Consider the following 54,119-nt stretch of genomic DNA (forward strand, 5'->3'; position numbering starts at 1 on the left):
CGACCTGCTTGTCGAGCGCGCGACCTATGAATATGCTGCAGCGCTGCTCCTGGACGGCTTTCTGGAACATCCCGTCACCGCGGTCGATCTCAAGGCCCGCCTCGGCCAGGCCCGTGCCGAAGTTTTTGCGCATGTGCGCGCCGCAGATGCCGCGCTTCTGAACCTGCCACCTGTCGATGCCGTGCGCGCCCTGATCGCGCGGCTGCCGGACGGAGAGGATTTCGAAACGACGCTTCGACTGCTCGCGGCCCCCGCCGTCTTCCTGCCGGCCGTGCTGAGGCTCCAGAAGGGAGAGACGCCGGTGGCGCCCACCGCGTCGCTCTCCCAGTCTGCCGATATCCTTGCCATGCTGTACGCCAGCCTGCCGACGCGTGAACAGGTCGCAGCGCTGGACGCCTATCTGGTGACGATCGCGGATCACGGTCTCAACGCCTCGACCTTCGCCTCACGCGTCGTCGCCTCGACCGGCGCCGGTCTCACGTCATCGGTGCTGGCCGCCATCAGCGCGCTCAAGGGACCGTTGCATGGCGGCGCGCCGGGACCGGTGCTCGACATGCTGGACGCGATCGGCGAGGACAATGCCAAGACCTGGCTCGGCCAGGCGCTCGATCGCGGCGAGCGGCTGATGGGGTTCGGCCACCGCATCTACCGCGTCCGCGATCCCCGCGCCGACGCGCTGAAAGGCGCGTTGCGGCCCTTGGTCATGACCGGACAGGTGGACCCGGACCGCATCCGGCTGGCCGAGGCCGTCGAGCAGGCGGCGCTCGCCATCCTCAGGGAGCGCAAGCCGGACCGGCCGCTCGACGTCAATGTCGAGTTCTATACTGCCCTGCTGCTCGATGCGCTGAAATTTCCGCGGGCTGCCTTCACCGGCGTCTTTGCGATCGGCCGCACTGTCGGCTGGATCGCCCATGCCCGCGAACAGGCGCTGGAAGGCCGGCTGATCCGGCCTCGCTCGGTCTATGTCGGCCCCCTTCCCCAGGCGGCGTGAATCGCGATCACATCTGAATGGACATGCCGCCGTCGACGGTCAGCACATGGCCGTTGACGAAGGACCCGGCGTCGCTTGCCAGAAACAATGCGGCGCCGGCGATCTCGTCGGGCCGGCCCCAGCGTTGCAGCGGTACGCGCTGGCGCATGAATGCGTTCATGTCGGGGTTTGCGGAAATCTCTGCATTGGTCTCGGTGGCGAACATGCCAGGCGCAATCGCATTGCTGGTGACGCCGAACGGGCCGTATTCGGCCGCGAGGCTTCTGACCAGACCGGTCAGGCCCTGTTTGGCGACGGGATAGATGGCGTCACCCGAACGGGCCATGTTGCCGATGATCGACGTGACCGAGATGAGACGGCCACGGCCCTGAGCCTTCATGATATCAGCGGCCTTGCGGGACAGCGCGATTGCCGAGAGCAGGTCGGTCTGGATCAGGTTCAGGATTTCGGCATCGCTGAACGCTGCAAACGGGCGCCGGTCGCGGGCACCGACATTGTTGATGAGGATATCCAGCCGGCCATGATCTGTGTGGAGCCTTGCGATCGCCTCGCGTCCGGCATCGAGATCTGCGACGTCGAAGGCGGCAGCGCTCGCCTTGCCGCCCTCACCCGTGATGGAGGCAACGGCCTGTTCGAGCATGTCGCGGGAGCGGCCGCTGAGCACGACATGTGCGCCGGCCTCCGCCAGAGCCTTCGCCATCTGCAGTCCAAGCCCTCGGCCGCCGCCGGTCACAAGCGCTACGCGCCCAATGAGGGAAAACCTGTCGAAAATAGCCATATCGCACCGCTGAAATGAAAAGAGCAATTCGGCGAAGCATAGGGGATTTTGAAGCACTCCCGCCAGTGCGAAAACAGAAGGTCTCCGCCTGACGGCAAAAAGGCAGAATGCGAGACCCTGCCTTCTTGGATTTGCTCAGACGAGGCGGCTCTGTTCCAGGGCCGCTTCGATGAAGCTCGCAAACAGCGGATGCGGATCGAGCGGCCGGCTCTTCAGTTCCGGGTGATACTGCACGCCGATGAACCACGGATGGTCCGGATATTCGATCGTCTCCGGCAACACGCCGTCCGGCGACATGCCCGAGAATACCAGGCCGCAGTTTTCCAGCCGGTCCTTGTAGTCGACATTCACCTCGTAACGGTGGCGATGACGCTCGGAAATATCGGTCGAGCCGTAGATTTCCGCGATCTTGGTGTCCTTCTTGAGCGCCGCCTTGTAGGCGCCGAGGCGCATCGTGCCGCCGAGGTCACCGGCCACTGAACGGATTTCGAGTTCGTTGCCTTTCACCCATTCGGTCATCAGGCCGACCACCGGCTCCTTGGAAGGACCGAATTCCGTCGACGATGCCTTCTCGATGCCGGCGAGATTGCGGGCGGCCTCGATGACGGCCATCTGCATGCCGAAGCAGATGCCGAAATACGGTACCTTACGCTCGCGCGCGAAACGAGCCGCATGGATCTTGCCCTGCGAGCCCCGCTCGCCGAATCCGCCGGGTACCAGGATACCGTGGACTTTCTCGAGCCAGGGCGCCGGATCTTCCTTCTCGAAGATCTCCGACTCGATCCACTCGAGGTTGACCTTGACGTGGTTGGCGATGCCGCCGTGATGCAGCGCCTCGATCAGCGACTTGTAGGCGTCCTTGAGGCCCGTATACTTGCCGACGATCGCGATCGTCACTTCGCCTTCCGGGGTACGGATGCGGTTGCAGACCTCTTCCCAGGCGTCGAGGCGCGGCTTGGGGGCCGGTTCGATGCCGAAGGCGGCGAGAACCTCATTGTCGAGGCCTTCCTTGTGGTAGGCCATCGGCACGTCATAGATATTGGCGACGTCGAGCGCCTGGATGACGGCGGACGGGCGGACATTGCAGAACAGCGACAGCTTGCGGCGTTCCGGCTCCGGGATTTCCCGGTCGGCGCGCACCAGCAGGATGTCGGGGGCGATCCCCATCGCCTGCAGCTCCTTGACAGAGTGCTGGGTCGGCTTGGTCTTCAATTCGCCGGCCGCCGGAATGAACGGCATCAGGGTCAGGTGGAGATAGATCGCGGTGCCGCGCGGCAGGTCGTTGCCGAGCTGGCGGATCGCTTCCATGAACGGCATCGCCTCGATGTCGCCGACCGTGCCGCCGATCTCGCAGATGACGAAATCATAGTCGTCATTGCCTTCGGTGACGAAATCCTTGATCTCGTTGGTAACGTGCGGGATCACCTGGACCGTCGCGCCGAGATAGTCGCCGCGGCGTTCCTTGTCGATGATGTTCTTGTAGATGCGGCCCGTGGTGATGTTGTCGGTCTTGGTCGCCGAACGCCCCGTGAAGCGTTCGTAGTGACCGAGGTCGAGGTCGGTTTCCGCCCCGTCGTCGGTAACAAAAACCTCGCCATGCTGCGTCGGGCTCATCGTGCCCGGGTCGACGTTGAGATAAGGATCGAGCTTTCTCAGCCGAACCCGGTAACCTCGTGCTTGTAACAAAGCTCCGAGTGCCGCGGCCGCAATTCCTTTTCCGAGGGAAGAAACCACGCCGCCAGTTATGAATACATATCGCGCCATGGGATTCACCGGATACCTTTTCATTGGTGATTCCGCCAGCCTAAATCGTCCGCTTTATAAAATCGGCTGTGGAATCTTCACAAAATAAAACCGGCAGGCTTTTGGCCTGCCGGAGCTTGAAACGTGGACCAGGCCCTTACTGGCCGGTCGGAACGCCCGTCGGCGCAGCCGGGGCGGCAGGCGCCGAACCGGTCGCGGGGGCAGCAGGAGCGGGCGTTGCAGGCGCAGCACCGGTTGCCGGGGCCGCCGGAGCGGATGCGCCGGAACCGGACGGAACGCCGTTGCCTGCCGGAGCGGGCGCAGGCGCCGGGCCGAGCTGGTCGAGAATGCCGCCGCCCGTGCCCTGCTGGCTCTGCGGGATGCGGTTCAGGATGTCGCTCGGGCGGGCTTCGTACCGCGCCAGGATGCCGAGCGCCAGTGAGGTGATGAAGAACAGCGTCGCGAGGATGGCGGTCGTGCGGGTCAGCGCATTGGCGGTGCCGCGTGCCGACATGAAGCCGGAGCCGCCGCCGATGCCAAGCCCGCCGCCTTCGGAGCGCTGGATCAGCACGACGCCGACGAGCGCCAGCACGATCATGAGATGAATGACAATCAGAACGGTCTGCATGAATTAAAGATCCCTGCCCCTCGACGAGGCAATAGAAGAAGATTGGCGGCTCTTTACATGAGGCCTGCGCGCATTCCAAGCCCTTATCAAAAGCTTTAGGCCGTCAGTCCCTCATAGACCCGATAGATGGCGAGAAAATCTTCCGCTTTCAAGCTCGCGCCGCCGATCAGTGCGCCGTCGACATTCTCGACGCCCATCAACTCCCGGGCATTGCCCGGCTTGACCGAACCGCCATAGAGAATGCGCATCAGCCTGCCTTCTTCGCCGAACCGCTGGACGAGTTCTGCCCGCATGAAGGCATGGGCGATTTCGATATCCTTGACGGTCGGCGTCAGTCCGGTGCCGATCGCCCAGATCGGTTCATAGGCGACAACAGTGTTGACGGCGTTTGCCGATTGGGGCAGCGAGCCGAAAATCTGACGTTTCAGGATATCAAGGGTCTGGTAGGCGTCGCGTTCGTCGCCGGTTTCGCCGATGCAGACGATCGCCGTCAGGTCGGCGGCATAGGCGGCCTCCGCCTTGGCGCGGACCAGATGATCGGTCTCCGCATGGTCGGCTCGGCGCTCGGAATGTCCGACGATCACATAGGTGCCGAAACAGTCGGCGATCATCTCCGCGGAAATATCGCCGGTATGGGCGCCGCACATGTTCTGGTGGCAATCCTGGCCGCCGATCTCCAGCGGACTGTCTGTCGCCAAGGCGGTTGCGACATAGAGCAGCGTCGCCGGTGGGCAGATCAGCGTATCGACCTTTTCCGACAACGGTCCGATCACGCCATCGGCAATCGTCTTGATTTCGGTCAGGAACTCGCGGGTGCCGTTCATTTTCCAGTTTCCGGCAACGAGCGGGCGCACATCAGGCGTCATAGGCAAATATTTCCTCTCCGTTCGGTTCCGACCAGCAAAACCGAGGCCTCCGTCTATTCGGGAAACTGTTTTTAGACATATCCTGCGTGAATTGGTATGCAAAAGACAGGTTTTGGTTCAGGACCTTGGTTAACAACCGGCATTTCAGTGGCCGGTCAGCAGAAAATTCAGGACCTTCCGCCAATCGACCATCCGGATCGGCGTGCCGTGGCTGCCAGTCGCAAACAGCGTGAACCGGGTCGGATAACGTGCTGCCTTCAGCTTGCGATAGACCGCTTCCTGATCCTCGGACCTGTAGACGCTGTCGCTGCCGCCATGCGCGAAATAAATGGGCAGCTTGCGCTTGGCCAGAAGCGATTTCGGCAATTCCGGGTCCGGCGGGCCGCCGAGCAGTGCCACGCCCTTCAGATACCGCACCGCCTGTTTGTCGCGGCTGATGCCCTGGCAGATGAACCCGCCCATCGACGCGCAGGCGAGGATCACCGGCCGCCCGGCCGACTGGTCGAACGCGTAGCGGATCAGCGCCGCGATATCGGCGACGCCATTGTCGTCGAACGAGGTGACGCTCGGTGAATAATAGGTGCCGCCATTGCCGGTGGCGAGGTTCTTCAGCCGGTTGAAATTGCCGCCGAACGTATAGTCGTTGACACCGAGTCGGCGGTCGCCGCCGCGGCCGTGGACGAAGATCACGGTGAAAGCGGCTCCGTCCGCCTGTCCCACCCTGGTGACATCGAGCCGGCGCCCGGCCAGGTTCAGCGTCTCGTTCTGTTGATAGCGCCTGACACCCGGGGAAACATAGTCGTCCTTCACGCGCCGTTCCGGCTCGCGGTCGCGGCCGTTGATATCGCGCATTTCCTGGTAGTCGATCACCTCATTGGCTCCGCCGTCTGAGGATTGCAACACCCTCATCTGGGAGAAAAGTTCATCCTTGAAAGGCTTTATCGGCCCCTCCTGCGCCCCTGCCGGCGCGGCGGCAAGGGTTGCCAGCACAGCAAGAAACGTGCCGAAAACGAAATGAACTGTGGACATGCTTTGTTTCATCCGGTTCCTTCAGCCTCGCAAGCTTGCCATGGCCCGATCGGCGCAGCATTGGTGAAAAACGACCGTTTCCATGCGGCATCGCGAAAAAGCCGGGTTTCTGGCAGAATCGCGAGTGATTCGAAACAGCACGAGATGGGTATGGCTTCCTCTTCCGCACCCCGACAGGTAGTACCGACGCAGCCAATGGATGACAATAATGACCTTTTTGCCGATTTGCCGGTGACAGCCAAGGCAGTTGCCGTCGAACCCACGCCCGCCGTCAAGGCCGAGCCCTCGACACCGCGCCCGGCGCCGACCACCCTGTCCGGCGACGACTACGGCGCCTCCTCCATCCGCGTGCTTGAGGGCTTGGAACCGGTGCGCATGCGTCCGGGCATGTATATCGGCGGCACCGACGAAAAGGCGATGCACCACCTCTTCGCCGAAGTCATCGACAATTCGATGGACGAAGCGGTTGCAGGCCATGCGGACTTCATCGACGTGCATCTCGACGCCGAGGGTTTCCTGACGGTCACCGACAACGGCCGCGGCATCCCGGTCGAGAATCACCCCCAGGTTCCGGGCAAGTCTACGCTCGAAGTGATCATGACCAAGCTGCATGCGGGCGGTAAGTTCGACGGCAAGGCCTATGAGACATCAGGCGGTCTACACGGCGTCGGCGTTTCCGTTGTCAACGCGCTGTCCGACCTTCTCGAGGTGGAGGTCGCCCGCAATCGCAAACTCTATCGCCAGCGCTTTTCGCGCGGCATGCCGCAGGGCGGCCTGGAAGAACTCGGCGACGTCCATAACCGCCGCGGCACCCGGGTACGCTTCCATCCCGATCCACAGATTTTCGGCGATCATGCGAAATTCGATGCCGGCCGCATCTTCCGCATGGCGCGCTCAAAAGCCTATCTGTTCGGCGGCGTCGAAATCCGCTGGAGCTGCGATCCCGGAATGGTGCCGGCAGGCGGCGACATCCCCGAAAAGGCGGTTTTCCACTTCCCCGGCGGCCTGAAGGACTATCTTTCCGCCACGCTCGGCAAGGACTTCACGGTGACCCGCGAAATCTTCGCCGGCCGCACCGAAAAGACCGGCGGCCATGGCGCCATGGAATGGGCGATCACCTGGTATGGCGGCGATCCCGAGCTGCATTCCTATTGCAACACCATCCCGACCCCCGAAGGCGGCACGCATGAGGCGGGTCTGCGCATCGCGCTGACCAAGGGCCTCAAGAACTATGCGGATCTGACCCAGAACAAGCGCGCAAAGGAAATCACCACCGACGACGTGATGATCTCGGCGGTCGGCATGCTTTCGGTCTTCATCCGCGAGCCGGAATTCGTCGGCCAGACCAAGGATAAGCTCGCAACTGTCGAAGCCCAGCGCATCGTCGAAAACATCTTGCGCGACCCCTTCGACCACTATCTTGCCGGCAATCCGGCCGAGGCTGCAAAGCTCCTCGAATGGGTAATCGAACGCGCCGAAGAGCGGCTGCGCCGCCGCAAGGAAAAGGAAGTCAACCGCAAGACGGCGGTGCGCAAGCTGCGCCTGCCCGGCAAGCTCGCCGATTGCTCGCAGAACACCGCCGAGGGTGCCGAACTCTTCATCGTCGAAGGTGACTCGGCCGGTGGCTCCGCCAAGCAGGGCCGCAACCGCGCCAATCAGGCCATCCTGCCCTTGCGCGGAAAGATCCTCAACGTCGGCAGTGCCAGCCGTGAAAAATTGTCGGCCAACCAGCAGATCGCCGATCTCATCCAGGCGCTCGGCTGCGGCACCCGCACCAAATACCGCGAGGAAGACCTCCGCTACGAACGCATCATCATCATGACCGATGCGGATGTCGACGGCGCCCATATCGCTTCGCTGCTGATCACCTTCTTCTACCAGGAAATGCCGGAGCTCATCCGCGGCAACCATCTCTATCTGGCGGTGCCGCCGCTTTACGTCCTGCGCCAGGGCGGCAAGACCGTCTATGCCCGCGACGATGCCCATCGGGCGGAGCTGATGGAGACGGTGTTCAAGGGCAAGAAGGTCGAGATCGGCCGCTTCAAAGGCCTTGGTGAGATGATGGCGGCGCAGCTGAAGGAAACCACGATGGATCCCGCCCATCGCACGCTGCTGCGCATCTCCATCGACGACGTGGATTTCGAAGGCACGCGCGAGGCCGTCGACAACCTGATGGGCACCAAGGCTGATGCCCGCTTCCGCTTCATCCAGGAGCGTGCCGCATTTGCGGAAAACCTCGATATCTAAGCCGGATTTCCGGCTTGGATATCTCCGGCATCGCCACGACGGTCAGCTCCGTTCGCCAAGCACTTTGGTAACGGCGCTGATCAGCGCGGCCGCCTCATAGGGTTTGCGCACCACCGGTGCCGAGAAGCTTGCCGGGATGATTGCCTTGTCGCTATAGCCGGTTGCGAAAATGAACGGAATATTCCGGCGGATCAGTTCCTCGGCAATCGGCAGCGATGTGCCGGAGCCGAGATTGACGTCGAGGATCGCCACATCAAACCGGATGTCCTCAAGCTTGCGGAAGGCGTCGGCAGCCGAGGGCGTCGTCGTCACTTTGTCGATGCCATGGTCGGCGAGCATTGCTTCCACGTCCGCCGCAATCAGCATCTGGTCTTCTACCAGCAGGAATTCGAGGTCCTGAAGCCGCGGAGCAACGGCGTCGTGGCTGACGACGCTGCCGCTCTCCCCGGCTTCCACGTCCGCCAACTCCTCATCGCCATGGATGTGTTTCGACGGTACCACGAAGCGCGCCCTCACCCCTTCGGGCGGATATTCGATCTTCGCCTCACCCTCGAGCTCGTAGGGCACGCTGCGGGTGATCAGGACGCTGCCGAACCCGGCCCGGGACGGGGGGCTTACCAACGGCCCGCCATTTTCGGTCCACACAAGTTCGCAATCGTTGTTAGCAAGCCGCCGCCACTCGATATCCAGCCGCCCGCCGTTGACGGAGAGCGAGCCGTATTTGGCCGCATTGGTCGACATCTCGTGCAATACCAGCGCCATGACCGAAAACGCACGGCTGTCGAGCCAGACGCGCGGCCCCTTGAGTGTGACGCTGCGCGTTCCCTCGCTATAAGGCTTCAGCTCAGCTTCGAGAAGATCGGACAGCCCGCCGCCGTCGCCGCCGCGCACCACCTGGTCGTGGGCAAAGGCGAGCGCCTGGATGCGTCCCTTGAGCGAGCCGATATAATCCTTGAGGCTGACTTCGGCATCGACCGAATGCCCGACCAGCGCCTTGATCACCGAAAGGATGTTCTTGACCCGGTGGTTGAGCTCCTCGTTCAACATCCGCTGACGTACGTCCGCCTTGCCGCGCTCGTCGGCCAGCAGTTCGTTGTGGTGGAGGACCACCTCGACCAACACGGCTCGGATCGCATCGGCGATCTCACGGTCACTATCGCTCCAGGGCTGGGCTTGCCGATGCACCATCTCCCTCCAGATCGCGAAACTCTTGCGGGGCGTCAGGCGGTCTCCGAGGGGCCCCGTTTCATAGGATTTCTCAGGATTGCCGGCCCAATTGACCGTCTGCACCATTTCGCGGCGGAAGAAGAACAGGTAGTCGCGGGGTCGCTGGGAAAGCGGGATGGCCAGCACGCCGCAGACCGTGTCGGCAGAGATGCGTATCCCCGGAAGATCCGTGGAGAGCTGGAAGCTGGACCAGATCTTGCCGCCTGCGACGCCGCCGACAAACTCGGCGAGCTCTGCGATCAGGTCCTGCGGCGGTACGGCGCCTTCCTCGGTCAACACGCCGCCAAGCCACAGGCCTATGCCATCACAGGCTAGCATCTGGCCGAACTCTGCGAGCGAATTGCGCAGCAGCGCGGTAATATCCGCATGATGGGAGGCAGCCTGCAGGAAGCGGTCGAGCGACCGCCGAGCCTGGCCGGCAGTCTCCATGAGCTGTCGCTGCTTCAACGCACTCAGATGCAGCGAGAAAAATTCTCCAAAAGTCTCCGCCGCCACACGCTGCGGCATCGAGAGTACTTTCGGAGAATAGTGGTGGCAGGCGATCAGGCCCCAGAGATCGTTATCGACCACGACGGAGATCGACATCGACGCGGCGACCCCCATGTTGCGCAGATACTCACAATGGATCGGCGAAACGCTGCGCAAATGTGCGAAGGACAGATCGAGCGCCTCGCCTGCCTCGTCGGTTTCCGGCACGATCGGGATGCGCGGATTGCCGGCGTCGGAGATCACCCGGATAGTGTTCTTCACGTAAAGCGCCCGGGCCTGTTTCGGAATGTCGCCCGCCGGGAAATACTGGCCCTTGAAGCTTTCGAGGTCGCGTCTCTTGTATTCGCTGACGACCTTTCCGGCACCATCCTCTTCGAAACGATAGATCATCACCCGGTCGTAGCCGAGCATGGCATAGATCAGCCGCACCGAGCTTTCGATCAGCCGGTCGAGGCTGGCGACGTTGCGGATGCGGCTGATCAGCATGCGCGCCACTTCGAGCGGCTGGTCGGAATCGGTCGAGGCCGGTTCGAACTCCAGGATCACCTTGGACTCGAAACGATGGATCGAAACGTCGAAAGCGGCACCCGAGGCAAACTTGAGGCCGTGCCGAAGCGCCGGCCGCGCCGGATTGTCGGACGTGGCGAGCGCATTGCGCAATGTGTGGGCCGCCTCCCCGCCGACGATATCCTCCAGCCGTTGGCCGTTAATCTCTCCCGTGATCGCAAGCATGTCCGCCACGTTGGCTGAATGCTGCATGACGACGGATCCGGCGGCATCGCAGGCGATAAGGCATCCATGAGGTTGAATGCTGCCGGGGATATGGATCGGCTCTCGGTCGCAATTGGTAAGATCGACCGTATCCCTGTAAGGCATATTACAAGTCCCTGAAGGCAGTCCGGCCAATAGATGGGACAGCAGACGCTTGGGCATTCCATCGAGGCTGGGAAAACTTCATCAAGAAGGTTTGTTCCGTACTTCCGGCTTTGTCGGAAGTGATTTCATATTTCTATCGCATCTGCCGTCTAGGGCAAGGAGTAAGCTTCCTTTTAATGGATGACGCATTAGTCTTGTACCAGGCAGCCTCATAAGCCATATGATGGTGAAAATGAAAAAAAGGAAATGCGGTGAGCGGAAATAACGATCGCAAAGGCCCGAAAGAGCCACGTTGGCTTGGGCCAGTTGCACCGAGCAGGGTCGCGCTGATCCCGCCGATCTCGGCTGCTCGCTGGCTTCTCGTGCTCGTCGCCGCCGCAGGCATCTATTTCTTCCACGGCTTCCTGGTCCCCGTTCTGGCCGCCCTGGTAATCGGCTTTGCAAGCTGGCCGCTCTACCGCGAGCTCTTGCGCCGTACAGGTGGCAACACGACGATCGCCGCCTCGCTCGCCATTATCTTCATCCTGGCCTTCCTCATCGTGCCGATCGGCATCGCCATCTCCTACACGATCGGCGAAGTGCGCCAGTGGATCATCTGGGCCGCCGAAGTGAACCGTTTCGGCGCGCCACCCCCTGCCTGGATCACCGGCCTTCCCTGGGTCGGCGAATGGCTCGGCATCCAATGGGTCCAGCATGTCGGCTCGCCCGGTGCGGTCGGCGAACTGATCCAGATCGTCTCGGGCGCCAATATCGGTAATATCTACCGGGCCATTGTAGCCGCCGGCGACGGCGCTTTCCATCTGGTCCTGACACTGCTTTTCATGCTGATCGCGCTGTTCTTCGTCTATCGCGACGGCGGTTCCTTCAGCGAGCAGATCGATCTTCTCGGCGAGCGCATCCTGCCGACTCGCTGGGAGCGTATCTCGCGCGTCGTTCCAAGGACGATCAGCTCCACCGTGACCGGCCAGACGCTGATTGCGATCGGCGAAGGCATCGTGCTCGGCATCGCCTACTGGATCGCGGGCGTCCCCTCGCCCGTCACGCTCGGCGTTTTGACCGGCCTGATGGCGCTTATCCCGGGCGGCGCGCCGCTGTCGTTCTCGCTGATATCGTTCTATCTGGTCGCCAATGGCGCCTACTTCGCCGGCGGCGGTCTTTTCCTCTGGGGCACGGTCGAACTCTTCATCGTCGATAAAACGCTGCGGCCTCGCCTGGTCGGCGGCCCGATCAAGCTTCCCTTCCTGCCGACATTCTTCGGTCTCGTCGGCGGCGTCAGCACCATGGGCTTCCTCGGCCTGTTCATCGGCCCGGTCCTGATGGCGCTGCTCGTGTCGATCTGGCGCGAATGGATCCGCGAAGTGAAGATGGCCGAAGTGACCGAGGCTGAAACCGTCGAGATGCCCAAGGGGCCGGCGACATCTCCGGAGCTTCCCCCAGATCTTCCCGTCGTTAGGAAAGTCTCTTCTCCATGAAGATGCTGAGCGGATCGGTCCGGTAATCTCCGAACGGCCCGATATGGCGGATCCGTTGAAGCTGCCTTGGTCGGGCCAAGATTGCTCGCTTTAAGTCGCTCACCATATTTCGGGGAACGCCATGAATTCCGCACTGATTGTCATGACCATTCTCGGCTGCAACGACGCCGGGACGGACTGCCATTATATCGCGACCGCAGAAAACCGCTGGCCGAGCATCGAGATGTGCAATTCGGTATCGGAACAACAGCTCTCCGGTTATGCCAACCAGGCCTACCCGATGCTCATCGCCGTCTGCCAGAAACCGGAAGCGACGGAGATCGCCAAGGCGCCGGTGCCGCAGTCGCGACCGGAGACGGCGATGCCCGCACCATCGGCAGAGCCAGCCGCGACGCCAGCTCCGGAGCCGGTGACGCAACAGGAGAAGGAAACGCTTGCGGGTCGCGCTATCCAGCGGGTCAAGACCGTATTGCCGACCACTGAAGGCGTGGAAACGCTGATGACCAGTCCGGTACGGCTAGTCGAGAATGGCTATTCCTGGGTTGCCAAGAAATTCCGGTAAGCAGGCGGTTACGCCGCCAGCGACACGCCGTTGGCATAAGACCGCGCACTGAGCCGGACCTCCAGCCTATGCAGCTTCTCGATCATGTCGAGAAGTTCGCTGACCGGCGAAAGCTGCACGTTCGGTCGCTGGAATTTCTCGAGCAACATGGCGGCGATATTGTCGAGCGCGCCGGTTGCCGCCGCCTTGCGCCAGAGGAAGACCGCTTCGACGAAGACGGCTGCGATATCCCGCCCAAGGCCCGAAGCTTCGAAAAGCGCCCGCACCGCATGCATGCGGCCGGTCGCGAGAATCGCTCTCACGCGGCGGTCGTCGAGCCCGGAGAGCGAGACCATTGCGCCGGCGAAGAAGTCGACCTTGCCGCTGCAGAGCGCGTGGATGAGGAAGGCGGGCGTCAGCCGTCCGGCCGTGCGCAGATGTTCGACGAGGCCGGGGATTTCTTCCTGCAGCACGGTGCCGGCAATGGCGACGGTCGCAGCCTCGCCTGCTTCTCTGGTCATGTGCTCGATCCGCGCTGGCGCCATGCTGGTCCGCACCAGTCCGGAGCCGGCAAGTGCCGCGGTAATGTGGTTGACGAGCATGTGGCGGGCATCCGCCGGCAGTGCATCGCGTTCCAGCAGCAGGTTGCGGATCTGGCAGCACTGCCCGAACCGTTCCGCGATCCGCCTGAGCGAAATCCGGGTGATCGAAGCGGTCTCGTTTTCCAGCAGAAGGGTGACTTCGCATTCGTCGCCGATCTCGGCGATCGCGGCGGCGATCCCGCGCGAAAGGTTCGGCCTTGCGGCGATCATCGCACGGGTCAGGCTGTCGCTGCGCCCGGCAAGATCGACGAGATCGCTTTCGGTAAGGACGGGCGAACAGGCGATGACCGTACAGGCGATCTCCGGCTGATCCTCGGCAAGGCAGACGATGACGGCACGCGGCGCATCGGGGGAGCCCGCCAGAGCCTCCGCAAGCGCCAGGCGCACGTGGGGCGATGGGTCGTCGAGCAGATAGGTCATCGCAAGCGCTGCGGCGCGACGCTGATCGCTGCCCATCGGCGAGTGGAGATAGGCCCGGCCGAGAGCATTGGCCGCCTTTGCCCTCTCGCCCGTTCTTGCTGTTTCAGCCCAACGAAGAAATGCCTGTACGATCACACTCGGCCTCGACTACACATGCCAGTTCGGATCTGGCTGACTTGATAAGTCACGCTAGTGGCAAAAAGTTTAAGATTGGTTCACCACGTTCCTTAACCATGGCGAAGTCTTTGAAAATACGGTCCTGGCTTGTCGTAGACCCCTCCGTGGAGGCCGCAACGGTCCGTTCGGCAGGTGCGGATGCGATCGTTGTCGACCTGACCGGCCCGCCTGAGTCGTGGACTACGGTTTCGAGTCCGGAGCGCCAATGGACTGACCTGGCGCCGGTCGGACAGCTTGCGTTCCTTCTGCCGGCTTTCTCTTCTGGAAGAACGGAGGCCGCCGTCGCGCTCGCCAGCCAGTGTCGCGCCGCCTCGGTCATTCTGTCCGGCGCCCGCAGCGGGGCCGAGGTCCAGAGGCTAGATATGGCTCTGCGGGTGGCGGAAATCCGCGCAGGATTGGCACCGGGCAGGACGCAGATCGTTGCGCTTGCCGATGCCGCCGGCATCCTTACCGCCCCGAGCTTCGAGCACTGCAGTCGCTGCTTGGTGGCCCTTGGCTGGGAAGGTGGTTATAAGCCCTTCTCCGATACCGCGCGTATCGCGGCTGCGACCATCGCGCTTGCCGCCGCCGCCGCCGGCATAACGGCCGTCGATGCCGTCTCGCCGGCTGGGGACGCGGCGGCTTTTCTGTCTGAATGCGAAAGAGCAAGAGCGAACGGCTTCTCCGCCAAGCTCTGCCGCAGCCCTGATCAAGTTGCGATCGTCAATCGGGTTTTCAGCGTCTAGGCTCGGCGCCGGCCGGCCGGGTCATTTCGAACACGTCCGCGCCGCCGTCGGCGTAATCGCGATAGCCCATCCGCGCTATCGGCCGGGCAAGCCTCATGTCGATCCGCCCGCCCCGCAGGATCTCCTCGCTGATATGGATGCCGACCACCTGGCCGAAAACCATGTAGGCCTCGGCGCCCTGGCCGTCCAATCCCACCGGCTGGACCACCTGCGTGACGCGGCATTCCAGCACCGTATAGGCTTCCGCGACGTAAGGCGCATCGACGAGTTCCGCCATCTTGGCGGTCAGCCCCGCCACCTCGAATTCGCTGACGCCGTAAGGCACCGCTTCCGACGAGGCGTTCATCTTCTCCGCCAGATGTCGGCTTGCGAGGCTCGCGGTGAAGACACCGGTTTCCTCGGCGTTCTTCAGGCTGTGCTTTCGGCCGCTGGAGGAAAACATCACCAGTTTTGGGCTGTCGGAAATGGCGTTGAAGAAGGAGTAGGGTGACAGGTTCATCGATCCGTCCCTGCCCTTCGTACCGATCCAGCCGATCGGGCGGGGCGCGACGATCGCCTTGAAAGGGTCGTGCTTCAGTCCATGCTGGTTGGTATCGGTCGTGTAGAACATCGAAAACCCTACTCGCCGGCGTAGGTGACGATCTGCGACAGTTCCGGCCGCGGGCGGTCCGGCGTCGCAAAATCGCTCGAGCCGATATGGATGAAGCCGGCAATTTTTTCGCCCGGCTTCAAACCGAGGAGCGCCAGCGCCTCGTCGTCATAGGCGACCCATTCCGTACGCCAGTTGGCGACGTAGCCCTGCGCGTTTGCGGCCATCAGCATGTTGAAGCAGATGGCGCCGGCGGAAAGCACCTGTTCCCATTCGGGGATCTTTGGATGCGGTGCCGCGGTGCTGACGACGGCGACGACTAGCGGCGCGCGGGTGAAGCGCGCCAGTTCCGCCTCTCTGGCGGCATCGGTCATCTCGGGCATCTTCTTGAGTGACAGGGCGAGGAACTGTTCGCCGAGCCTGCTGCGCACGTCGCCGCGATACACGATGACGCGCCAGGGCGCGAGCTTGCCATGATCCGGAACGCGGGTGGCCAAGGTCAGAATCGCCTCCAATTCCTCCCGCGACGGGCCAGGCTCCTTGAACTGTGCTACTGGCGTGGAATGCCTGTCGCGCAGAAAATCGATGAGTTTAACGTCATTTTGCATGGTCAAAGCTTTCATTTGGAGCTGGCGCGGTGGGAAGGTCTTGAAATTGCCTTGTCATTGGTCTCAAGTGCCGTCTCGGAAAACAAGAGTCAACCGGTAGACAACAGATGGCAGGCACTTCCCTTGCGGCACGCTGGTTCCTCGCCGGAGTGATGGCTCTCGGCCCGGCTTTCGGCGCATTCGCTCAGGAAGACGCCTTCAAGAATTTTCGCACGCCGGACAGCACCGGCAAGATGCCGAAGCTCAACGCTTTCTCGGCTCTGCCGGGCGGTCCGTCCGGTATTCTCTCAAAAGACGTGCAGTTCGATGCCAAGCTGACGTCCGACGGCCAGCCGATGCAGGAAGGCCTGACCTGGCGCGTTTTCAGCCCGATCGCCGGTGACGACGGCAAATTGCCGCTGGTGGCCAGTTCCGAAGGCGGCTCCGCGTCATTCCAGCTCGCCCCCGGCGATTATTTCGTCAATTGCGCGTTCGGCCGCGCCGGCGTCACCAAGAAACTGAAAGTCCCCGAAAACGGCAATGTGCCGAAACAGACCCTGGTGCTCGACGCCGGCGGTTTTGTTCTCAATGCGGTTGCCGGTACCGACCAGCGCATCCCGCCGAAGGAACTGAGCTTTTCGGTCTATTCTGCCGAAGTGCGCGACAATGGCGACCGGGCGCTGGTGATGTCGGACGTCAAGCCGAATACGGTCGTGCGTCTGAATGCCGGCACCTATCACGTCGTCTCGGAATATGGGGACGTCAATGCAGTGGTTCGGGCCGACATCCAGGTGGAGGCCGGCAAGCTCACCCAGGCGGTACTGCAGCACCGCGCCGCGCAGATCACCCTGAAGCTCGTTTCTCAAAAAGGTGGTGAAGCGATCGCCGATACGGCCTGGTCGGTACTGACCGCGGCCGGCGACGTCGTCAACGAAAGCGTCAGCGCTTTTTCCACGATGGTCTTGTCGGAAGGCGAGTATCTCGCCGTCGCCCGCAACAAGACCAAGATCTATCAGCGCTCGTTCACCGTCAAAGCCGGACGAAATACCGAGGTCGAAGTGCTGATGCGCGATACACCTCAGGTGGCCGGCGGGGTCACCAGCGACCGGAATTGACAGGTCCAGGCAGGCTTCTCCAGCCGACAGATCAGTCCCCAGAAGGCCCGTCGATATAGCCGAGTTCTGACAGCGCCCGCCGTTCGGCAGGCGCTGTCATTATCGATCAGGCCGCGGCCTTCTTCTTGTTCTTCGCTTCAAGGCGGCGCAACACATCCGGCGGCGTTGCTTCGAGGGTCAGCGAAGAGATCGCTTCGTCGAGCGTCATCGAGGTCTGCGCCTGCGAGCCGAGGCGGCGGATGTTCACCGAACGCTCCTCGGCTTCCTTTTTGCCGCAGACGATGATCACCGGCACCTTGGTGACCGAGTGCTCGCGGATCTTGTAGTTGATCTTCTCGTTGCGGAAATCTGTCTCGACGACCATTCCCGCCTCGCGCAGAGCTTCTGCGACTTCACGGCCGTAATCGTCCGCGTCCGAGGTGATCGTCGCCACCACCACCTGCATCGGCGCGAACCAGAGCGGCATGTGGCCCGCAAAGTTCTCGATCAGGATGCCGAGGAAACGTTCCATCGAACCGCAGATGGCGCGATGAATCATCACCGGCTGGGTTTTTTCCGAGTTCTGGTCAATATAGAAGGCGCCGAACCGTTCCGGCAGGTTGAAGTCCACCTGCGTCGTGCCGCACTGCCATTCGCGGCCGATCGCGTCTTTTAGCGTATATTCGAACTTCGGACCATAGAACGCGCCCTCGCCCGGCAGGATACCGGTCTTGATGCGGCCTTCCGACTGCGCCTCGATCGTCTTCAGGACATTGAGCATGACGGATTCGGCACGATCCCAAAGCGCATCGGTGCCGACGCGCTTGTCCGGCCGGGTCGATAGCTTGACCACGACTTCCTTGAAGCCGAAATCCTCGTAGACCGACAGGATCAGGTCGTTGATCCGCAGGCATTCGGCGGCCATCTGCTCGTCTGTGCAGAAGACATGCGCATCGTCCTGGGTGAAGCCGCGCACGCGCATCAACCCGTGCAAGGCGCCGGATGCTTCATAGCGATGCACGAGGCCGAATTCTGCAAGCCGAATTGGCAGTTCGCGGTAAGACTTCAGACCATGCTTGAAGATCTGCACGTGTCCCGGGCAGTTCATCGGTTTCAGCGCGAAAATGCGGTTGTCCGCTTCCTTGTCTTCCGGATGGGTGAAGGCATAGGCAGACTTCACCGCGAACATGTTCTCCTGGTACCAGCCCCAGTGGCCCGACGTCTCCCACAGTGAGGCATCGAGAACCTGCGGCGCGTTGACTTCCTCATAGGTGCCGGCGAGCCGGCGGCGCATATAGGCGGTCAGCGTCTGGAACATGCGCCAGCCCTTGCCGTGCCAGAACACCACGCCCGGACCTTCTTCCTGGAAATGGAAGAGGTCCATTTCACGGCCGAGCTTGCGGTGGTCGCGCTTTTCGGCTTCCGCCAGCACGTGCAGGTACTGGTCGAGTTCTTCCTGCGTCGCCCAGGCGGTGCCGTAGATGCGGGTCAGCATGGCGTTGTTCGAATCGCCGCGCCAATAGGCACCGGCAACCTTCATCAGCTTGAAGGCCGTGCCGATCTGGCCGGTCGAGGCCATATGCGGACCGCGGCAAAGATCGAACCAGTCGCCCTGATAATAGATCTTCAGATCCTGGTCGTCCGGGATCGCATCGATCAGCTCGACCTTGTAACCTTCGCCCCTGGCTGCGAAGACTTCGCGAGCCTTCTCGCGAGACCAGACCTGCTTGGTGAACGGTTTGTTGCGGCCGATGATTTCCTTCATCTTCGCCTCGATCTTCGGCAGATCGTCGGGCGTGAAAGGCGCATTGCGGGCGAAATCGTAATAGAATCCGTTTTCGATCACCGGGCCGATGGTGACTTGCGTGCCCGGCCAAAGCTCCTGCACGGCCTCCGCCATCACGTGGGCGGCGTCGTGGCGGATCAGTTCCAGCGCTCGGGCGTCGGTGCGGGTGACGATCTCGATCTTTCCGTCTGTCACCGGCTCGGCAAGGTCCTGCACGGTGCCATTGATGGTGACGGCGACAGCCTTTTTGGCGAGCGACTTGGAAATGCTCTCGGCAACGTCACGGCCGGTCGTTCCGGCGTCGAAAACGCGAACGGAGCCATCGGGAAATGTAAGGGAAACGGATTGGGACATGTCTTTCTCCTGTCCAGTCCCGCCAACGAATGCGGGTGGTGTTGGAATAAATGGCGGTTCACCCTTCGGGCGCAGCCGGCGTGGCTGATAAATGTTTTTGGCGTTTTAGTAAAGGCGAGCGGCCGCTCAGCCGATCATTTCGGCAATCCCGGCGACCGTATTGGCATTGCGGATCGTGCCGATGCCGAGCTTCTTGGCGGTCATCGCCGAAAGCAGCCGCGTCTCGCTCGCCTTGCCGCTGAAATCCACCCAGAGATCGCCGTCGACGATGGAAATCTTCTCCTCGCCGCGGTGGCGTTCGAGCAGGTCCAGGACGCTTTCGTCGAGTGGTGCCCGCATCACCCGCACGCCGACCTCGGAACCCTCCCTCGACGGAAAGGGATTGCCGGCCGCGAGCTTCAGCCAGTCGGCACCGGTCCTGGCGATGATATCGACATGTTTGCCGAACCGCCTCTCGAAGGCAGTCTCCAGTCTCTGCTCGATGTCGCCGATCGCCGACCTGCCGTCTTCGAAGACGAGATTGCCGGTCGAAACCAGGGTTCTGCAATTCCGGTAGCCGAGATCCTCCGCCATGGCGCGCAGGTCCGCCATGATGACCCGCTTACCGCTGCCGAGAACGATGCTGTGAAGCAGCGCGACATATGTGATCATCGGTTCCTCATCGAGGCGATACCGGCGCGGCATGGCGACGCCAGTATCGCCACGGCATCCACCAGTGCTGCCGTATTTCGAGCGCTTCCGGCACCGGATCGAGCCCGCTTGTACCCCCCGGCCCGCAGCGCGCCACCCGAAACAGCGTCATCCATCCGCCCGGCCACAGCCCATGCCGCGCCACCGCCTCATATCCATATTCCGAACAGGTCGGAATATGCCGGCAGGAATTGCCTATGAAGCCGGACAGTGTCAGCTGGTAGAGGCGGATCAGACCCATGCCGAACAGCCGGCCGGGTGTTTTCCGGAACGATCCGGACCAGTTGCGGGATCGGCCTGCCTTCGCCTGGCGTTCGGAGTGCTGACAGTTTGGGGCGCCGCACATCAGGGGTGAACCGCGGTTGATGGCAGGACGTCACTTAGGGCGTGCCGATCCAGCCCCCCTCTGGCCTGCCGGCCATCTCCCCCTCGAGGGGGGAGATCGACTCGTGGCGCTGTTTGCACCTCATTGGAAACGGCACACGTCGCCGAGCGCGAAACATCCGAGAATAAGCGAAGACGGTCCCCCATCCGATCTCCCCCCTTGAGGGGGAGATGCCCGGCAGGGCAGAGGGGGGTATCCCGGCACGCCATCGTCATCCGACCGTTGCCAACTGCCTCGCCTCGATCTGGTCGATCGCATCGACGACCGCTTCGAATGTCAGCATGGTGGAGGGATGGCGGGCTCGGTAGTCCTTGACCGGCTTCAGGTAACGCATCTCCTCGAACCGGCCGTCCGGCCCCTCGCCGTCTTCCTTCAGCATGGCGAGCATGTCCTGGCGCGCCTTGCGGATCTCAGCGGTCGTCGCGCCGATCACATGCCGCGCCATGATCGAGGACGAGGCCTGGCCGAGCGCGCAGGCGCGGACCTCGTGGGCGAAATCGGTGACCCGGTCGCCGTCCATCTTCAGGTGCACCCGCACCTTCGAGCCGCACAGCTTCGAATGTTTTTCGGAACTCGCATCCGCATCCGGAAGCGTGCCGGCATGGGTGATATTGCCGGCGAATTCGAGAATCTTGCTGTTATAGATGTCGTCCATCAAGGCTCGCTTTGAGTCCGGCCGTCGCTCGTTGAACACTGTGTCACGTCAGGCGGACTACCATAAAAGGGTTCCTGCCATTATATGTGATGTCCGGGCAAGATCATCAAGAAAGGATGTTTTCACGAAATCCTACCGAAAACGGAATAGGATATCTTGTAAAAATGTTCGCCGAAGGTCAGATAACCCCGGATTGCCCAAAAATCAGCCGCCGATGCCTAGCAGCTGATCAGTCCGTGAGTAACGCCAGTCGGATGCGGCCTTGAACCGCATCAGGAGACGATAAATGGATGCCATTGTGAAGAATTTCCCGGCTTCGAAAGAGAAGCAGGTCCGCCCCTCGCAGCAAGAGGCTGAGGAAGCCGTGCGCGTTCTCTTGCGCTGGGCAGGTGACGATCCGGCCCGCGAAGGCCTGCTCGACACCCCGAAGCGCGTCGCCGCCTCCTATAGCGAGCTGTTTTCCGGTTACGAACAGTCGCCGGAAGACGTGCTTGGACGTACTTTCGAGGAAGTCTCGGGTTATGACGATATCGTGCTGGTGCGCGACATCCCGTTCTTCTCCCATTGCGAACACCATATGCTGCCGATCATCGGCAAGGCGCATGTCGCCTATCTGCCGAACGGCCGGGTCCTCGGTCTTTCGAAGATCGCCCGCGTCGTCGAGATCTTCGGTCGCCGTCTGCAGACGCAGGAAAACATGACGGCGCAGATCGCCAATGCGATCGAGGAAACTTTAAAGCCGCGTGGCGTCGCCGTGATGATCGAGGCCGAGCACCTGTGCATGGAAATGCGCGGCGTGCAGAAGCAGGGCTCGCACACGATGACGACGACGTTTACCGGCGAGTTCAAGGCGAACGCCGCCGAACAGGCCCGTTTCTTCACGCTGGCCCGCAACCGCTGATCGGCGGTTTTCCGGGCGGAGTCTCCTGATGACGCTTTCTTTCGACCAGCCTTCCGTCGACAAGACGGAACTCGAAGGCGCCGGCGCCTTCACGCCCCGCTTCGATCAGAACGGTCTCGTCACCGCCGTCGTCACCGATGTCCGTGACGGTGAGTTGCTGATGGTCGCGCATATGGATGCCGAGGCGCTGGCGCTGACGGTGGAGACCGGCATCGCCCATTATTACAGCCGTTCGCGTGCCAAAATCTGGAAGAAGGGCGAATCCTCCGGCAACCTGCAGACCGTCCATGAACTGCGCACCGATTGTGATCAGGACGCCGTCTGGCTCAAGGTCTCGGTCGCCGGACACGACGCTACATGCCATACCGGCCGTCGCTCCTGTTTCTATCGGGTTGTTACCCAAAGTGATGGTCGGGCGGTTCTTGAAATCACCGACAATCAGCGTCATTTTGATCCAAACGTCGTCTATTCCGATCAAGGAACCATTTAGGCATTTGCCTCGTTTTTTGGCGTGTCTCGACTGAATAAACGATTTCGAAACCTGTCGATGCGTTAATCGTCAGACCGGGGTTTGTTCAGCTGTGGAGGATTTTTGTCGATGCTGAACTGGAGTTGGAACCGTCACGATCCGCTTGCGGCATCTGCCGAAGGCGACGAAACGAAAATCCTCGAACCCACCCCTCCTCCCATCGTTGAAGCCCCCAAAAAAGCAAAGCTTGCCCTCGCTCTCGGCGGCGGTGCCGCGCGCGGCTGGGCTCATATCGGCGTCCTCAGGGCTCTCGACGAAGCCGGCATCGAAGTCGGCATGATCGCCGGCACCTCGATTGGCGCTCTGGTCGGCGGATGTTACCTCGCCGGCAAGCTCGACGAACTCGAAACCTTCGCCCGCTCGCTGACCATGCGCCGCATTGCCGGCCTGCTGGACCTGACGATCGGCGGCGGCGGCCTCCTCGGCGGCATGCGGCTGACCAAGCGGATGCAGGAACATCTCGAAGGCCTGTCGATCGAGGATCTCGACCGCCCGTTTGTATCGGTTGCGACCGAACTCCATACCGGGCACGAAGTGTGGATCTCCAGTGGCTCGCTGATCACCGGGCTTCGCGCCTCCTACGCACTGCCTGGCATTTTCGAACCGGTGAAATGCAACAACCGGACGCTCGTCGACGGCGCTTTGGTCAATCCGGTGCCGACCTCCGTCTGCCGCGCCTACGAACAGCCGCTCGTGGTCGCCGTCAACCTGAACTACGAGATTTTCGGCCGCTCGGCGGTCGTCAAGCACAATGCCAGCGTCCAGCCGATCGATGACGGGCGCAAGAAACCCGAGGACATCCGTGTCGGTCTGACCGGCACCATGGTGCAGGCCTTCAACATCATCCAGGAACGCATTTCCCGCGCACGCCTGGCAGGCGACCCTCCGGATCTGGCGCTGCATCCGCGTCTTGCTGATATCGGCCTGTCCGAATTCCACCGCGCCGGCGAAGCGATCGACCGCGGTTATACGGAGACCATGGCGCAGATCTCAGCGCTGAAGCGCATGCAGGAAGTTTTCGCCCGCTAAGCGGGGGATGCCTCGTCACCAGGTGATACAGCCCCGCCCTTGGGCGAGGCTTAGCCGAAAGCGGTCAGCCGGCAATATAGGCCTTGATCTGTTCGGCCTCGAGTTCGATCTCGCGAATGCGCGACTTGACCACATCACCGATCGAAATGATGCCAGCGAGCTTTCCGTCCTGCTCGACGGGCACGTGGCGGAAACGGCCGCTGCTCATCATCCCCATCAGTTCATCGACGGTCGTGTCATCCTTGCAGCGTTGCACCGCGGTGGTCATTGCCGACTTTACCGGTTGGTCGAGCACACTGGCGCCTTTGCCGGCGATGGCGCGCACCAGGTCGCGTTCCGTAAAGATGCCGGCGATGCGGCCTTCCATGCCGGTTACCACGACGGCGCCGATCTTCTTGTCGTTGAGAATCCCGGCGACTTCGAGCAGCGTCTTGTCGGGGTCGACGGTGACCACGTCACGACCCTTTGCATCCAACATGTTCTTGACGATTATTGCCATGGCTCTCTCCTCCCAACCTGCTCGGCCTGGACGTCGCCCATTCCCGAGAAGCAAAGCGCCCGGGTGGAGGAACCGTCCCTGCACGTGCACAGAAGTGTAGAGCGATGCCGGAAAGAGATCAAGAAAGATCAGGGTTGCGTGATGGGCATGACGCTGGGCGGCAGGGGATCGAAAAGGTCAAACAGCAGGAAACCGAACAGGAAGCCGCCGATATGCGCATCCCAGGCGATCGGTCCCATATCCGCACCGAACAACGTCACCCCGAAGGCGATCAGAAGGTTGCCAATGAACCACATAGCGGTGAAGATGACGACGGTGCGGTTGCGGAACGAGCCGAGGATAGACTGGCGCGGATAGAGATGGCCATGGGTCCGATCATAACCTCGGCGTTCCGGAAAGGCGAAACGACAGGCCGCTCCCATCAAAGCCGAGACGACGCCTGACGCACCGATCAGCAGCGTCTCGTCCCCCCAGTTGAGCGTTGCATGGAAGAAGGCGGCAGCCACTGCCGAGAGAATCCAGAAGATCACGTAGCGCACAGTGCCGATCCGCCGCACCACCGGTGCCCCGAAGGCCATCAGCCACAATCCGTTGAAAAGAATATGCTCGATGCTGCCGTGCAGCAGCGAATACGTGACCGGCGTCCACGCCCAGGCAAGTCCCTGCTCGCTGAGCGGATAGACGTAGCGCAGCGGCGTAAACGCCAAGTTCACCACCATGGTGGCGCGCGTGTCCTCGTCCAGCAGATATTCCTGCACAATGTAGATGACTGCAAGCAAAGCCAGCGTCACGACGAGGCTCCGCGGAAGATTGAAGATCGGCTGCGAGCGCTCGCCGCCGTCATCCGTCTCGCGCTGCTCGTCAGCCATATCCGGCCCGTCGTTCATGCCAGTCCCTTCTGTCTTCTCGTCCCCTATCGGATGGGTCCGACAGCCATATAGGAGCGGCTGTTCAAAGGAAAGCGCGGGCAGGATCACGGTCGCGCGGGTGCCATGATCGGTCGCAAATCCTTAACCATGATACCCTCGCCGTGGCATGGTTTTCGCTGCGTGAGGAGGATCGGCCGTCCATGAAGCGCGGCCTGTATCGAAATATGACAGGTAAGATGGATGCGCAATCAGGCAACCAGGGCAATCTTCGACTACTGGATCAATCTCAAACGCGACGGGATGGCTCCCCTCAAGACCGAGATCGACCCGACCGCTCTGCGTCATCTTCTCCCGCATCTTTTCATGGCCGCCATGGACCCGGCCGGCACGCTGGCGTTCCGCCTGGCGGGAACCCGCATCTGTGAGCTGTTCGACCGTGAGTTTCGCGGCAAGCCGTTCGCGGACGTCTGGCAGGAGACCGATCACCGGCAGCCGGTGGAGATCGCCCACGGCGTCATTCACTCCCAGCAGCCGGCACTCCTGGATGTCCGTGCCTCGAATAGCCACATCCGCCACGCCTATGAAATGCTGCTTCTGCCAATCCGATCGGTGGAGGCGGCGCCAAGCGATCGGATTTTTGGTGCTCTTCTGCCGGTGGTTTCTCCTTACCCCGTAACGGCAACGCCGGCCATTTTTCTGACGCTCGAGAACTGGACGTTCCTGACCGGCGGCGGTTCACATTTCGGTGTGCCGGTCACGGGCGATCGCCGCAGTTTCTCCCACACACCCGGCCGCAGCCCGTCTTGAGGGAAACATCCCATCGCAGCACGCGCGGCTGACGGTCCCTGCCAAAACCTTCTGTTAACCGCGGCGCGCTAATACTCTTAACGATAGACTTAGAAGAGAAAAGCTCTCTCAAATGTATTCTTTTCAGCCATCTCATACTCCATCGACATCCAGCGTTCCCGCACAGCGTTCCTTTCAGCGCGTGTCCGTCAGTATTCCAGGACGGTTGATGCTGGCGACGCATGAGGAATTTCCCTGCGACGTCGTCGATATGTCGCCGGGCGACGTCAGCTTCGCCTGCGTCGGCCGGCCGCTCGTCGGCGAACGCGTCATCGCCTATCTCGATCACATCGGTCGTCTCGAAGGCATGGTCATCAGCCTGTCGAGCACCGGTTTCGTGATGTCGATCAACGCGACGGACCGCAAGCGCGAGAAACTGGCCGCCCAGCTGACATGGATCGCCAACAAGCACGAACTCGGCCTGCCCGAAGATCGTCGCCATGATCGCCTGGCGCCGCGCAACACCCGCTCCGAGATCACGCTCGACGACGGCCGGCGTTATGCCTGTCGCATCGTGGACCTTTCGCTGTCCGGCGCGGCGATCGATATCGACATCCGCCCCGCGCTCGGCACGCCTGTCCGGCTCGGCAACATGCGCGGCCGCGTCGTACGCCACGTCATGGAAGGCGTGGCGATCGAGTTCAATTCGGTCCAGTCACGCGATACGCTGACCGAATTCCTTTAAAAAGGCTCTCACGACGGCAATCCAGAAGCGCCCCATCCGGGCGCTTTTTTGTTGCGTGCCCTATCCTTTGCGTCCTGTTTCATTGCGGGACGGGCCAGGAAAAGCCGCCTGTCTGTGCCGAAATGAACTTTCTTCAAAAAAAATGTGCCCTTTCGGCACTTTTTTCGAGCCCAAAAATCGGCCTCGATCAGCCAGATTTGGTCATGACGCAACGCAATGCGGTACTTACCTTCCCTGTTTCCAACGGCCAATCGTCGTCATTGCTGGATTTCCGACGCTCAGTGGGCTGCTCCGCGGATTTCAAAAACTCCTTTATTCACGGATAGATAGCGGGAAAGCTCCGAGGAGCCAGGCGCTCGATAATCGGCATTTTATGAAAATTATCGGCAAATTCGGCTCGAATTTTGTGAAAGTTCGAGATGTATTTGATGTGTGTTTTAGGCGAATTGAATTCAAATAAGATATTGATTTTACTGCGAGATTTTGCGGTCAATCAAACCCTGTCTGGCAGTGTTCTCCTCACAACGGGGAGACATAAAAATGAAATACCGCAAGGGACTGGGCCTCGCCACCATCACCGCCGTCATGGCGATCTTTACCGCCGGAAGTTCTTTCGGCATGCCGGCCAACACGGTGCGCGTTCTCGGCCAGGCCAATCCGCCGCTCGGCCACTATGAATTCTGCAAGACCTATGTGAGCGAATGCGCCGCGACCTACAAGGACGCCGGCCCGCTCGCACTGACCGAAGACAAGTGGCGCACGCTTCTCGACGTCAACTACACGGTCAATTCCTCGATCACGCCGATGACGGACCAGGAAATTTATGGCGTCGAAGAGCGCTGGGCCTATCCCCGCACCGTCGGCGACTGCGAAGATTTCGTGCTTCTGAAGCGCAAGATGCTGATGGCGAAAGGTTTCTCGCCGTCCGACCTGCTGATCACCGTCGTGCTGCAACCGAACGGCGAAGGTCATGCGGTGCTGACCGTCCGCACCGATCGCGGCGACTTCGTGCTCGACAACATGCGCAACAAGGTCATGATCTGGTCGGATACCGAATACACCTTCCTGAAGCGCCAGGCGAACGACGATCCCGCCCGCTGGGTCAAGCTGCAGGATGGCCGCGCCACCGCAGTCGGCTCCGTCGGCCAGTAATCTCTCGCCTACCCATCGACGAAAAAGACCACGGCGATCCGAGCCGCGGTCAATGTGCAGGACTGAAGGTGGGCGCCGAAGGGATTACTGGGAGGCTGTCACCATCCCGGATCAAGCTTTATTTACGAAGCGTTAATCATAACGATCCAGACTGCTGCCAAATCGCTTGGCCGCGTTCGTATCCGCGTTCTGTCCCATTCCGGCGCTGGCGAATTACCTCTCGAATGAGAACATGGAGCGCGCGTGATAGCAGGTCCAGCCCGGAACCTCTCGGCTGCAGAAGAAGCGCCGCTCCTCTCCAACCGTTTCGTCTACCGGCTGGCGGCCGTCATCGCGGTCCTTGCTCTGTTGACGGCTGCGATCAGTGTCGGTGGCCATTGGTTCGGGCAGCGCATCGCGCTTGCCGGCCATACCGACAGCCGGGAAGAATTCCCGATCCAGATCGGCCAGGACAAGCTCAAGCTTCCAGCCAACACGATTCGCTTCCGCGACCAGCGTCAGGCCGGCGTTACCGAGCGCGTCGACCTCTATCTCACCTGGCCGGAACTCGAAGGTTATAGCCCAGGCCTGCGGTCGCGCTTCGATGATGTCGCTCAGTCTTCCTCGTTGATTTTCCTCCAATTATCCCAGAGCACCATGTCGCGCGACATGTCCGGCCGGCTGGAGCCGATCTATTCCAAACTGTTCGATGGCGCGCCGCAGCAGGCCGCCTTCGGACTGACCCTTCACCGGCTGCGCGCCGATTCAGGTTATGGCAGCGAGGTGGTTCTAACTGGCCAGGTCGGCGGCGCCCCGGATTACGCCGTGCGCTGCGTGCTGCCTGCCCCCGGCGACAAAGCCACCAGCGGCGACTGCCAGCGGGATATCCACATCGGACAGGACCTGACGGTGCTCTATCGCTTCTCCAGCGTGCTTTTGCGGGACTGGCAACATATTGATGCCGCAGTTCGCCTCTTTGTCGAAAACCGGCTGGCGAAATAAGCCGCCGCGGACGGGTCGGGTCGAAGCCTGGGATGATGTCTAAAATGCAGCATATCGAGGTAAGCTGCTGTTCATCATAAACCTCTTGGTAACGCTAATCCCCTAGATTGAACGGTAACGGCCGTGGCGGGGGCGCGTCCGGATATTTGACTAATGTGATGCAAGCGATGAGTGCGGCAGTGTCGAAAAAAATGATATCTGCATCCCTTTCCAAGGGTGATGCGACGGTCCCGGGACGGTTCCTCGGTTTTCTCTTCACGTTGGCTGTGGCGATTTCGATGTTTTCGACGCCGGCTGCTGCCGGTCCGAAATACGCCGGCATCGTCGTTGACGCCAAGACCGGTAAGGTTCTCTATTCCGAGGATCCGGACGGTCTGCGCTATCCCGCGTCGCTCACCAAGATGATGACGCTCTACCTCACCTTCGAAGCGCTTGAAACCGGCCGCATCAGCCTCGACACGCAGGTTCCGGTCTCTGCTCACGCTGCAGCCGAGCCACCCTCGAAACTCGGTGTTCGCGCCGGCGGTTCGGTCTCGGTCGATCAGGCTATTCGCGCCCTCGTCACCCGCTCCGCCAACGACATGGCCACTGCCCTCGGCGAATTCGTCGGCGGCTCCGAAGAACGCTTCGCTTCGTTGATGACCGGAAAGGCGCGCGCACTCGGCATGACCCGCACCACCTACCGCAATGCCAACGGCCTGCCGAACACCGCGCAGATGACGACGGCACGCGATCAGGCCCGGCTCGGCATGGCGTTGCGTCAGCACTTCCCGCAATATTACGGCTACTTCTCGATCCGCAGCTTCAATTTCGGCAAGCAGACGATCGGCAACCACAATCGCCTGGTCGGCAACGTCAAGGGTGTCGATGGCATCAAGACCGGTTACACCCGCGCCGCCGGCAGCAATCTTGCGACCTCGGCCCAACTCGATGGCCGCTCGATCGTCGCCGTCGTGCTCGGCAGCCGCTCCAGCGCCGTCCGTGACGCGACGATGCGCAAGCTGGTCGCCGACTATCTTCCGGAAGCTTCTCGCGGCGGCAACAGCAACCTGATCGCCCAGGCAGCGGCCCCTGCCCCGGTTGCGCCCGCTCCTTCAGCCCCGGTACGCGCCGCTCCGGCCGTTGCCGCGACCCAGTCCGACGTGCGCCAGATGGCGGCTCTCGACCTGCCGCCGAGCGGCCCGCGGCCGGGCGCCCGTTATGCCGAACAGCAGGCTGCAGCCATGGCGCCTGCCGCCGCATCGGCCTATGCCGCAGAACCGGAGCAGAAGAAGGTCATCACCCAGGCGATGAACACGGCCATGGGCGGTGTGGCTGCCGTCCCGACCCCGGCTCCCGAATATATGCCCGCCCGCACCGAGGAAGCCGTCGCACACCGTGCCGGCCGCTCCACGGTGGACGACGTCACGACGGCATCCACCAAGGTGTCTGCCGTGTCCGCGAAGGCCGCTCAGTCGGCGGCTGCGGCTTCGATGGCTTCCAACGGCTGGGTCATCCAGATCGGCGCATCGCCGAACCAGAAACAAGCTCAGGATCTCCTGCAGAATGCGCAGGATAAAGGCGGCAAGGTATTGCGTTCCGCCAAACCCTTCACTGTCGCCTTCAGCAACAATGGCGAACAGATCTACCGCGCCCGCTTCGGCGGCTTCGACGACCAGAAGACGGCTGTCGATGCCTGCAACGTGTTGAAGAAGAAGGGCATCAGCTGCTGGGCTTCGCTCCAGTGAGCAATCGCCACCGGCGATCAAGGAAATACCCGCGCCGGTTCTTCGGCGCGGAGAGATCTCGAAAGTAACGCGTAGACGGGGTTTCCGATGATGATGAATGAAAACAGCGCTGAACTCGCCTTCAAACCGGCGCAGAAGTCCAGAGCCAAGGGCGTCGCCCTCAACCCGCTTCACGAGGCGGCCATGCGGCTTGCCGGTCTCGGCTTGAACCGCTCCAAGGAAAAGACCCGCGATCTGGTCTCCCTGTTGCTCAGCCACGGCGCGCGCGCCTGGCGCCATTCCCAGCCGGAAGCCAATATCCACCTGCATGTCGGCATCCGCGCCGGCCGTGCGCCGGTCCGCATCAAGCTTCGCTGATCGGAAGTTTCCCGGTTACAGAAGTCCAAGCTCGGCGAGTTCTCGCCGCAGATCTTCCGGAAGCGCCGCAACGTCCTCGCCCAGTTTGCCGAGGTCACGCGGCGCTTCTTCGCTTTTCAGGTAGCGCCATCCCTGGAAAGGCCGCTTCGGTTGCGGTGCAGTCTCGATAACTTCGGGCCCGAGCACCAGCTGGCAACGCTGAATGCCGTCGTCGCCGGTAACCGTGCGGATGTCGAGCAGCTTCTGCCGCGCCATCACCTGCCCCTTGATCACCCAATAGAGCGATCCGTCGTCGAGCAGTTCCTGCATGCGCTTCGGCACCATGCGCGTCGTGTGGATGCTGTGCGGCTCAAGGCCGGCAGCGATTGCATTGAGCGCGCGCTCAGTGACCCAATCCTGGAGATCCTGGATGGAATCGGCGCCGACGCAGAGTTTGATCAGATGGAGAGCCATGGCTTCGTTGAAGACCCATCCGGGGGCGAGGTCAAGCGTTTGCTCGGCTCACTCCACAGCGGCGCGCCGGCTCAGCACTCGACGACATTGACGGCGAGGCCACCGGTCGAGGTTTCCTTGTATTTCTCGCTCATGTCGTTGCCGGTCTGGCGCATCGTCTCGATGCAGGCGTCGAGCGGCACGAAATGCGTGCCGTCGCCCTTGATTGCGAGCGAGGCGGCGGTGACCGCCTTGACAGCGCCGAGCGCGTTGCGCTCGATGCAGGGCACCTGCACGAGGCCGGCGATCGGGTCGCAGGTCATGCCGAGATGGTGTTCCAGCGCGATCTCGGCGGCGTTCTCGATCTGCTCCGGCGAACCGCCCATGACGGCCGCAAGCCCCGCCGCAGCCATGGCGGCGGCCGAACCCACTTCGCCCTGACAGCCGACTTCGGCGCCCGAGATCGAGGCATTGTGCTTGATGATGCCGCCGATGGCAGCGGCCGTCAGCAGGAAGTTATGGACGTCCGCCTGGGTCGCGTCCTCGTGGAAATGCAGGTAATAACGTACCGTCGCGGGAATGACGCCCGCTGCACCATTGGTCGGCGCCGTGACCACGCGTCCGCCGCCGGCGTTCTCCTCGTTGACCGCCATCGCGTAGACGCTCAGCCAGTCGTTGGCGAGCAGCGGGTTCAGCCGGTTGCTGCGCCATTCCTCGTTCAGCTTGTCGTGGATCGCTCTCGCCCGGCGCTTCACCTTCAGCCCGCCCGGCATGATCCCGTCGACCTTGAGGCCGCGGTCGATACAGCTGGACATCGCTTCCCAAATGCGGTCGAGACCGACATCGAGTTCGGCGGAGCTCATCTTGGTTTCTTCGTTGGCGCGCTTCATCTGGGCGATCGTCAGGCCTGAGCCGCGCGCCATATCGAGCATCTGCTTTGCCGAGGCGAATGGATAGGGAATGCGCGAGTCGCCGGCCGACTTCTTGGCACCGCGCATAGCCTCAAGCTCGGTGTCCGTCACCACGAACCCGCCGCCGATCGAATAGTAGATCCGCTTCAGGAGAAGCCGGCCGTCCCGGTCGAAGGCTGAAAAGCTCATGCCGTTGGCATGGCCGGGCAGCGGCTGCTTCTTGTCGAAGATCAGGTCGGTCTTCGGCTGGAATTCATAAGACGGATGGCCGGGCGGCGTGACGCGGCCGGTCTTCTCCACCTCGTCGATGATCGCGTCCATCCTGTCCGGATCGACGGCGTGGGGTTCCTCGCCGACCAGGCCCAATATCACCGCCCTGCCCGTTCCGTGGCCGATCCCGGTGAACGCGAGCGAACCGTGCAGGCTCACCTTCAGCGCCGCGACATGCGCGCCGGTCGGCCGCGGCCAGTCGTTGGACAGGATGAGCCCCAGGAACCGGTTGGCGGCCGACATCGGTCCCATCGTGTGCGAGCTCGAAGGGCCGATACCAATCTTGAAGACGTCGAAAACGGACAGGAACATGAGAATCCGTGTGGTAGTGGAACGATCGCCGAGCCTATGTCAGGCTGGCGTAATGTCATGGCGATTGCCCGACATCCGGTGAACCGGCCGCGACATGGCCTTAAAATAGAAACGGCGCGGTACGAATACCACGCCGGAGATGGAAATTCCGCAATTTCACTGCGGCAATCAGATAGCGCCGAACAGATACGCGAGAGCCAAGGCCCCTGCAAATCCGAGGAGCGCCTTGAAGGTCACGCCCCAGCAGGACTTCTGGTCGGTATCTTCCATGTCGTCTCCGGGTTCATGCCGCATCGATTAACGTCCGCTCCCGGTCGTCATGGCTAATGGTCTATTAAAATCCCGCCGCCTTCGCAATCCGGAAAATGGCGGAAACATGGCGGAAACCTTTGACGGATCACATTCGTAACGCCTGCACGCCGTTTGCGGTTCCTATCCGGATCGAGAAGGCTTGCCGCCGAAACCGAAACAAAGCATGACGAGACGGATTAGAGACCGATTCCAACCGGTGAAGCCATGACGAACGCCGATTATATTGCGCTTGCCCTCTTTGCCGTCCTTTGGTCCCTCTATTCCTGGGTGACCGCCGGCGCCGGCTCTCGGCTGTTTCCGCGCGCCAGCCTCAACAGGGCGATGGCCGAACGGCGGAAGGAATGGATCTACAATTCGCTTCGCCGCGACCTCAAGATGATCGACACCCAGATTCTGGCGGGCCTGCAGAACGGCACGGCCTTTTTCGCCTCGACATCGATCTTCGCGATCGGCGGCTGTTTTGCGCTGCTCGGCGCCACCGAACAGGTCGAGGCAGTCTTCCGCGACCTGCCCTTCGTCGCCTACGGTGGCCGCACCGCGTTCGAACTCAAGGTCGCCGGCCTCACCTTCCTGTTCGGTTATTCCTTCTTCAAATTCGGCTGGTCCTACCGTCTGTTCAACTATTGCACCATTCTTTTCGGCGCCTTGCCAATGATGCACGACACCAACGCCGACCGGGCGGCGGCCGAACGCGCCGCCGATCAGGTGGTACGGATGAATACGATCGCGGCAGGCCATTTCAATTCGGGCCTGCGGGCACTGTTTTTGTCGGTCGGCTATCTCGGTTGGTTCATCGGACCCTATATGTTCATTGCCATGACCCTTGTGGTGGTCGTCGTGCTCACCCGCCGCCAGTATTTCTCGGAGGCCCGGCTGGCGATCATAGACCGCGGGACGCCCTGAGATCTGATCCGGAAAGACAAGCAGTGACTGTTGCCGAAACCCAGAACCCCACCCCGCGCAGACCCCGCATCACGCTGATCGATACGCTGCGCGGCGTCGCCCTCATCGCCATGGCGACCTATCACTTCACCTGGGATCTCGAGTTTTTCGGTTATGTCGATCCCGGCACGGCGACCCAGGGCTTCTTCCGGGTCTATGCTCGCTCGATCGCCAGCTCATTCCTGTTCCTGGCGGGCGTCAGCCTCGTCCTCGCGCATTTCCCGAAGATCCGCTGGCAGCCCTTCTGGAAACGTTTTGCGATGGTTGCAGGTGCTGCGCTCGCGATCAGCATCGCGACGCTGGTCGCCTTTCCGGGCGAGTGGATCTATTTCGGCATCCTGCACAATATCGCGCTGTCGAGCCTGATCGGTCTCGCCTTCCTGCGCCTGCCACCGTTGTTGACCGGTGCGACAGTCGCCCTGGTGGTCGCGGCGATGATCATCGACTACAGCCTGGTGCCTGGCGCGCTGGATTCGGCCCTGTTCGACGCCCGTTACCTGAGCTGGCTCGGTTTTGCAGAAGTCCCGCCGCGTTCGAACGACTATGTGCCGCTGTTTCCCTGGATCGCGGCACTTCTGGCCGGGGTGGCAGTCACAAGGCTGGCGATATCCAAAAATTGGCTTCCGAAACTCGCCGCGGTCCAGACGCAGGAGAACCTTCTCTCGAAGGCCGGCCGCCACAGCCTGATCGTCTACCTCGTCCACCAGCCGGTGCTGATCGCGCTCGTCTATCTCTTCTCGCTCGTGCATCCCGCCCCGCCGCCGGATCCGCGGATCGGCTATGTCAGAAGCTGCGAAGCAGGCTGCACGGGCCAGGGCAACGATGCCGGCCTCTGCCAGAAATTCTGCGGCTGCACCGCCGACAAGCTGATCGCCCAGTCGCTGATGACGCCGCTGCAGTCCGGCGCCATCGCCCCGCAGGACGGCCGGGTGCAATCGCTCGCCGAACAGTGCTCGATCGAGGCGCAATAGCGGTCGTTTTGCAGATCAGGTGCCGACGCCGATTTCGGCCAGCCGGGTCAGGCAGGCTTCCTCGACATTGTCGAGCTCCGTCAGCGTATCGTCGATATCCTTGCGCTTCTGGCGCAGGTCGTTGCGCTTTTCATCGAGGCGCGTCATCAGGAGCTTGAGCTGCCCGAGCTCGCCCGGCGGTTCCTTGTAGACCTGGATGATTTCGCGAATCTCGGCGATCGTGAAGCCGATCCGGCGGCCGCGCAGGATTTCCTGGATCAGCCGGCGATCCGTTGCCCGGAAAAGCCGCGTGCGACCCCGGCGTTCGGGGTGGATAAGGCCCTCGTCCTCATAGAAGCGCAGCGTGCGGGTCGATACCCCGAATTCACGCGTCAGCTCCGTAATGCTATAATATTTGTTCACGTTCATGTCCTGCTACTCGTCAGCCAAACTAATTGACTTTTACGTAACAGTCAATTTTTTGGGCTCAACGGAGCATGAACCACCAGGTCGCCAGGCCGAGAAACGAGAAGAACCCGGTCGTGTCGGTAATCGCGGTCACGAACACCGCCGACGATACCGCCGGGTCGGCCCCGGCCCGGTCGAGAAGCAGCGGGATCATGATGCCGGCCATGGCGGCCGCAAACATGTTGATCAGCATGGCGGTGGCGATCAGCCCGCCGATATGGACATCGTGGAACCACAGCCCGGCCACCACGCCGACGAGACAGCCGATCACCACACCGTTGATCAACCCGACGCCCGCCTCGCGTCGGGCGACGCGCCAGGCATTGTGAATGTCGAGATTGCGGGTCGCAAGCGCCCTCACCGTCACCGTCATCGTCTGCGAGCCGGCATTGCCGCCCATGCCGGCAACGATCGGCATCAGGATGGCGAGCGCCACCACCTGCTCGATCGTCGCTTCGAACAGCGAGATCACCGAGGCCGAAATGAAGGCGGTGAACAGATTGACCAGCAGCCACGGCACTCTTGACCGCGAGGTCTCGCGCACCGAGTCGGACAGTTCTTCGTCGCCGACGCCCGAGAGGCGCATGATGTCCTCTTCCGCCTCCTCCTGGATAACGTCGACCACGTCGTCGATGGTGAGCACGCCGACCAGCCGGCCGTTGTCGTCGACGACGGCTGCCGAGATGAGGTCGTATTGCTCGAAGAGCTGGGCTGCCTCTTCCTGGTCCATGTCGGCGGGGATCGGATAGTTCGTCTCCCGCATGATCGTCTCGATCTTCACCTGCCGCTTGGCGCGCAGGATGCGGTCGAGGTCGAGCACGCCGAGCAGCTTGAAGGTCGGGTCGATGACGAAGATCTGGGTGAAGCTCTCCGGCAGGTCCTCCTCGTCGCGCATATAGTCGATCGTCTGGCCGACGGTCCAGAACGGCGGCACGGCGACGAATTCCGTCTGCATGCGGCGGCCGGCCGACTGTTCCGGATAATCGAGCGCGCGGCGCAGCCTCACCCGCTCCGTGAACGGCAGTTGCGCCAGGATCTCTTCCCGGTCCTCGTGGTCGAGGTCCTCGAGAATATAGACCGCATCGTCCGAATCGAGTTCGCCGATCGCCGCCGCGATCTGCGCGTTCGGCATCTGGTCAACGATCTCCATTCGGATATTTTCGTCGACTTCGGTCAGTGCGGTGAGGTCGAAATCGTCGCCGAGCAGCCGCACAAGCGCATGGCGCTGGTCGGGCAGAATCGCTTCGAGCAGGTCGCCGAGTTCCGATTCGTGCAGCCGCGCCACATGGCTGCGCAGGAAAAGCGTGTCGCGATCAGCGATTGCGGCGCCGACCATCGCCAGGAAGTCGGCGCGGATCGCTCCGTCCTCGGAATAGATGTCGTCACCGGCATCGTCGGTTTTTGTGCGCAGGCGGTGGTCTTCGCCGATATCGCTCATCTTCCGCCCTCACTGCTGGTCTTTGACAAAACGAGAATGGCGGCAAAAAACATATTGTCAACAACCGGATAGCTGCACCCGGCGCTATTGCTCCTGCCACCGGTTTTCCTGCTAGAACAATTGCCGTTCCGGGTCCAGAGCGCATGGCGAAACGATGCGGAAAAACCCGAGAGGCAGCCCGATAGGCAGAAAGAGGAGTTCGAAAATGGCCATCCGAACCATCCTGAAATATCCCGATCCGGGCCTGTCCAAGCCATGCGAGCCGATCACGGTTTTCGACGCGGCTCTGACGGCGCTGGCCCATGACCTTCTCGAAACGATGCGGGCGGCACCCGGCGTCGGCATCACCGCCGCGCATGTCGGTGTCTTCACCCGGCTTGTAGTGCTCGAACTGTCGAAGGAGAGCGGCGCGCGCTTTTACGCCAACCCGGAAATCCTGCTCTCCTCGGAGGAGTTGATGCGTCATACCGAGGGCAGCGTCTCGATGCCCGGGGCCAATGACGAGGTAGAACGCCCCAAAAGGATCCGGTTCCGCTACCAGGATCTCACCGGTGTCGTCCATGAAGAGGACGCCGAAGGCTTTTATTCCATCTGCATGCAGCACGAGATCGACCAGCTCGACGGGATCTTCTGGCTGAAACGGCTGTCCCGCCTGAAGCGCGAGCGGCTGCTGCGCAAATGGGGCAAGGGAAAATAAAAACACGGCCGAACCAAATTCGCGTTCGCCCGTTGTCAGGTCGCAAGCCCAGCGAGGATCTACGACCATGAATGCGACAGCAGACAAGACCGCAGCCGAGCTCGAGCGACAGGTGTCCGAGCGCCTGGCTGCACTGCCGGACGTCGATTCGTCGATGATCGAACCACATGCCGAGGGAACCAAGGTTATCCTCGAGGGTTCTGTCGATACCGTGTTCTCGGCCCGCAAGGCGGTGTTGAGCGCGGAAACCGTGGATGGCGTACATGATGTCGAAAGCCATTTGACCCTGACGGGTCAGCGGAATGGCGCATCCACGAGCCACTGAGGCGAAATCCCCGGCGCACCGGCCTTTCAGGAGGGGGTGCGCCGGGTCCATGTGGGAACGATAGGAGACTGCGGTGCCGGGCAAGAAAAAAGCTGACGACATTTCCCGCGAGGAAGATTTTCGCGATTACGACGACCGCAACATCGACGAAGGCTGGCCCTACGACGATGCAGCCGGCGCCCGCCCCGTCGACAACGCCGCCTATGGCGATCCCAAGGCCAATTTCGACAGTGACCGCAACCGAGGCTACCAGGTGGACGGTGTCGAACGCGACGGTTCGGAAGAGCGCCTGGCCGACAGCATTCGCCCCGGCACCAAGGGAATCGAGGAGGCCGACGATCTCGAAGAGCGGATCACCGATGCGATCGAGGAGCTGGACATGATCGACATGGCCTCGATCGATGTGCATGTCGAGGATGGCACCGTCACGCTCGAAGGCGCCGTCGACGATGCGGCGACCTCGCGCAAGATCGTCCGGCGGATCCAGCGTGTCGCCGGCGTCCGCGAACTGGTCAACAACCTTCGCCTCGAAGGCGTCGACAGCCACATTCCCGACGATGACTAATCGGTTGCCAGGGAAATCTCCGGAGGACTTTTCAGCGTATTGCTGACGGTGCAGATTTCCTCGGCCATGTGAGCGATCTGCTTTTTCTGCTCCTCGTTAAAATCCCCTTCGATCCGGAAATCCACGATGAACCTGGTGATCCGGGAGGGGCCTTCGTGGGCTTTTTCGCCGGTCACATGCACCCTTACCTCGCTCAGCCTGTCGAGGATGCCGAGCTTGCTTGCGGCGATACGGCCGCTGAGCACGAGGCAGGCGGCGAGCGATGAAAACATCAGGTCGAGCGGATTGAACCCCGGCTCGGAAGCGCCGGTGACGGCCTCCACCTGACCACCCGTCTCACTCGTCACCTGCGGGTGACCGAGGCGTCCGAGCACCGCCGTCGCGCCGATCGGCCGCGTCTTGATTTTCAGTTCGACCATTGTTTGTCCTTACCTTGCACATACGAGCTTGGATCAGGCCAAGATAAGCGAGGAATTTCAGGATCGCATCCGGAATGGGCGATATGACTCGATGTTTTGCCATCGAAGCGGCAGATGGGCCTGATTTCCCGGATGCAATTTCATCCGGGCAACAAAAAACCCGCCGAAGCGGGTTTTTATTTTGGTGCGGTCGAGAAGACTCGAACTTCCACGTCTTGCGACACAGCGACCTCAACGCTGCGCGTCTACCAATTCCGCCACGACCGCATCGTGGTAGATGCCGACTTGCGCCGGCGGGGCTGCATGTAGCAAAAGCATTTGGGGTGCACAAGTGCGCCGTGACAGATTTTTGAAGGATAAAAATTGCAAGCGTGAATGCCTATATAAACCGGGCCGAAACCAGGCCCTTGCCGCACCCTTTTGTTTTTGCCAGAAGATTTTCCATGCTCACACGCACCGACCTCAATCTGTCCATGCTGCCGCAAACAGGCTCGCCGCCGGTGCGCTGGCGAATCTCCGATGGGCTTGTCCCTTACGAGGACGCCGTGGCCGAGATGGAGCGCGAGGTGGCGGCAATCGCCGATGGCCATGCCGACGAGCTCGTCTGGCTACTCGAACACCCGCCGCTCTATACCGCCGGCACCAGCGCCGACGCCGCAGACCTGATCGAGCCGGACCGGTTCCCCGTGTTTTCCACAGGCCGCGGCGGCGAATACACCTATCATGGTCCCGGCCAGCGCGTCGCTTACGTGATGCTCGATCTCAAACGCCGGCGCCAGGACGTGCGCGCCTATGTGGCAGCGCTTGAGGAACTTATAATCCGCACCCTCGACATGATGAACGTGCGCGGCGAGCGACGCGAGGACCGCGTCGGCGTCTGGGTGCGCCGGCCGGAAAAACCGCTTCTGCCGGACGGTTCGATGGCGGAGGACAAGATCGCCGCCCTCGGCATCCGCCTGCGCCGCTGGGTCAGCTTCCACGGCCTCTCCCTCAATGTCGAGCCGGACCTTTCGCATTTCACCGGCATCGTGCCCTGTGGCATCAGCGCTTACGGCGTGACGAGCCTCGTCGATCTCGGCCTTCCGGTGATGATGGCGGATGTGGATATGCGCCTGCGCGAAGCTTTCGGGGAAATCTTCGGCGCCACGATTTCCGATACCGCGGTCGCCTGATCTTGGCTTGAACATTGCCGCCCGCTGTGGTTGAAGAACCCGGTTCCTCGAAAGTGCCGGGCATGCCCTCTTCCACACCTGAAAATCCGCTGAAGGGCATGGCCATCATGGCCACCTGCATGGTCATCCTGCCGTTGATGGATGCCATCGCCAAATATATGGCGACCTTCGAGGCGATGTCGCCCGCGCAGGTGACATTCTACAGGTTCTTCTTTCAGCTCGTCTGCATCCTGCCGCTCGTCGTCTTCACCGGGGCTGCCATCTTCCGGCCGAAGCGCCCGTGGATGAACCTGCTGCGCGGCGTGCTGCATGCGGCCGCCAGCCTGATGTTCTTCGCGGCGGTCAAATACATGCCGCTCGCCGATGTCTTCGCCATCTATTTCGTCGAACCCTTCATGCTCACCATGATGTCGGCGATCTTCTTGCGGGAAAAGGTCGGCTGGCGGCGGTGGCTGGCGATCGTCGTCGGTTTCAGTGGCGCCATGATCGTCATCCAGCCGAGCTATGCGATCTTCGGCTGGACGGCGCTGCTGCCGGTCGCCTGCGCCTTCCTCTACACGCTCTACCTGTTCCTCAACCGTGCGATCGGCGAGGCCGATTCGCCGCTGGTCATGCAGACCATGGCAGGCGTCGGCGGCACGCTGTTCATGGCGGCGGCGCTTGTGGCCGGAGATAACGCCGGGGCCGCGGATTTCGCGCCGTCGCTCCCCGCTTCCTGGCTCGGTCTTATCCTGCTCATGCTGCTCGGCTCCATTTCGGGCTACATGCATCTGCTCGTGGTACGGGCCTTCCGGCTGGCGCCGCTTTCACTGCTGGCACCCTTCCAGTATTTCGAGATCATCTCGGCGACCGTGCTCGGTTACGCCCTGTTCGGCGATTTCCCGACCGCCTCCAAATGGCTCGGCATCGCCGTCATCGTCGCCTCCGGCCTGTTCATCATCTGGCGGGAACGTTCCAAATCGAAGCAGCTCGAAACTGTTTGACGGCCTTGTTTCCCGCCGGTTAACCGCGCTTCTTTTCTGCCTCTCAACTTCTCTCATTTATCCCCCACATTCAGTTTCATGATGAAACGGAGAAATGAAGATGAGCGGGTTCCGCTTTTCTTTTCCGGCATGTGTCATCGCCGGGAAGGGTCGGATTGTGGCCGACGATATTTTGATGCTGCGCAAATATGCGTTCCCGGACGGCATTTGCTCCTCCGAAGATGCGCTTGTCCTTTTTGCGCTGAATGACTGCTGTCCCGAACAAAGCCCCGAATGGTCGACCTACTTCGTCGAAAGCCTGGCGGCATATCTCGTGTGTGACACCGATCCGATGGGGCGCATTGACGACGCAAAGGCTGGCTGGTTAATGCGCACGATCGCCGTCGACGGAGCCGTTCGTTCCGCGCTGGAGCTCGAATTGCTTCTGCATGCTATGGAAGTGGCATCCGAGGTACCGGAGAGCCTGTCGGCCTTTGCGCTCGACCAGGTTCGCCTGGCCCTCGATCCTGGGGCACGCGGTGCCTATCATGCCGCCCGCCCCGCCTCTGCCGGCATCACAGCCTTTGATCTCACCTATATCTGGCGGGTGCTGCGCGGCGCGATGGAGCGAGGCCGGCTGCTGCTCTCGCCGGTCGAAGCGCTGGTCCTGCGCGAGATCGATGAACTGACCGATGTTAGAGCCCATCATCCCGCCTGGCGGGAGATGATCGCGGCGGTGGCGACCTATGAAAGGCCGAAGGAAGTGCTGCGCTCCGGTCCCTGGCTGGTGACCGATGCCGGGCATCGGCTGACGCGAGAGGTGGCGGCCTGACAAACAGCCGGTCGCGACGCGTTGCACGGCTGCTCGTTCGCATTTTATCGGTTGGCTAAACCGCCTGGAAAATCAATCGGCCTAATGGTGTCTGTGATGATCGGCCAATCGCGAGCCGACAGGCTCCCGAGGTCGATATGACGCCTATTGTCTCCGCCGTCCTGTTGCTGACGATCAATCTCGGCCTGCTCTGGCTGCTGATGGCAGCACCCGTCGGCCACCGCACCATCACGCTGCATCGGACGCTCGAAATCGCTCCGGAACGTCTCTGGCGCGCCTTTCACCCCGGCGGCGAAGAGGCGAGCTGGAACCCTTCGATCCTCTCCTCAGGGATGGAACGGAACCGCGGCGGGATAGAGATCGCCTACAGCCATCCCGATCGCCACGGTTCGCCGATCCGGCGGGTCTTCAAGGTGGAGGAAACTATCGATAGTGCCCAGCTCAGCTATGAGAGCCGTGCACGCGTGGTGGACGATACCGCGCTCGACATTTCTTTCTGGCGCAACTTCGAGGAATACCGCGCCGTGTCGGCCGCGCCTGGCGGTTCCACGATCACCCTTGCCCAGACGGACAACTATCGCGGCCTCGGCGTTTACCTGTTTCGTTATTTCATGATCCGCCGCGAGCTCTCGTCGCTGACTGCATGGCTGAAAAACGGCCGGCCGAAAACAGGCGGCATGATCGAACATCCGCTCACCCAGATAGTCCTGGCACTCCTCTCGACGCTGCTGCTCTGGCCCTTTTTCGGGCTGACTGCGGCAGGTCTGACGATCTCCACAATTCTGACGGTGGTCATCGTGCTGCACGAACTGGGGCACATGGCCGCCTATCGCGCCTTCGGGCATGAGAGGGTCAGGATGATCTTCGTTCCGCTTCTTGGAGGCATCGCTATCGGCGGTCGGCCCTACAACAGCCGCTTCGAAGTCGCCACCTGCGCGCTCATGGGCGCTGGCATGTCCGCCTTTCTCGTGCCGGTGGTGATTTCCGTCCACGATCTCTCGGCTACCCACCTGTTTTCTTCGTCGCTGCGGCAACCGGCGCTGGTCTTCCTGCTGATATTGGGTGCCTTCAACCTCCTCAATCTTCTGCCCATGTACCGCTTCGACGGCGGCAGGGTACTGAGGCAGATCTTTCCGACCCGCAGCCTGCTCGTCGCCGGCAGCTTCGGAATTACGCTCTTGATGTTGTGGGTCGGCTACCGGATCGGGCTCTCCTCCACCGCCCTGATCGCGGCACTTGCCGTGTTCACTCTGATGAGCCTGATCGGCTTTTCGTCCGTCAAGCCGCGCGAAACCCTTGAGCAAATGCATCCCGGCGAGCGGTTGATGGCGGGCCTCGGCCTCTACGCCGCGGTCGCCATCCATTCCTACGGTCTTGTCTACGCCTGCGACCGCCTGTTCGGCTGATCACCCGCGCTCCATATCACTCGACATCGACGTCTCCGCCCATTGACATCAACCCGCCAAGCGGCTCCAAAGGTTACATGAAAAGCGAAAACCCCGCACTATCATCCGGTTATTCCGCCGTACCTCCGGGCAAGATTGCCACCGTCGTGACCTGCCTCGAAATGTTCGAGAAGCCGCGCAGGAAAACCGCGACGGCGCCGGACACGCTTACCCTGGAACGCTGGCAGTCTCCTGCTCCCGACGAATACCGCGCGCTGTTCCGGGCGGTCGGCGAGAACTGGATGTGGGTCTCGCGGCTGCTGATGAGGGACGACGAACTTGCCTCGGTTCTCAACGATCCGCAGGTCGAGATCTACGTGCTTCTCGACGGCGGCCGCCGCATCGGCCTCTTGGAGCTGGATTTCCGGGAGCAGGGCGAATGCGAGCTCGTCTATTTCGGCCTCGTCGCCGGTGCGATCGGCAAGGGCGCCGGCCGCTTCATGATGAACTGGGCGATCGAGAGGGCCTGGGCGCAACCGATCCGCCGTTTCTGGGTGCATACCTGTCACTTCGACCACCCGGCCGCCATGCAGTTCTATCAGCGGTCCGGGTTCACGCCCTACGCGCTGATGGTCGAAGTGCTGGACGATCCGCGCCTGACCGGCCTGGCGCCGCGCACGACCTCGCCGCACGTGCCGCTTATCGGTCCTTGATCCGCTCACCGAAATGCGACCGCGAACGGCTCGTTCCGGCTTGAGCCGGCCCCCTCGCCTGTGCCAAGGTCGCGCCGAATCTATAAAGCCTCAAGGGAGAACATCATGGATGTCCGCGCCGCCGTCGCCGTTCAGGCTGGCAAACCGCTCGAAGTCATGACCGTACGGCTCGAAGGCCCCCGCGCCGGCGAAGTGCTGATCGAGGTAAAGGCGACCGGCATCTGCCACACCGACGATTTCACCCTGTCCGGCGCAGATCCGGAAGGCCTGTTCCCGGCGATCCTCGGCCATGAGGGCGCCGGCATCGTCATCGACGTCGGCCCCGGCGTCACCTCGGTGAAGAAGGGCGACCACGTCATCCCGCTCTATACCCCGGAATGCCGCGAATGCCCCTCCTGCCTGTCGCGCAAGACCAATCTCTGCACCGCCATCCGCTCCACGCAGGGCCAGGGGCTGATGCCCGACGGCACCTCGCGCTTCTCGATCGGCAAGGACAAAATCCATCACTATATGGGCTGCTCGACCTTTGCGAACTATACGGTTCTTCCGGAGATCGCGGTCGCCAGGATCAACCCGGACGCCCCCTTCGACAAGGTCTGTTATATCGGCTGCGGCGTCACCACGGGTATCGGCGCCGTCATCAACACCGCCAAGGTAGAGATCGGCGCCACCGCCATCGTCTTCGGGCTCGGCGGCATCGGTTTGAACGTCATCCAAGGCCTGCGGCTTGCCGGCGCCGACATGATCATCGGCGTCGACCTCAACAACGACAAGAAGGCCTGGGGCGAACGCTTCGGCATGACCCATTTCGTCAACCCGAAGGAAGTCGACGGCGATATCGTTCCCTATCTCGTCAACCTGACGAAGCGCGGCGCCGACCAGATCGGCGGAGCCGACTATACGTTCGACTGCACCGGCAATACCAAGGTCATGCGCCAAGCGCTCGAAGCGTCGCATCGCGGCTGGGGCAAGTCGGTGGTAATAGGCGTTGCCGGCTCCGGTCAGGAAATTTCCACCCGTCCCTTCCAGCTCGTCACCGGCCGCACCTGGATGGGCACGGCCTTTGGCGGCGCTCGCGGCCGCACCGACGTGCCGAAGATCGTCGACTGGTACATGGAGGGCAAGATCGAGATCGACCCCATGATCACCCACACGATGCCGCTCGAGGACATCAACAAGGGTTTCGAGCTGATGCATGGCGGCGAATCGATTCGCAGCGTAGTGATTTACTGAGCGCGGTATCGGGTGCTTTCCGGAACGCGCCTCATTGTTACGAATAAGTCCACGATTTCAACTCCGATGAATGGGAGATGCAGAAGATGTACAAATTCGAGATTTATAAGGACAAGGCCGGGGAATACCGTTTCCGCTTCAAGGCTCCGAACGGTCAGGCCATGTTCTCCTCCGAAGGTTATTCGGCCAAGGCTTCTGCCGTGTCGGCCATAGAATCCATCAAGAAGAACGTACCCGGCGCAACGGTCGACGACCAGACGACCGCTGTAGCCTGATACCGCTTCCCGCGCGCGGCCCGCCGGGGCGGGCTGCGTTGCCTCCCGCCGTTCGGGGGCCGACCGGGTTGAGGCCGGAGTATCCATCCATGATCTACGTCGATGCCGATGCCTGTCCGGTCAAGCCGGAGATCCTGAAAGTCGCGGAACGCCATAACTTCGAAGTGACGTTCGTCGCCAATTCCGGCCTTCGCCCATCCCGCGACCCGATGGTCCATAATGTCATCGTCTCCGCCGGTTTCGACGCCGCCGACAACTGGATCGCCGAACGCGCCGGCCCCGCCGATATCGTCGTCACCGCCGACGTGCCGCTGGCGGTACGCTGTGTTGCCTCAGGCGCGCTGGTGACCGGTCCGACCGGCAGGGTCTTCGATGAAACCAATATCGGCATGGCGAGCGCCATGCGCGATCTCGGAGCACATCTGCGCGAAACAGGCGAAAGCAAGGGCTATAACGCCGCCTTTTCGCCGCGCGACCGCTCGAAATTCCTAGAAACGCTGGACAGGCTCTGCCGCCGCGCCAAATCAGCCACGTGAGCGATCGGAAAACCCGGATGCCGAGCCCCTGGCGCAAACTGACCTATCACCGGCATGGCCCGTTCTTCGCCGGCACCATCGCTTCGCTGGTCTGTCTGCCGTTCCTGTTCCTTTCCGTGCCGCAACTTGCGCCCGGCATCGCGGTCATCGTCTTCTTCCTGATCTATCTCGTCATGATGGCCGCCCGCATCCCGAAGCTCGATGGCGCCACGTTCAGAAAGAAAGGCCAAAACGACGACGAGCCTGCGCCGGTCATCTTAGGGGTAACGTTGCTCGCCGTTGCCGCCGCCGTGGTTTCGCTGTTCGAAGCGCTGAACCGTTCGCAGCCTGCGGGCCTTGCCTCCGTGTCGCTAGCCTTCGCATCCGTCGTGCTCGGCTGGCTGACGATCCATACGATGTTCGCAATGCATTACGCCCATCGCTTCTGGCGGCCGGACGAGCAGGCCGAAGAGAATGAGGCGAAGCGAGGCGGCCTCGATTTTCCCGAAACCGACGAACCCGGCGCCTACGATTTTCTCTACTTCTCGTTCGTCATCGGCATGACTGCCCAGACATCGGACGTCCAGATCACCACGACCGACATGCGCCGCATCAATCTCGTGCACGCGGTCGTGTCATTCTTTTTCAACACCGTCCTTGTCGCCGCGGCCGTCAACGCCGTCGTGTCGATGGGCAATTGATATTCTCGAGGAGCATCGATGAAGGTCCTTTCCCAGAACACTGCCTTCGGCGGCATGCAGGGCGTGTTCATGCACGAATCCGAAGCCTGCAAATGCGAGATGACCTTCGCCGTCTTCGTGCCGCCTCAGGCAATCAGGGAGCCTTGCCCCGTCGTCTGGTATCTATCGGGCCTTACCTGCACCCATGCCAACGTCATGGAAAAGGGCGAATACAGGCGGATGGCCGCGGAACTCGGGCTGATCGTCATCTGCCCGGATACCAGCCCGCGCGGCAATGACGTACCCGACGAACTCACCAACTGGCAGATGGGCAAGGGCGCCGGCTTCTATCTCGATGCAACGGAAAAGCCGTGGGCCGAGCACTACCAGATGTACACCTACATCACCGAGGAATTGCCGAATTTCGTCAGCCAGCATTTTCGCATGGACATGGACCGCCAGAGCATTTTCGGCCACTCCATGGGCGGTCATGGCGCCATGACGATCGCGCTCCGGAACCCCGACCGCTTCAAGAGCTGCTCTGCCTTCGCGCCGATCGTCCAGCCCTCGACCGCCGACTGGTCGGCACCCGCCTTCGAGAAATATCTGGGCGCCGACCGCTCAGCCTGGCGGCAATATGATGCCTGCGCACTGGTCGAGGACGGTGCGCGCTTTCCGGAATTCCTGATCGACCAGGGCAAGGCCGACGGTTTTCTCGAAAACGGCCTGCGCCCCTGGCTGTTCGAGGAAGCGGCCAAGGGAACGGATATCGACGTGACGCTGCGGATGCACGAGCGCTACGATCACTCCTATTATTTCATCTCGACCTTCATGGACGACCATCTGCGCTGGCACGCGGACCGGCTGAGCTAGGCGCTTGATCAACAGTAGTCTCGGATATATATTCCATATGCATGGAGATTCACTGGTCGGACGAAAAGAATGATCTTCTCAAACAGAAGTTCGGTTTAGGCTTCGAGAGAATCGTGATCGCCTTGAGTGAGGGCATGCTCCTTGATGACCGCCGCCACGTGAATATCGAGCGGTATGCGCATCAGCGTCAATTAGTCGTGGAAATCGAAGGCTATGCCTTCATAGTGCCATATGTCGAAACGGAGGGAGGGGTTTTTCTGAAAACCTTTTTCCCCAGTCGCAAGGCGGTAAGAAGCCGTGAGCAAGAGCAAACTTGGCAGTGAACTGAGTGAGCAGGAAATCATCGTGCTCTCGGAGACCGATGAATGGGTGCCTGTTGGTGAAATCGAAGAACGCAAACGTCTCTGGCAGAATGCCGCGCGCGACACGATCGACGGCAAGCGGCAGAGGATTTCCATTTCCATTCCGGAAAGAGACCTCGCGCGCCTGAAAGCCAAGGCGCTGGAACAGGGCATGCCCTATCAGACTCTGATCAATTCGATCCTGCACAAGTATGTTTCCTAGGTCTCACGGAAACAGCGCCGTCGCCATTGTCGGGCGGCGCTGGCCGTCAAGACGGAATTCGCCGGCGATGCGGTCGGCGATCTTTTCGGCAAGGTCACGGTCCGCGGTGTCCCCGTCCAGCAGGTAGATCGACGTCTTGAACGTTCCCCTGGCGATTGGTTCGCCGGTGTTCACGGATATCGCCTGGACCGTCACCTTCGCCTCATGCCGGCTGCCGATCAGCATGGGCATGTGCGACATCTCGTCTATTCGCACCGAGATGATCGTCCGCGGCAGGGCGATCGACCTGGTGGTTGCGCGGATCGCCTCGTCGACCAGCATGTCGGTGGCTATCACCAATCCCTTCGGCACATCCGGCCGCGCGGTCACGAAGGCGCCGCGCACGTCGTAGAGAAGTTTTTCCTGCGCCGTGTTTGCCTGTTCCAGGCGGAACGACATCAACGGCAAGACCGTCAAAGCAACAAGACAGAAACGAGAGAGACGACGGAGCATGAAGGGACCTGCAAAACGGCACCTTCAGATGTTCCAACGAACACGGTTAGAGAACGATTAAACCGAGGGCCTCAACGCAAGAAAAGTTTCGGTCGCCGCCCGCATTTCCTCGAGCCGCTTGGCGCGTCGATGCTCGGCTTCCGCATCCGCGCCCCAATGTTCGATCGTCCAGTCCTCGTCGAGATGGGCGAGCGTCCAGGCCTCGTCGGCGGTGAGCCGCCCTTCCGCGAAGGCAAGCGCCAGGATCGCCGAACCGGTGAGCGTCGTCACCGTGTGCAGCACGGCGAGTTCGATCGGCGTATCGTATTTCTTCAGCGTCACCGCAAAGGCAGCGATCGCCTCCTTCGGCTGCTCCTGCGGCATCACGCCCTCGACCAAGATGAAGCGGGCGCCGAGTACGTTCGCGGCCCAGTCGACGATCGGATCCCATTGTTCGCTCTGGCGAGCCACCAGGTTTTCCGGTGTCTCGGCGCGGTAGCAGAGCAGGTCGCTCGAAGAGAACCGCAGGATGTCCTCGAACACCGCCTGTGGGTCGGTGGCGATACCGTCGATCGCGGTGTTGACGAGCCGCGTCACCGGCATGGTGCCCGGGTCGATCACGTCCACCTGATTGGCCCACTCGTCGCGGATCAGTTCGGCAAGCCGCGCCGTCGGTGCGACGAGCCCGTTCCTTGCGGGCGTCCTGACCGGCCGACCGTCGAGATGAATGGCATGGCCGCCCTCGCCTTCGGCTACCGACACTTCCTTGTAGAAGCGCTTCGGCAGCGGCTTGTGCATCTGGATCTGCGCCCGCCGCGTCGGGTCCGGATGGCTCAGCGCTTCGGATGGATCGGGAAACATGTCACGCATAGAAATAAAACCTCAGCCGATATGGCTCAGCAACTCGCTCGGATGATGGATGATCGCGTCGGCTCCGGCCTTGTTCAGCTCGTCCACCGAAGCGTAACCCCAGGCAACGCCGATCGCCGTGGCGCCGGCCGCCTTCGCCATCTGCATATCGTAAATCGCATCGCCGATGACAAGGGTATCGGAAGGCTCAATGCCGGTCTGGTCGCAGCATTCGGTCACCATCGCCGGATGCGGCTTCGACGGGCAGTCGTCGGCGGTGCGCGACACGACGAAATATTTGTCGAACCCGTGCGTCTCCATCACCAGCTTCAGCCCGCGCCGCGATTTTCCGGTCACCGCGCCGATCAGCAGGTCCTCGCGCGGCCCGATCGCGTCGATCAGCGCGCGGATCCCTTCGAACAAAGGCTCCTTGAAGCCGAGATCCTGGCGCACGACGGCAAACAGCGTCTTGTAATAAGCCATCATCTCGACGGCTTCTTCATCCGCATGCGGCTTGCCCTGCATGCGGGCAATCGCGATGTCGAGCGTCAGCCCGATGATCGCCTTGGTGTCTTCCATCTTCGGCTCCAGCTTGCCGAAATGGGCAAAGGTGCGGCGCATGGTTTCATGGATCAGGTTGGCGCTGTCGACCAGCGTGCCGTCGCAATCGAAAAGGACCAGTTTCATTCGTCGTCGTCCCTGCGGCCGTTTTCCATGTCGAAGCCGAGAAGGTTCCAGCTCTGCACCATATGCGGCGGGAGAGGTGCCGTGACCTTCAGCCGTCCGCCGTTCGGATGCGGAATGTCGATATGGCGGGCGTGGAGATGCAGCTTCTTCTGAATGCCGCCCGGAAAATCCCAGTTGTGATCGTCGTCGAAATATTTCGGGTCGCCGATGATCGGATGGCCGATATGCAGCGCATGGACACGCAGCTGATGGGTACGGCCGGTATAGGGCTCCATCTCCAGCCAGCAGAGCGTCTGCGCCGCCATTTCCAGCACCCGGTAATAGGACACCGCGTGGTCGGCGCCGTCCTCGCCGTGCCGGGCAATCCGCATGCGGTCGCCATCCGGCGTCTGTTCCTTGACCAGCCAGGTGGAGATCTTGTCCTCGTGCTTGCGCGGCACGCCCTTGACCAGCGCCCAATAGGTCTTCTTGGTATCGCGCTCGCGGAAGGCGGCGGTCAGCTTCTGCGCAGCACCCCGGGTGCGGGCGATCACCAGCACGCCTGATGTGTCGCGGTCGAGCCGGTGGACCAGCCGCGGTTTTTCACCCTTGGGGCTGATCCAGCTGTCGAGCATCTGGTCGATATGGCGCGCGACGCCCGATCCGCCCTGCACGGCAAGGCCAGCCGGCTTGTTGAGCACGATCACCTTCTCGTCCTCGTGCAGCACCATGCGCGACAAGAGTTCGAAATCGCTGGAATGCTTGAGATCCTTGCCGGCGATCGGCCCGGTCTTCTTGGCGTCGACCTCCATCGGCGGAATGCGCACCGTCTGTCCCGGTTGTACGCGGGCGTCGGATTTTACCCGTCCGCCGTCGACGCGCACCTGTCCGGAACGCAGCAGTTTCTGCAGCGGCCCGAAGCCGAGGCCCGGGTAATGGATCTTGAACCAGCGGTCGAGACGCATTCCCGCTTCGTCCGCTTCGACGCGGATATGCTCGATGCCTGCCATCAAAGCTCTTTCATATCTGGATGTGGGCCAACGGCCTTTGCCCGGTCTTTAGAGCATTGCCCGCCCGAGCGCCAGTCCGGCGAAGACGGCACCGAGCGCGATCACCACGCTCGCGACGATATAGGTGACGCCGACCATGGTCGCACCCCGCTCCAAGAGCGACACGACATCCAGCGAAAAGGCTGAGAACGTCGTGAAGCCGCCGAGAAAGCCGGTGATGATCAGCAGCCGCATCTCGGGCGATGCATCGTACCGTCGGACGATGAGTTCGGCGAGAAAGCCGATCGCGAACGAGCCGGCGATGTTGACGGCAAGCGTTCCCCAGGGAAAGGCAGCCCCCCACAGGCGCAGCGCCCAGAACCCGACGATATAGCGGCAGACAGAGCCGATGGCTCCGCCGATGGCGACGAGAAGCATATTGTTCATGGGGGTTTTCTGTAGGCCAAAACCGGAAATCGTCAAATCGATAAAATGCCCGCATTTTGTTTAAACGGGAACAAATCAGGGCCGGCGTAATTATCATATTCTGAGAAAAGACGCGACAGGCGCCATGACACAACTGGTCACCATATCGGCGAACACCGCCGCACTCGCCATCGAGGCACTGAAGCCCGGACGACGCCTCTCCGTCAAGGATCAGGTCAAGGACATCAAGGCCGACTCCGAGCGCAATGCCCGTCGCGCCGAAAATGCTGGCGACCCCGGCGATATCGAATTTATGATCCCCGCCACGACGGTCTCGATCGATGTGCTGACGACCGACCAGCATCATCATCCGCAGGCGACTTTCTCCCAGGCGCAGTCAGCCTATCGCGACCTCGAAGACTGATCTTCTTCCCGCAGTTTTCACGCCGCCACGCACCGGATGTTCTTTTGCCCGCTCCCCGAGCGGGCTTTTGCGTTTCGGTGGTAGTCGATGAAATCCGCGGCCGGAAGCGGTTTCGAAAACAGCCAGCCTTGGCCGAAACCCACGTCGTGAGCCTTCAGATAATCGGCCTGCTCCTCCGTCTCCACGCCTTCGGCGACGATCTGCAGGTCGAGCGTCTTCGCCATCTCGATGATATGGCCGGTGACTGAACTGGTGGCGCTGTTGCGGCCGATCGTGTCGATAAAGGACTTGTCGATCTTCAATGCATCCATCGGCAACCCCTGCAGATATTGCAGGCTTGAATATCCGGTGCCGAAATCGTCAATCGCCACCAGATGGCCGCGTTCCCGGGCCCGGGCGAGCGTCGCCCGCGCCGCCTCGATATCGATGAAGCCGCGTTCGGTCGCCTCCAGCCAGATCTGCCCCGCCGCAATCTCCGTCTTGGGAAGCTTGTCGCCGAGAACATCGAGAATACGGCCGGACGTGACGTCGGCGGCGCAGAGGTTGATGGCGATATGCAGCGATCGGTCGGCCGCGAGCAGCGCCCCGAGATCGGCGATGACGGCTTCGACGACCTGGTCGGTAATCGGCAGAATGAGCCCGCTCTCCTCGGCAAGCGGGATGAACAGATCCGGGCGCACCAGCGATCCATCCGGCCGCCGCCAGCGCACCAGGGCCTCGGCACCGACGCAGATGCCAGTCTTCAGTTCGATGATCGGCTGATAGTGGACGATGAATTCGCGCTTGCGCACCGCGATCACCAGTTCACCGAGCGGTGACAGCCGCTTCCTGGAAAGCCAGATCACGACGCCGACGATGAAGATGGCGATGAAGGCGCCGACCGGCAGCAGCAGGAACTGTTCCGCCTGAAGCCTGCCGGCAAGGTTGGAACGCGGCTCCATGGCGATCGCGATCAATCCCTTGTCGCGCGCGATCGCGTAGAGCACCGAGGACGTCATGCCGTTCTTCGGCTCGTCGATCAGCGCATTGACGAGGGCCGTTTCCGGGGAATTGAGTTCGTTGATCAGCATGCCCTGCCGGTTGGCGAGCGCCAGCGAGATGTCGGCATCCGCCAGGATGTCGACGAAACGGGCCGGATCGACCAGCACGTTATAGGGGCCGTAGTGCAGCGCCATCATCGGGTTGCCCATGCTGACCGCCGGCTGCACGCGGGTGGCGACTTCCACGCCGTCGGGCGTCATGTAGTCGATCCACGGCCGGTCGACCTTGCGCTCCTCGATCCCCCAAGAGGTGCATTTCAGCAGGCCGTTCTCGAAATAACCGACTTCCTTGACCGAGGGCGTGTTGAAGGCGATCACCCGCATGCGGGCTATGTGCTGGTCCGAACACGGTACCAGGCGCGGATAGGTGAGCGAATCAAGCGCTGCCCGCGCATCCTCGAATGTCCTGCTCGCACGCGTGATCGTCTGYTGCGCGATCCGCTCAAGATTGTTCTGCTGTTTCTCGACCGTGATGACCCACGAAATATAGACCATCGCGGCAATCGGAATGATTGCCCCGAGCAGGCCGAGGAAAATGGCCGCCGCAATCACCCGAGAACGTCGCAGTTCCATTGCCGAAACCTTTGATGAGAGGTCTTGGGCGGTATTCATCGCGGACTTCTGTTAAGATTCATTGATGCAACTCGATCAGGTTGTATCGAAGCAATTTCTAAAGCCCTTCCGGTTGTCGTCCGCGCGGCGCCAGTCAGCCTGAATGCGCGCCCCGGCCGGCAAATCCCTTGGCTTTCTAGGTCCGGTTGTCCGCGAAACGCAACGGAAGACCGTCGAAAGCCTTGATCTCCTTGAGGACGAAGGTCGTCTGCATTTCCTTGATGCGCGGCAATCGCCGCAACGTCGACATGGCAAAATCCGCATAGGCATCGAGATCGGGTGAGACGACCTGCAACAGGAAATCCGCGTCACCCGCGATGCTGTAGCAGGCGACCACCTCGTCGAGGCCGATCACCTCGGTCGCGAAAGCTTCCGCCTCTTCCTCGCTATGGCTGTCGATCTTGACGCGGATGAAGGCGAGCACGCCGAGGCCGATAGCCTTTCGGTCCAGCACAGCCTTGTAGCCCTGGATGACGCCCGTCTCTTCGAGATGCCGCACGCGCCGCCAACTCGGGGAGGTCGAAAGCCCGACCTTGTCGGCCAGCGCCTGATTGGTCAGCCGGCCGTCTTCCTGCAACGCTTCCAGAATTCGTATGTCCGCCGGCTCGACGTCGTTCGCCATAAAATCTACCCATATCTCCAGTCATTCAGGTAGATCCTACCTGAAAATGCCGAAAACAGGAAGAGAAAGGCAGGATCGACCGGCCAATTCGGAGTAGGCTGCGGTTCTCTTCGACAGATGGATACCCCGCCCGCCTATGACCGACGACATCCGCCTCGCCATTATCGTCAACCCCGCCCTGCCGCTCGGCATCGTCGCCAACACGGTCGGCGCCATCTCGGTCGGCCTCGGTGCGCGCATGCCGGCACT

Annotated in this window: 61 protein-coding genes and 1 tRNA gene (2 of these 62 cut by a window edge); 34 read left to right on the forward strand and 28 right to left on the reverse strand. The window is 61.7% G+C overall.

The genetic code is table 11. The features are described 5' to 3' along the window. Positions 1 to 991 carry the 3' portion of a citrate synthase/methylcitrate synthase gene (locus AC1D3C_RS15770; RefSeq protein WP_477483542.1) on the forward strand. 98 nt of this gene lie to the left of the window's left edge, so 991 of the gene's 1,089 nt are visible here — the last part of the coding sequence; the start codon falls outside the window, past its left edge; its stop codon occupies positions 989 to 991. A gap of 7 nt (positions 992 to 998) precedes the next feature. Here the strand turns inward: AC1D3C_RS15770 and AC1D3C_RS15775 are convergent, their stop codons facing one another. From AC1D3C_RS15775 to AC1D3C_RS15795, 5 genes are all read right to left on the reverse strand, one after another. Further along, entirely contained in the window at positions 999 to 1,769 is a 771-nt protein-coding gene (locus tag AC1D3C_RS15775; RefSeq protein WP_477483543.1) for an SDR family oxidoreductase, read from the reverse strand. 135 nt (positions 1,770 to 1,904) lie between these two features. Continuing rightward, on the reverse strand, positions 1,905 to 3,533 hold the full coding sequence (locus AC1D3C_RS15780; RefSeq protein WP_038549208.1) for a CTP synthase: 1,629 nt from the start codon (positions 3,531 to 3,533) through the stop codon (positions 1,905 to 1,907). A 136-nt stretch (positions 3,534 to 3,669) separates the two neighbouring features. Beyond that, the gene (secG, locus tag AC1D3C_RS15785) at positions 3,670 to 4,140 is read right to left on the reverse strand and encodes a preprotein translocase subunit SecG (protein ID WP_477483544.1); all 471 of its coding nucleotides are present in this window, start codon (positions 4,138 to 4,140) and stop codon (positions 3,670 to 3,672) included. Positions 4,141 to 4,235: 95 nt separating this feature from the next. Beyond that, on the reverse strand, positions 4,236 to 5,006 hold the full coding sequence (gene tpiA, locus AC1D3C_RS15790) for a triose-phosphate isomerase (RefSeq protein WP_477483545.1): 771 nt from the start codon (positions 5,004 to 5,006) through the stop codon (positions 4,236 to 4,238). 144 nt (positions 5,007 to 5,150) lie between these two features. Beyond that, positions 5,151 to 6,035, reverse strand: a complete 885-nt coding sequence (locus AC1D3C_RS15795) for an alpha/beta hydrolase (RefSeq protein ID WP_477483546.1) — start codon at positions 6,033 to 6,035, stop codon at positions 5,151 to 5,153. Positions 6,036 to 6,230: 195 nt separating this feature from the next. Between AC1D3C_RS15795 and parE the strand changes: the two genes are divergently transcribed. Beyond that, positions 6,231 to 8,282: a DNA topoisomerase IV subunit B gene (parE, locus tag AC1D3C_RS15800; protein ID WP_477483547.1), complete on the forward strand. Its 2,052-nt coding sequence runs from the start codon at positions 6,231 to 6,233 to the stop codon at positions 8,280 to 8,282. Positions 8,283 to 8,324: 42 nt separating this feature from the next. Here parE and AC1D3C_RS15805 read toward each other — a convergent pair whose 3' ends face one another. Then, positions 8,325 to 10,874 (reverse strand): HWE histidine kinase domain-containing protein, encoded by a 2,550-nt coding sequence (locus AC1D3C_RS15805; RefSeq protein ID WP_477483548.1) that lies wholly within the window; start codon positions 10,872 to 10,874, stop codon positions 8,325 to 8,327. Between the two features lie 251 nt (positions 10,875 to 11,125). Between AC1D3C_RS15805 and AC1D3C_RS15810 the strand changes: the two genes are divergently transcribed. Both AC1D3C_RS15810 and AC1D3C_RS15815 read left to right on the forward strand, forming a co-directional pair. Beyond that, positions 11,126 to 12,346: an AI-2E family transporter gene (locus tag AC1D3C_RS15810; protein ID WP_038543058.1), complete on the forward strand. Its 1,221-nt coding sequence runs from the start codon at positions 11,126 to 11,128 to the stop codon at positions 12,344 to 12,346. A 121-nt stretch (positions 12,347 to 12,467) separates the two neighbouring features. Continuing rightward, on the forward strand, positions 12,468 to 12,908 hold the full coding sequence (locus tag AC1D3C_RS15815; RefSeq protein WP_477483549.1) for a hypothetical protein: 441 nt from the start codon (positions 12,468 to 12,470) through the stop codon (positions 12,906 to 12,908). An 8-nt stretch (positions 12,909 to 12,916) separates the two neighbouring features. On the opposite strand, the gene AC1D3C_RS15820 is transcribed toward AC1D3C_RS15815, so the two are convergent. Then, complete coding sequence (locus tag AC1D3C_RS15820; protein WP_477483550.1) at positions 12,917 to 14,044, reverse strand: DUF2336 domain-containing protein; 1,128 nt, start codon at positions 14,042 to 14,044, stop codon at positions 12,917 to 12,919. Positions 14,045 to 14,154: 110 nt separating this feature from the next. On the opposite strand from AC1D3C_RS15820, the gene AC1D3C_RS15825 reads away from it, so the two are divergent. Continuing rightward, a complete protein-coding gene (locus AC1D3C_RS15825; RefSeq protein ID WP_477483551.1) occupies positions 14,155 to 14,811 on the forward strand; it encodes a hypothetical protein in 657 nt (218 codons plus the stop codon). Here AC1D3C_RS15825 and AC1D3C_RS15830 read toward each other — a convergent pair. Both AC1D3C_RS15830 and AC1D3C_RS15835 read right to left on the reverse strand, forming a co-directional pair. Beyond that, positions 14,801 to 15,421 (reverse strand): flavin reductase family protein, encoded by a 621-nt coding sequence (locus tag AC1D3C_RS15830; RefSeq protein ID WP_477483552.1) that lies wholly within the window; start codon positions 15,419 to 15,421, stop codon positions 14,801 to 14,803. The genes AC1D3C_RS15825 and AC1D3C_RS15830 overlap by 11 nt on opposite strands. Before the next feature lie 8 nt (positions 15,422 to 15,429). Further along, entirely contained in the window at positions 15,430 to 16,008 is a 579-nt protein-coding gene (locus AC1D3C_RS15835) for a nitroreductase family protein (RefSeq protein ID WP_477483553.1), read from the reverse strand. A 107-nt stretch (positions 16,009 to 16,115) separates the two neighbouring features. On the opposite strand from AC1D3C_RS15835, the gene AC1D3C_RS15840 reads away from it, so the two are divergent. Then, complete coding sequence (locus AC1D3C_RS15840) at positions 16,116 to 17,102, forward strand: hypothetical protein (RefSeq protein WP_477483554.1); 987 nt, start codon at positions 16,116 to 16,118, stop codon at positions 17,100 to 17,102. A gap of 106 nt (positions 17,103 to 17,208) precedes the next feature. On the opposite strand, the gene thrS is transcribed toward AC1D3C_RS15840, so the two are convergent. From thrS to AC1D3C_RS15860, 4 genes are all read right to left on the reverse strand, one after another. Continuing rightward, a complete protein-coding gene (thrS, locus tag AC1D3C_RS15845; protein ID WP_477483555.1) occupies positions 17,209 to 19,221 on the reverse strand; it encodes a threonine--tRNA ligase in 2,013 nt (670 codons plus the stop codon). 126 nt (positions 19,222 to 19,347) lie between these two features. Continuing rightward, on the reverse strand, positions 19,348 to 19,872 hold the full coding sequence (locus tag AC1D3C_RS15850) for a DUF1697 domain-containing protein (protein WP_477483556.1): 525 nt from the start codon (positions 19,870 to 19,872) through the stop codon (positions 19,348 to 19,350). A gap of 7 nt (positions 19,873 to 19,879) precedes the next feature. After that, complete coding sequence (gene yidD / locus AC1D3C_RS15855) at positions 19,880 to 20,257, reverse strand: membrane protein insertion efficiency factor YidD (protein ID WP_477483557.1); 378 nt, start codon at positions 20,255 to 20,257, stop codon at positions 19,880 to 19,882. Between the two features lie 250 nt (positions 20,258 to 20,507). Then, entirely contained in the window at positions 20,508 to 20,954 is a 447-nt protein-coding gene (locus tag AC1D3C_RS15860) for an iron-sulfur cluster assembly scaffold protein (RefSeq protein WP_247137366.1), read from the reverse strand. A 283-nt stretch (positions 20,955 to 21,237) separates the two neighbouring features. Between AC1D3C_RS15860 and folE the strand changes: the two genes are divergently transcribed. The 3 genes from folE (at position 21,238) to AC1D3C_RS15875 (ending at position 23,410) form a co-directional block, all read left to right on the forward strand. After that, positions 21,238 to 21,852: a GTP cyclohydrolase I FolE gene (folE, locus tag AC1D3C_RS15865; protein WP_038543080.1), complete on the forward strand. Its 615-nt coding sequence runs from the start codon at positions 21,238 to 21,240 to the stop codon at positions 21,850 to 21,852. Between the two features lie 28 nt (positions 21,853 to 21,880). Further along, positions 21,881 to 22,342, forward strand: a complete 462-nt coding sequence (gene hisI / locus AC1D3C_RS15870) for a phosphoribosyl-AMP cyclohydrolase (RefSeq protein ID WP_247038242.1) — start codon at positions 21,881 to 21,883, stop codon at positions 22,340 to 22,342. 108 nt (positions 22,343 to 22,450) lie between these two features. Then, positions 22,451 to 23,410 carry a patatin-like phospholipase family protein gene (locus tag AC1D3C_RS15875; RefSeq protein ID WP_038543085.1) on the forward strand — a complete coding sequence of 320 codons (960 nt, stop codon included), beginning with the start codon at positions 22,451 to 22,453 and terminating at the stop codon, positions 23,408 to 23,410. A gap of 64 nt (positions 23,411 to 23,474) precedes the next feature. On the opposite strand, the gene AC1D3C_RS15880 is transcribed toward AC1D3C_RS15875, so the two are convergent. Then, positions 23,475 to 23,909 (reverse strand): CBS domain-containing protein, encoded by a 435-nt coding sequence (locus AC1D3C_RS15880; protein WP_247038238.1) that lies wholly within the window; start codon positions 23,907 to 23,909, stop codon positions 23,475 to 23,477. Positions 23,910 to 24,037: 128 nt separating this feature from the next. Further along, positions 24,038 to 24,796 carry a rhomboid family intramembrane serine protease gene (locus tag AC1D3C_RS15885; protein WP_477483558.1) on the reverse strand — a complete coding sequence of 253 codons (759 nt, stop codon included), beginning with the start codon at positions 24,794 to 24,796 and terminating at the stop codon, positions 24,038 to 24,040. Between the two features lie 222 nt (positions 24,797 to 25,018). On the opposite strand from AC1D3C_RS15885, the gene AC1D3C_RS15890 reads away from it, so the two are divergent. From AC1D3C_RS15890 to AC1D3C_RS15915, 6 genes are all read left to right on the forward strand, one after another. Then, complete coding sequence (locus AC1D3C_RS15890; RefSeq protein ID WP_051899716.1) at positions 25,019 to 25,585, forward strand: PAS domain-containing protein; 567 nt, start codon at positions 25,019 to 25,021, stop codon at positions 25,583 to 25,585. A 112-nt stretch (positions 25,586 to 25,697) separates the two neighbouring features. Then, positions 25,698 to 26,309: a PilZ domain-containing protein gene (locus tag AC1D3C_RS15895; protein ID WP_477483559.1), complete on the forward strand. Its 612-nt coding sequence runs from the start codon at positions 25,698 to 25,700 to the stop codon at positions 26,307 to 26,309. A 585-nt stretch (positions 26,310 to 26,894) separates the two neighbouring features. Beyond that, the gene (locus AC1D3C_RS15900) at positions 26,895 to 27,461 is read left to right on the forward strand and encodes a transglutaminase-like cysteine peptidase (protein ID WP_051900104.1); all 567 of its coding nucleotides are present in this window, start codon (positions 26,895 to 26,897) and stop codon (positions 27,459 to 27,461) included. Positions 27,462 to 27,707: 246 nt separating this feature from the next. After that, the gene (locus tag AC1D3C_RS15905; RefSeq protein ID WP_477483704.1) at positions 27,708 to 28,442 is read left to right on the forward strand and encodes a hypothetical protein; all 735 of its coding nucleotides are present in this window, start codon (positions 27,708 to 27,710) and stop codon (positions 28,440 to 28,442) included. A 158-nt stretch (positions 28,443 to 28,600) separates the two neighbouring features. After that, the gene (locus AC1D3C_RS15910) at positions 28,601 to 30,169 is read left to right on the forward strand and encodes a D-alanyl-D-alanine carboxypeptidase (RefSeq protein ID WP_477483560.1); all 1,569 of its coding nucleotides are present in this window, start codon (positions 28,601 to 28,603) and stop codon (positions 30,167 to 30,169) included. A gap of 87 nt (positions 30,170 to 30,256) precedes the next feature. After that, entirely contained in the window at positions 30,257 to 30,526 is a 270-nt protein-coding gene (locus tag AC1D3C_RS15915) for a hypothetical protein (RefSeq protein WP_247038114.1), read from the forward strand. Positions 30,527 to 30,541: 15 nt separating this feature from the next. On the opposite strand, the gene AC1D3C_RS15920 is transcribed toward AC1D3C_RS15915, so the two are convergent. Together AC1D3C_RS15920 and AC1D3C_RS15925 are read right to left on the reverse strand one after the other, a co-directional pair. Then, positions 30,542 to 30,979, reverse strand: coding sequence for a DUF1489 family protein (locus AC1D3C_RS15920; protein ID WP_477483561.1), 438 nt, complete (start codon positions 30,977 to 30,979; stop codon positions 30,542 to 30,544). 71 nt (positions 30,980 to 31,050) lie between these two features. Beyond that, a complete protein-coding gene (locus AC1D3C_RS15925) occupies positions 31,051 to 32,451 on the reverse strand; it encodes an L-serine ammonia-lyase (protein ID WP_477483562.1) in 1,401 nt (466 codons plus the stop codon). 516 nt (positions 32,452 to 32,967) lie between these two features. Between AC1D3C_RS15925 and AC1D3C_RS15930 the strand changes: the two genes are divergently transcribed. Then, complete coding sequence (locus AC1D3C_RS15930; RefSeq protein ID WP_477483563.1) at positions 32,968 to 33,666, forward strand: DUF599 domain-containing protein; 699 nt, start codon at positions 32,968 to 32,970, stop codon at positions 33,664 to 33,666. A 23-nt stretch (positions 33,667 to 33,689) separates the two neighbouring features. Continuing rightward, complete coding sequence (locus AC1D3C_RS15935) at positions 33,690 to 34,676, forward strand: acetyltransferase domain-containing protein (protein WP_477483564.1); 987 nt, start codon at positions 33,690 to 33,692, stop codon at positions 34,674 to 34,676. A 15-nt stretch (positions 34,677 to 34,691) separates the two neighbouring features. Here the strand turns inward: AC1D3C_RS15935 and AC1D3C_RS15940 are convergent, their stop codons facing one another. Beyond that, entirely contained in the window at positions 34,692 to 35,084 is a 393-nt protein-coding gene (locus AC1D3C_RS15940) for a MerR family transcriptional regulator (protein WP_038543106.1), read from the reverse strand. 58 nt (positions 35,085 to 35,142) lie between these two features. Continuing rightward, positions 35,143 to 36,561: a magnesium transporter gene (gene mgtE / locus AC1D3C_RS15945; RefSeq protein WP_038543108.1), complete on the reverse strand. Its 1,419-nt coding sequence runs from the start codon at positions 36,559 to 36,561 to the stop codon at positions 35,143 to 35,145. A gap of 205 nt (positions 36,562 to 36,766) precedes the next feature. On the opposite strand from mgtE, the gene AC1D3C_RS15950 reads away from it, so the two are divergent. The 3 genes from AC1D3C_RS15950 (at position 36,767) to AC1D3C_RS15960 (ending at position 38,148) form a co-directional block, all read left to right on the forward strand. Further along, positions 36,767 to 37,258 carry a peptide deformylase gene (locus tag AC1D3C_RS15950; protein ID WP_477483565.1) on the forward strand — a complete coding sequence of 164 codons (492 nt, stop codon included), beginning with the start codon at positions 36,767 to 36,769 and terminating at the stop codon, positions 37,256 to 37,258. A 67-nt stretch (positions 37,259 to 37,325) separates the two neighbouring features. Further along, positions 37,326 to 37,583 (forward strand): BON domain-containing protein, encoded by a 258-nt coding sequence (locus AC1D3C_RS15955; RefSeq protein ID WP_051899717.1) that lies wholly within the window; start codon positions 37,326 to 37,328, stop codon positions 37,581 to 37,583. Positions 37,584 to 37,656: 73 nt separating this feature from the next. After that, entirely contained in the window at positions 37,657 to 38,148 is a 492-nt protein-coding gene (locus AC1D3C_RS15960; protein ID WP_477483566.1) for a BON domain-containing protein, read from the forward strand. Here the strand turns inward: AC1D3C_RS15960 and AC1D3C_RS15965 are convergent. Both AC1D3C_RS15965 and AC1D3C_RS15970 read right to left on the reverse strand, forming a co-directional pair. Further along, entirely contained in the window at positions 38,145 to 38,567 is a 423-nt protein-coding gene (locus tag AC1D3C_RS15965) for an OsmC family protein (RefSeq protein WP_477483567.1), read from the reverse strand. The genes AC1D3C_RS15960 and AC1D3C_RS15965 overlap by 4 nt on opposite strands. A 182-nt stretch (positions 38,568 to 38,749) precedes the next feature. Continuing rightward, positions 38,750 to 38,834: transfer RNA gene (locus AC1D3C_RS15970), tRNA-Leu, on the reverse strand. 176 nt (positions 38,835 to 39,010) lie between these two features. Here AC1D3C_RS15970 and lipB point away from each other — a divergent pair. From lipB to AC1D3C_RS16030, 12 genes are all read left to right on the forward strand, one after another. Beyond that, positions 39,011 to 39,739, forward strand: coding sequence for a lipoyl(octanoyl) transferase LipB (lipB, locus tag AC1D3C_RS15975; protein WP_477483568.1), 729 nt, complete (start codon positions 39,011 to 39,013; stop codon positions 39,737 to 39,739). Positions 39,740 to 39,801: 62 nt separating this feature from the next. Further along, positions 39,802 to 40,722: a DMT family transporter gene (locus AC1D3C_RS15980; protein ID WP_247038134.1), complete on the forward strand. Its 921-nt coding sequence runs from the start codon at positions 39,802 to 39,804 to the stop codon at positions 40,720 to 40,722. A 100-nt stretch (positions 40,723 to 40,822) separates the two neighbouring features. Continuing rightward, a complete protein-coding gene (locus tag AC1D3C_RS15985; protein WP_477483569.1) occupies positions 40,823 to 41,533 on the forward strand; it encodes a hypothetical protein in 711 nt (236 codons plus the stop codon). Between the two features lie 137 nt (positions 41,534 to 41,670). Further along, complete coding sequence (locus AC1D3C_RS15990; protein ID WP_477483570.1) at positions 41,671 to 42,939, forward strand: zinc metalloprotease; 1,269 nt, start codon at positions 41,671 to 41,673, stop codon at positions 42,937 to 42,939. 77 nt (positions 42,940 to 43,016) lie between these two features. Then, positions 43,017 to 43,631 carry a GNAT family N-acetyltransferase gene (locus AC1D3C_RS15995; RefSeq protein WP_477483571.1) on the forward strand — a complete coding sequence of 205 codons (615 nt, stop codon included), beginning with the start codon at positions 43,017 to 43,019 and terminating at the stop codon, positions 43,629 to 43,631. Positions 43,632 to 43,736: 105 nt separating this feature from the next. Next, positions 43,737 to 44,864 carry an S-(hydroxymethyl)glutathione dehydrogenase/class III alcohol dehydrogenase gene (locus tag AC1D3C_RS16000; protein ID WP_247038141.1) on the forward strand — a complete coding sequence of 376 codons (1,128 nt, stop codon included), beginning with the start codon at positions 43,737 to 43,739 and terminating at the stop codon, positions 44,862 to 44,864. 86 nt (positions 44,865 to 44,950) lie between these two features. After that, positions 44,951 to 45,139 carry a YegP family protein gene (locus AC1D3C_RS16005; protein WP_477483572.1) on the forward strand — a complete coding sequence of 63 codons (189 nt, stop codon included), beginning with the start codon at positions 44,951 to 44,953 and terminating at the stop codon, positions 45,137 to 45,139. Positions 45,140 to 45,228: 89 nt separating this feature from the next. Beyond that, positions 45,229 to 45,675, forward strand: a complete 447-nt coding sequence (locus tag AC1D3C_RS16010; RefSeq protein ID WP_038543124.1) for a YaiI/YqxD family protein — start codon at positions 45,229 to 45,231, stop codon at positions 45,673 to 45,675. 17 nt (positions 45,676 to 45,692) lie between these two features. Then, positions 45,693 to 46,355, forward strand: a complete 663-nt coding sequence (locus AC1D3C_RS16015) for a DUF1345 domain-containing protein (protein ID WP_038543127.1) — start codon at positions 45,693 to 45,695, stop codon at positions 46,353 to 46,355. Positions 46,356 to 46,373: 18 nt separating this feature from the next. After that, positions 46,374 to 47,207, forward strand: a complete 834-nt coding sequence (fghA, locus tag AC1D3C_RS16020; protein ID WP_477483573.1) for an S-formylglutathione hydrolase — start codon at positions 46,374 to 46,376, stop codon at positions 47,205 to 47,207. Between the two features lie 41 nt (positions 47,208 to 47,248). Next, entirely contained in the window at positions 47,249 to 47,530 is a 282-nt protein-coding gene (locus AC1D3C_RS16025; protein ID WP_477483574.1) for a toxin, read from the forward strand. Continuing rightward, complete coding sequence (locus AC1D3C_RS16030) at positions 47,505 to 47,771, forward strand: CopG family antitoxin (protein WP_477483575.1); 267 nt, start codon at positions 47,505 to 47,507, stop codon at positions 47,769 to 47,771. Before AC1D3C_RS16025 ends, AC1D3C_RS16030 begins: the two co-directional genes overlap by 26 nt. 3 nt (positions 47,772 to 47,774) lie before the next feature. Here AC1D3C_RS16030 and AC1D3C_RS16035 read toward each other — a convergent pair whose 3' ends face one another. From AC1D3C_RS16035 to crcB, 5 genes are all read right to left on the reverse strand, one after another. Then, entirely contained in the window at positions 47,775 to 48,209 is a 435-nt protein-coding gene (locus AC1D3C_RS16035) for a hypothetical protein (RefSeq protein ID WP_051899719.1), read from the reverse strand. A 111-nt stretch (positions 48,210 to 48,320) separates the two neighbouring features. Continuing rightward, positions 48,321 to 49,112, reverse strand: a complete 792-nt coding sequence (locus tag AC1D3C_RS16040) for an ATP12 family chaperone protein (protein ID WP_477483576.1) — start codon at positions 49,110 to 49,112, stop codon at positions 48,321 to 48,323. A 12-nt stretch (positions 49,113 to 49,124) separates the two neighbouring features. After that, on the reverse strand, positions 49,125 to 49,778 hold the full coding sequence (locus AC1D3C_RS16045; RefSeq protein ID WP_477483577.1) for an HAD-IA family hydrolase: 654 nt from the start codon (positions 49,776 to 49,778) through the stop codon (positions 49,125 to 49,127). Continuing rightward, entirely contained in the window at positions 49,775 to 50,767 is a 993-nt protein-coding gene (locus AC1D3C_RS16050) for an RluA family pseudouridine synthase (protein WP_038543142.1), read from the reverse strand. The genes AC1D3C_RS16045 and AC1D3C_RS16050 overlap by 4 nt, the downstream gene beginning before the upstream one ends. 48 nt (positions 50,768 to 50,815) lie before the next feature. Then, entirely contained in the window at positions 50,816 to 51,193 is a 378-nt protein-coding gene (gene crcB, locus AC1D3C_RS16055) for a fluoride efflux transporter CrcB (protein WP_038543145.1), read from the reverse strand. Between the two features lie 124 nt (positions 51,194 to 51,317). Here crcB and AC1D3C_RS16060 point away from each other — a divergent pair, with 124 nt between their 5' ends. After that, positions 51,318 to 51,596, forward strand: coding sequence for a hypothetical protein (locus AC1D3C_RS16060; RefSeq protein WP_038543147.1), 279 nt, complete (start codon positions 51,318 to 51,320; stop codon positions 51,594 to 51,596). 17 nt (positions 51,597 to 51,613) lie between these two features. On the opposite strand, the gene AC1D3C_RS16065 is transcribed toward AC1D3C_RS16060, so the two are convergent. Continuing rightward, positions 51,614 to 53,209 carry an EAL domain-containing protein gene (locus AC1D3C_RS16065; RefSeq protein WP_477483705.1) on the reverse strand — a complete coding sequence of 532 codons (1,596 nt, stop codon included), beginning with the start codon at positions 53,207 to 53,209 and terminating at the stop codon, positions 51,614 to 51,616. Between the two features lie 175 nt (positions 53,210 to 53,384). Further along, positions 53,385 to 53,870 carry an Lrp/AsnC family transcriptional regulator gene (locus AC1D3C_RS16070; RefSeq protein ID WP_477483578.1) on the reverse strand — a complete coding sequence of 162 codons (486 nt, stop codon included), beginning with the start codon at positions 53,868 to 53,870 and terminating at the stop codon, positions 53,385 to 53,387. 136 nt (positions 53,871 to 54,006) lie between these two features. On the opposite strand from AC1D3C_RS16070, the gene AC1D3C_RS16075 reads away from it, so the two are divergent. After that, positions 54,007 to 54,119, forward strand: partial view of a DUF2000 domain-containing protein gene (locus AC1D3C_RS16075; protein WP_477483579.1) — the 5' portion only. The gene runs 304 nt beyond the window's last position; 113 of the gene's 417 nt are visible here — the first part of the coding sequence; it begins with the start codon at positions 54,007 to 54,009; its stop codon lies off the right edge, out of view.

It is taken from the genome of Neorhizobium sp. P1_A6, assembly GCF_056406795.1.

Coding starts and splice junctions, on each gene's coding strand:
- hisI (WP_247038242.1), top strand. CDS start 21,881: ATGACGCTTTCTTTCGACCAGCCTTCCGTCGACAAGACGGAACTCGAA.
- AC1D3C_RS15950 (WP_477483565.1), top strand. CDS start 36,767: ATGGCCATCCGAACCATCCTGAAATATCCCGATCCGGGCCTGTCCAAG.
- AC1D3C_RS16050 (WP_038543142.1), bottom strand. CDS start 50,767: ATGGCAGGCATCGAGCATATCCGCGTCGAAGCGGACGAAGCGGGAATG.
- AC1D3C_RS15995 (WP_477483571.1), top strand. CDS start 43,017: ATGAAAAGCGAAAACCCCGCACTATCATCCGGTTATTCCGCCGTACCT.
- fghA (WP_477483573.1), top strand. CDS start 46,374: ATGAAGGTCCTTTCCCAGAACACTGCCTTCGGCGGCATGCAGGGCGTG.
- AC1D3C_RS15795 (WP_477483546.1), bottom strand. CDS start 6,035: ATGTCCACAGTTCATTTCGTTTTCGGCACGTTTCTTGCTGTGCTGGCA.
- AC1D3C_RS15965 (WP_477483567.1), bottom strand. CDS start 38,567: ATGGTCGAACTGAAAATCAAGACGCGGCCGATCGGCGCGACGGCGGTG.
- AC1D3C_RS15840 (WP_477483554.1), top strand. CDS start 16,116: ATGGCAGGCACTTCCCTTGCGGCACGCTGGTTCCTCGCCGGAGTGATG.
- AC1D3C_RS16045 (WP_477483577.1), bottom strand. CDS start 49,778: ATGAAACTGGTCCTTTTCGATTGCGACGGCACGCTGGTCGACAGCGCC.
- AC1D3C_RS15775 (WP_477483543.1), bottom strand. CDS start 1,769: ATGGCTATTTTCGACAGGTTTTCCCTCATTGGGCGCGTAGCGCTTGTG.
- AC1D3C_RS15985 (WP_477483569.1), top strand. CDS start 40,823: ATGAGCGGGTTCCGCTTTTCTTTTCCGGCATGTGTCATCGCCGGGAAG.
- AC1D3C_RS16035 (WP_051899719.1), bottom strand. CDS start 48,209: ATGTCGTTCCGCCTGGAACAGGCAAACACGGCGCAGGAAAAACTTCTC.
- AC1D3C_RS15850 (WP_477483556.1), bottom strand. CDS start 19,872: ATGATCACATATGTCGCGCTGCTTCACAGCATCGTTCTCGGCAGCGGT.
- AC1D3C_RS15955 (WP_051899717.1), top strand. CDS start 37,326: ATGAATGCGACAGCAGACAAGACCGCAGCCGAGCTCGAGCGACAGGTG.
- crcB (WP_038543145.1), bottom strand. CDS start 51,193: ATGAACAATATGCTTCTCGTCGCCATCGGCGGAGCCATCGGCTCTGTC.
- yidD (WP_477483557.1), bottom strand. CDS start 20,257: ATGTGCGGCGCCCCAAACTGTCAGCACTCCGAACGCCAGGCGAAGGCA.
- AC1D3C_RS15875 (WP_038543085.1), top strand. CDS start 22,451: ATGCTGAACTGGAGTTGGAACCGTCACGATCCGCTTGCGGCATCTGCC.
- AC1D3C_RS15925 (WP_477483562.1), bottom strand. CDS start 32,451: ATGTTCCTGTCCGTTTTCGACGTCTTCAAGATTGGTATCGGCCCTTCG.
- parE (WP_477483547.1), top strand. CDS start 6,231: ATGGATGACAATAATGACCTTTTTGCCGATTTGCCGGTGACAGCCAAG.
- AC1D3C_RS15940 (WP_038543106.1), bottom strand. CDS start 35,084: ATGAACGTGAACAAATATTATAGCATTACGGAGCTGACGCGTGAATTC.
- AC1D3C_RS15805 (WP_477483548.1), bottom strand. CDS start 10,874: ATGCCTTACAGGGATACGGTCGATCTTACCAATTGCGACCGAGAGCCG.
- AC1D3C_RS16040 (WP_477483576.1), bottom strand. CDS start 49,112: ATGCGTGACATGTTTCCCGATCCATCCGAAGCGCTGAGCCATCCGGAC.
- AC1D3C_RS15880 (WP_247038238.1), bottom strand. CDS start 23,909: ATGGCAATAATCGTCAAGAACATGTTGGATGCAAAGGGTCGTGACGTG.
- mgtE (WP_038543108.1), bottom strand. CDS start 36,561: ATGAGCGATATCGGCGAAGACCACCGCCTGCGCACAAAAACCGACGAT.
- AC1D3C_RS15780 (WP_038549208.1), bottom strand. CDS start 3,533: ATGGCGCGATATGTATTCATAACTGGCGGCGTGGTTTCTTCCCTCGGA.
- AC1D3C_RS16005 (WP_477483572.1), top strand. CDS start 44,951: ATGTACAAATTCGAGATTTATAAGGACAAGGCCGGGGAATACCGTTTC.
- AC1D3C_RS15930 (WP_477483563.1), top strand. CDS start 32,968: ATGACGAACGCCGATTATATTGCGCTTGCCCTCTTTGCCGTCCTTTGG.
- AC1D3C_RS15915 (WP_247038114.1), top strand. CDS start 30,257: ATGATGATGAATGAAAACAGCGCTGAACTCGCCTTCAAACCGGCGCAG.
- thrS (WP_477483555.1), bottom strand. CDS start 19,221: ATGTCCCAATCCGTTTCCCTTACATTTCCCGATGGCTCCGTTCGCGTT.
- AC1D3C_RS15815 (WP_477483549.1), top strand. CDS start 12,468: ATGAATTCCGCACTGATTGTCATGACCATTCTCGGCTGCAACGACGCC.
- secG (WP_477483544.1), bottom strand. CDS start 4,140: ATGCAGACCGTTCTGATTGTCATTCATCTCATGATCGTGCTGGCGCTC.
- AC1D3C_RS16060 (WP_038543147.1), top strand. CDS start 51,318: ATGACACAACTGGTCACCATATCGGCGAACACCGCCGCACTCGCCATC.
- AC1D3C_RS16070 (WP_477483578.1), bottom strand. CDS start 53,870: ATGGCGAACGACGTCGAGCCGGCGGACATACGAATTCTGGAAGCGTTG.
- AC1D3C_RS15980 (WP_247038134.1), top strand. CDS start 39,802: ATGCCCTCTTCCACACCTGAAAATCCGCTGAAGGGCATGGCCATCATG.
- lipB (WP_477483568.1), top strand. CDS start 39,011: ATGCTCACACGCACCGACCTCAATCTGTCCATGCTGCCGCAAACAGGC.
- AC1D3C_RS15830 (WP_477483552.1), bottom strand. CDS start 15,421: ATGTTCTACACGACCGATACCAACCAGCATGGACTGAAGCACGACCCT.
- AC1D3C_RS15885 (WP_477483558.1), bottom strand. CDS start 24,796: ATGAACGACGGGCCGGATATGGCTGACGAGCAGCGCGAGACGGATGAC.
- AC1D3C_RS16015 (WP_038543127.1), top strand. CDS start 45,693: ATGCCGAGCCCCTGGCGCAAACTGACCTATCACCGGCATGGCCCGTTC.
- AC1D3C_RS15895 (WP_477483559.1), top strand. CDS start 25,698: ATGTATTCTTTTCAGCCATCTCATACTCCATCGACATCCAGCGTTCCC.
- AC1D3C_RS15890 (WP_051899716.1), top strand. CDS start 25,019: ATGCGCAATCAGGCAACCAGGGCAATCTTCGACTACTGGATCAATCTC.
- AC1D3C_RS16025 (WP_477483574.1), top strand. CDS start 47,249: ATGGAGATTCACTGGTCGGACGAAAAGAATGATCTTCTCAAACAGAAG.
- folE (WP_038543080.1), top strand. CDS start 21,238: ATGGATGCCATTGTGAAGAATTTCCCGGCTTCGAAAGAGAAGCAGGTC.
- AC1D3C_RS15835 (WP_477483553.1), bottom strand. CDS start 16,008: ATGCAAAATGACGTTAAACTCATCGATTTTCTGCGCGACAGGCATTCC.
- tpiA (WP_477483545.1), bottom strand. CDS start 5,006: ATGACGCCTGATGTGCGCCCGCTCGTTGCCGGAAACTGGAAAATGAAC.
- AC1D3C_RS15920 (WP_477483561.1), bottom strand. CDS start 30,979: ATGGCTCTCCATCTGATCAAACTCTGCGTCGGCGCCGATTCCATCCAG.
- AC1D3C_RS15910 (WP_477483560.1), top strand. CDS start 28,601: ATGCAAGCGATGAGTGCGGCAGTGTCGAAAAAAATGATATCTGCATCC.
- AC1D3C_RS15900 (WP_051900104.1), top strand. CDS start 26,895: ATGGCGATCTTTACCGCCGGAAGTTCTTTCGGCATGCCGGCCAACACG.
- AC1D3C_RS15990 (WP_477483570.1), top strand. CDS start 41,671: ATGACGCCTATTGTCTCCGCCGTCCTGTTGCTGACGATCAATCTCGGC.
- AC1D3C_RS16000 (WP_247038141.1), top strand. CDS start 43,737: ATGGATGTCCGCGCCGCCGTCGCCGTTCAGGCTGGCAAACCGCTCGAA.
- AC1D3C_RS16010 (WP_038543124.1), top strand. CDS start 45,229: ATGATCTACGTCGATGCCGATGCCTGTCCGGTCAAGCCGGAGATCCTG.